This is a genomic window from Planosporangium spinosum, assembly GCF_049999945.1.
Taxonomy (GTDB): Bacteria; Actinomycetota; Actinomycetes; order Mycobacteriales; family Micromonosporaceae; genus Planosporangium; species Planosporangium spinosum.
Genome location: NZ_JBLYUB010000032.1, coordinates 1 through 55,805 on the forward strand (window position 1 = coordinate 1; position 55,805 = coordinate 55,805).

The 55,805-nt window shown below is 71.1% G+C and carries 56 protein-coding genes; 36 read left to right on the forward strand and 20 right to left on the reverse strand.

Translation table 11 applies throughout. The features are described 5' to 3' along the window. Positions 1-225: 225 nt before the first annotated feature. Positions 226-495: a hypothetical protein gene (locus ACNTMW_RS29550; RefSeq protein WP_426637206.1), complete on the forward strand. Its 270-nt coding sequence runs from the start codon at positions 226-228 to the stop codon at positions 493-495. Between the two features lie 109 nt (positions 496-604). Here the strand turns inward: ACNTMW_RS29550 and ACNTMW_RS29555 are convergent, their stop codons facing one another. The 3 genes from ACNTMW_RS29555 to ACNTMW_RS29565 all read right to left on the reverse strand — a co-directional run bounded on the left by ACNTMW_RS29555 (position 605) and on the right by ACNTMW_RS29565 (position 2,930). Continuing rightward, positions 605-940, reverse strand: a complete 336-nt coding sequence (locus ACNTMW_RS29555; protein WP_426637207.1) for a winged helix-turn-helix domain-containing protein — start codon at positions 938-940, stop codon at positions 605-607. Beyond that, positions 937-1,704 carry a hypothetical protein gene (locus ACNTMW_RS29560; RefSeq protein WP_426637208.1) on the reverse strand — a complete coding sequence of 256 codons (768 nt, stop codon included), beginning with the start codon at positions 1,702-1,704 and terminating at the stop codon, positions 937-939. The genes ACNTMW_RS29555 and ACNTMW_RS29560 overlap by 4 nt, the downstream gene beginning before the upstream one ends. A 257-nt stretch (positions 1,705-1,961) precedes the next feature. After that, the gene (locus ACNTMW_RS29565; protein ID WP_426637209.1) at positions 1,962-2,930 is read right to left on the reverse strand and encodes a ParB N-terminal domain-containing protein; all 969 of its coding nucleotides are present in this window, start codon (positions 2,928-2,930) and stop codon (positions 1,962-1,964) included. A 727-nt stretch (positions 2,931-3,657) separates the two neighbouring features. Here ACNTMW_RS29565 and ACNTMW_RS29570 point away from each other — a divergent pair. The 6 genes from ACNTMW_RS29570 (at position 3,658) to ACNTMW_RS29595 (ending at position 9,458) form a co-directional block, all read left to right on the forward strand. Further along, complete coding sequence (locus ACNTMW_RS29570) at positions 3,658-4,227, forward strand: dihydrofolate reductase family protein (protein WP_426637210.1); 570 nt, start codon at positions 3,658-3,660, stop codon at positions 4,225-4,227. A 231-nt stretch (positions 4,228-4,458) separates the two neighbouring features. Beyond that, a complete protein-coding gene (locus tag ACNTMW_RS29575; protein WP_426637211.1) occupies positions 4,459-5,244 on the forward strand; it encodes a TOPRIM nucleotidyl transferase/hydrolase domain-containing protein in 786 nt (261 codons plus the stop codon). Positions 5,245-5,338: 94 nt separating this feature from the next. Then, on the forward strand, positions 5,339-5,731 hold the full coding sequence (locus tag ACNTMW_RS29580; protein ID WP_426637212.1) for a MerR family transcriptional regulator: 393 nt from the start codon (positions 5,339-5,341) through the stop codon (positions 5,729-5,731). A 762-nt stretch (positions 5,732-6,493) separates the two neighbouring features. Further along, complete coding sequence (locus tag ACNTMW_RS29585) at positions 6,494-7,303, forward strand: peptidoglycan-binding domain-containing protein (protein ID WP_426637213.1); 810 nt, start codon at positions 6,494-6,496, stop codon at positions 7,301-7,303. A gap of 157 nt (positions 7,304-7,460) precedes the next feature. Further along, positions 7,461-8,249: a peptidase inhibitor family I36 protein gene (locus tag ACNTMW_RS29590; RefSeq protein ID WP_426637214.1), complete on the forward strand. Its 789-nt coding sequence runs from the start codon at positions 7,461-7,463 to the stop codon at positions 8,247-8,249. 441 nt (positions 8,250-8,690) lie between these two features. After that, on the forward strand, positions 8,691-9,458 hold the full coding sequence (locus ACNTMW_RS29595; protein ID WP_426637215.1) for a hypothetical protein: 768 nt from the start codon (positions 8,691-8,693) through the stop codon (positions 9,456-9,458). Here the strand turns inward: ACNTMW_RS29595 and ACNTMW_RS29600 are convergent. The 6 genes from ACNTMW_RS29600 to ACNTMW_RS29625 form a co-directional block, all read right to left on the reverse strand. Next, positions 9,398-10,153: a hypothetical protein gene (locus ACNTMW_RS29600; RefSeq protein WP_426637216.1), complete on the reverse strand. Its 756-nt coding sequence runs from the start codon at positions 10,151-10,153 to the stop codon at positions 9,398-9,400. The two genes, ACNTMW_RS29595 and ACNTMW_RS29600, sit on opposite strands and share 61 nt — an antisense overlap. Positions 10,154-10,371: 218 nt before the next feature. Then, positions 10,372-11,256 (reverse strand): polysaccharide deacetylase family protein, encoded by an 885-nt coding sequence (locus ACNTMW_RS29605; protein WP_426637218.1) that lies wholly within the window; start codon positions 11,254-11,256, stop codon positions 10,372-10,374. Between the two features lie 75 nt (positions 11,257-11,331). Continuing rightward, positions 11,332-12,303 (reverse strand): asparaginase, encoded by a 972-nt coding sequence (locus ACNTMW_RS29610; RefSeq protein WP_426637220.1) that lies wholly within the window; start codon positions 12,301-12,303, stop codon positions 11,332-11,334. Positions 12,304-12,516: 213 nt separating this feature from the next. Beyond that, positions 12,517-13,371 carry a class II fructose-bisphosphate aldolase gene (locus ACNTMW_RS29615; RefSeq protein ID WP_426637221.1) on the reverse strand — a complete coding sequence of 285 codons (855 nt, stop codon included), beginning with the start codon at positions 13,369-13,371 and terminating at the stop codon, positions 12,517-12,519. Beyond that, entirely contained in the window at positions 13,368-14,324 is a 957-nt protein-coding gene (locus ACNTMW_RS29620) for a 1-phosphofructokinase family hexose kinase (protein WP_426637222.1), read from the reverse strand. The genes ACNTMW_RS29615 and ACNTMW_RS29620 overlap by 4 nt, the downstream gene beginning before the upstream one ends. Positions 14,325-14,336: 12 nt before the next feature. Beyond that, complete coding sequence (locus ACNTMW_RS29625; protein WP_426637223.1) at positions 14,337-15,227, reverse strand: SIS domain-containing protein; 891 nt, start codon at positions 15,225-15,227, stop codon at positions 14,337-14,339. Positions 15,228-15,457: 230 nt separating this feature from the next. On the opposite strand from ACNTMW_RS29625, the gene ACNTMW_RS29630 reads away from it, so the two are divergent. The 8 genes from ACNTMW_RS29630 to ACNTMW_RS29665 all read left to right on the forward strand — a co-directional run bounded on the left by ACNTMW_RS29630 (position 15,458) and on the right by ACNTMW_RS29665 (position 23,427). Next, positions 15,458-16,777, forward strand: a complete 1,320-nt coding sequence (locus ACNTMW_RS29630) for an ABC transporter substrate-binding protein (RefSeq protein WP_426637224.1) — start codon at positions 15,458-15,460, stop codon at positions 16,775-16,777. After that, on the forward strand, positions 16,774-17,697 hold the full coding sequence (locus tag ACNTMW_RS29635) for a carbohydrate ABC transporter permease (RefSeq protein ID WP_426637226.1): 924 nt from the start codon (positions 16,774-16,776) through the stop codon (positions 17,695-17,697). The genes ACNTMW_RS29630 and ACNTMW_RS29635 overlap by 4 nt, the downstream gene beginning before the upstream one ends. Then, positions 17,694-18,515, forward strand: a complete 822-nt coding sequence (locus ACNTMW_RS29640; protein WP_426637228.1) for a carbohydrate ABC transporter permease — start codon at positions 17,694-17,696, stop codon at positions 18,513-18,515. The genes ACNTMW_RS29635 and ACNTMW_RS29640 overlap by 4 nt, the downstream gene beginning before the upstream one ends. 50 nt (positions 18,516-18,565) lie before the next feature. Continuing rightward, positions 18,566-19,528 carry a hypothetical protein gene (locus tag ACNTMW_RS29645; RefSeq protein WP_426637229.1) on the forward strand — a complete coding sequence of 321 codons (963 nt, stop codon included), beginning with the start codon at positions 18,566-18,568 and terminating at the stop codon, positions 19,526-19,528. Further along, positions 19,510-20,469: a carbohydrate kinase family protein gene (locus ACNTMW_RS29650; RefSeq protein WP_426637230.1), complete on the forward strand. Its 960-nt coding sequence runs from the start codon at positions 19,510-19,512 to the stop codon at positions 20,467-20,469. Before ACNTMW_RS29645 ends, ACNTMW_RS29650 begins: the two co-directional genes overlap by 19 nt. 85 nt (positions 20,470-20,554) lie before the next feature. Then, positions 20,555-21,379 (forward strand): DeoR/GlpR family DNA-binding transcription regulator, encoded by an 825-nt coding sequence (locus ACNTMW_RS29655; RefSeq protein ID WP_426637285.1) that lies wholly within the window; start codon positions 20,555-20,557, stop codon positions 21,377-21,379. Between the two features lie 186 nt (positions 21,380-21,565). Next, the gene (locus tag ACNTMW_RS29660; protein ID WP_426637231.1) at positions 21,566-22,423 is read left to right on the forward strand and encodes an HpcH/HpaI aldolase/citrate lyase family protein; all 858 of its coding nucleotides are present in this window, start codon (positions 21,566-21,568) and stop codon (positions 22,421-22,423) included. Beyond that, a complete protein-coding gene (locus tag ACNTMW_RS29665) occupies positions 22,420-23,427 on the forward strand; it encodes a MaoC family dehydratase (protein WP_426637233.1) in 1,008 nt (335 codons plus the stop codon). The genes ACNTMW_RS29660 and ACNTMW_RS29665 overlap by 4 nt, the downstream gene beginning before the upstream one ends. Positions 23,428-23,503: 76 nt before the next feature. Here the strand turns inward: ACNTMW_RS29665 and ACNTMW_RS29670 are convergent, their stop codons facing one another. The 3 genes from ACNTMW_RS29670 to ACNTMW_RS29680 all read right to left on the reverse strand — a co-directional run bounded on the left by ACNTMW_RS29670 (position 23,504) and on the right by ACNTMW_RS29680 (position 26,880). Then, positions 23,504-24,658: a CaiB/BaiF CoA transferase family protein gene (locus ACNTMW_RS29670; RefSeq protein WP_426637234.1), complete on the reverse strand. Its 1,155-nt coding sequence runs from the start codon at positions 24,656-24,658 to the stop codon at positions 23,504-23,506. Between the two features lie 231 nt (positions 24,659-24,889). Next, entirely contained in the window at positions 24,890-25,639 is a 750-nt protein-coding gene (locus ACNTMW_RS29675) for a TetR/AcrR family transcriptional regulator (RefSeq protein WP_426637235.1), read from the reverse strand. Positions 25,640-25,722: 83 nt separating this feature from the next. Then, on the reverse strand, positions 25,723-26,880 hold the full coding sequence (locus ACNTMW_RS29680) for an acyl-CoA dehydrogenase family protein (protein ID WP_426637236.1): 1,158 nt from the start codon (positions 26,878-26,880) through the stop codon (positions 25,723-25,725). Positions 26,881-27,132: 252 nt separating this feature from the next. Between ACNTMW_RS29680 and ACNTMW_RS29685 the strand changes: the two genes are divergently transcribed. Next, positions 27,133-28,734: a class I adenylate-forming enzyme family protein gene (locus ACNTMW_RS29685; RefSeq protein ID WP_426637286.1), complete on the forward strand. Its 1,602-nt coding sequence runs from the start codon at positions 27,133-27,135 to the stop codon at positions 28,732-28,734. Between the two features lie 88 nt (positions 28,735-28,822). On the opposite strand, the gene ACNTMW_RS29690 is transcribed toward ACNTMW_RS29685, so the two are convergent. Beyond that, positions 28,823-29,620, reverse strand: coding sequence for an SDR family NAD(P)-dependent oxidoreductase (locus tag ACNTMW_RS29690; RefSeq protein ID WP_426637237.1), 798 nt, complete (start codon positions 29,618-29,620; stop codon positions 28,823-28,825). A 152-nt stretch (positions 29,621-29,772) separates the two neighbouring features. Here ACNTMW_RS29690 and ACNTMW_RS29695 point away from each other — a divergent pair, with 152 nt between their 5' ends. The 4 genes from ACNTMW_RS29695 to ACNTMW_RS29710 are packed head-to-tail and all read left to right on the forward strand — an operon-like array spanning position 29,773 to position 32,534. Continuing rightward, positions 29,773-30,225: a MaoC family dehydratase gene (locus ACNTMW_RS29695; protein WP_426637238.1), complete on the forward strand. Its 453-nt coding sequence runs from the start codon at positions 29,773-29,775 to the stop codon at positions 30,223-30,225. Continuing rightward, positions 30,222-30,971: a 3-oxoacyl-ACP reductase FabG gene (gene fabG, locus ACNTMW_RS29700; protein WP_426637239.1), complete on the forward strand. Its 750-nt coding sequence runs from the start codon at positions 30,222-30,224 to the stop codon at positions 30,969-30,971. The genes ACNTMW_RS29695 and fabG overlap by 4 nt, the downstream gene beginning before the upstream one ends. After that, a complete protein-coding gene (locus ACNTMW_RS29705; protein WP_426637240.1) occupies positions 30,968-31,723 on the forward strand; it encodes an enoyl-CoA hydratase/isomerase family protein in 756 nt (251 codons plus the stop codon). Before fabG ends, ACNTMW_RS29705 begins: the two co-directional genes overlap by 4 nt. A 1-nt stretch (position 31,724) precedes the next feature. Continuing rightward, positions 31,725-32,534, forward strand: a complete 810-nt coding sequence (locus ACNTMW_RS29710; RefSeq protein ID WP_426637241.1) for an enoyl-CoA hydratase/isomerase family protein — start codon at positions 31,725-31,727, stop codon at positions 32,532-32,534. A 52-nt stretch (positions 32,535-32,586) separates the two neighbouring features. Here the strand turns inward: ACNTMW_RS29710 and ACNTMW_RS29715 are convergent, their stop codons facing one another. Beyond that, positions 32,587-33,618 carry an MBL fold metallo-hydrolase gene (locus ACNTMW_RS29715; RefSeq protein WP_426637242.1) on the reverse strand — a complete coding sequence of 344 codons (1,032 nt, stop codon included), beginning with the start codon at positions 33,616-33,618 and terminating at the stop codon, positions 32,587-32,589. Positions 33,619-33,710: 92 nt separating this feature from the next. Here ACNTMW_RS29715 and ACNTMW_RS29720 point away from each other — a divergent pair, with 92 nt between their 5' ends. The 15 genes from ACNTMW_RS29720 (at position 33,711) to ACNTMW_RS29790 (ending at position 49,600) form a co-directional block, all read left to right on the forward strand. Then, on the forward strand, positions 33,711-34,511 hold the full coding sequence (locus tag ACNTMW_RS29720; protein ID WP_426637243.1) for an enoyl-CoA hydratase/isomerase family protein: 801 nt from the start codon (positions 33,711-33,713) through the stop codon (positions 34,509-34,511). Positions 34,512-35,147: 636 nt separating this feature from the next. Next, positions 35,148-36,842 (forward strand): class I adenylate-forming enzyme family protein, encoded by a 1,695-nt coding sequence (locus tag ACNTMW_RS29725; protein WP_426637244.1) that lies wholly within the window; start codon positions 35,148-35,150, stop codon positions 36,840-36,842. Further along, positions 36,839-38,086 carry an aromatic ring-hydroxylating oxygenase subunit alpha gene (locus ACNTMW_RS29730; RefSeq protein ID WP_426637245.1) on the forward strand — a complete coding sequence of 416 codons (1,248 nt, stop codon included), beginning with the start codon at positions 36,839-36,841 and terminating at the stop codon, positions 38,084-38,086. The genes ACNTMW_RS29725 and ACNTMW_RS29730 overlap by 4 nt, the downstream gene beginning before the upstream one ends. Then, positions 38,083-38,577 (forward strand): aromatic-ring-hydroxylating dioxygenase subunit beta, encoded by a 495-nt coding sequence (locus ACNTMW_RS29735; RefSeq protein WP_426637246.1) that lies wholly within the window; start codon positions 38,083-38,085, stop codon positions 38,575-38,577. Before ACNTMW_RS29730 ends, ACNTMW_RS29735 begins: the two co-directional genes overlap by 4 nt. Positions 38,578-38,589: 12 nt before the next feature. Continuing rightward, a complete protein-coding gene (locus tag ACNTMW_RS29740) occupies positions 38,590-38,811 on the forward strand; it encodes a hypothetical protein (RefSeq protein ID WP_426637247.1) in 222 nt (73 codons plus the stop codon). Next, entirely contained in the window at positions 38,804-40,057 is a 1,254-nt protein-coding gene (locus ACNTMW_RS29745; RefSeq protein ID WP_426637248.1) for an acetyl-CoA hydrolase/transferase family protein, read from the forward strand. Before ACNTMW_RS29740 ends, ACNTMW_RS29745 begins: the two co-directional genes overlap by 8 nt. After that, entirely contained in the window at positions 40,054-41,265 is a 1,212-nt protein-coding gene (locus tag ACNTMW_RS29750; RefSeq protein WP_426637249.1) for an acetyl-CoA C-acetyltransferase, read from the forward strand. The genes ACNTMW_RS29745 and ACNTMW_RS29750 overlap by 4 nt, the downstream gene beginning before the upstream one ends. Continuing rightward, positions 41,262-42,647 carry an OB-fold domain-containing protein gene (locus ACNTMW_RS29755; protein WP_426637251.1) on the forward strand — a complete coding sequence of 462 codons (1,386 nt, stop codon included), beginning with the start codon at positions 41,262-41,264 and terminating at the stop codon, positions 42,645-42,647. Before ACNTMW_RS29750 ends, ACNTMW_RS29755 begins: the two co-directional genes overlap by 4 nt. Continuing rightward, positions 42,644-43,837 carry an acetyl-CoA acetyltransferase gene (locus ACNTMW_RS29760; RefSeq protein ID WP_426637252.1) on the forward strand — a complete coding sequence of 398 codons (1,194 nt, stop codon included), beginning with the start codon at positions 42,644-42,646 and terminating at the stop codon, positions 43,835-43,837. The genes ACNTMW_RS29755 and ACNTMW_RS29760 overlap by 4 nt, the downstream gene beginning before the upstream one ends. Positions 43,838-43,943: 106 nt before the next feature. Continuing rightward, positions 43,944-44,828 carry an enoyl-CoA hydratase/isomerase family protein gene (locus ACNTMW_RS29765; RefSeq protein WP_426637253.1) on the forward strand — a complete coding sequence of 295 codons (885 nt, stop codon included), beginning with the start codon at positions 43,944-43,946 and terminating at the stop codon, positions 44,826-44,828. Positions 44,829-44,830: 2 nt separating this feature from the next. After that, the gene (locus ACNTMW_RS29770) at positions 44,831-45,991 is read left to right on the forward strand and encodes an acyl-CoA dehydrogenase family protein (RefSeq protein WP_426637255.1); all 1,161 of its coding nucleotides are present in this window, start codon (positions 44,831-44,833) and stop codon (positions 45,989-45,991) included. Between the two features lie 74 nt (positions 45,992-46,065). Then, on the forward strand, positions 46,066-47,385 hold the full coding sequence (locus ACNTMW_RS29775; protein ID WP_426637256.1) for a phytoene desaturase family protein: 1,320 nt from the start codon (positions 46,066-46,068) through the stop codon (positions 47,383-47,385). A gap of 36 nt (positions 47,386-47,421) precedes the next feature. Beyond that, positions 47,422-47,613 carry a ferredoxin gene (locus tag ACNTMW_RS29780; protein ID WP_426637257.1) on the forward strand — a complete coding sequence of 64 codons (192 nt, stop codon included), beginning with the start codon at positions 47,422-47,424 and terminating at the stop codon, positions 47,611-47,613. Further along, complete coding sequence (locus ACNTMW_RS29785) at positions 47,610-48,827, forward strand: NAD(P)/FAD-dependent oxidoreductase (protein WP_426637258.1); 1,218 nt, start codon at positions 47,610-47,612, stop codon at positions 48,825-48,827. The genes ACNTMW_RS29780 and ACNTMW_RS29785 overlap by 4 nt, the downstream gene beginning before the upstream one ends. Before the next feature lie 47 nt (positions 48,828-48,874). Next, positions 48,875-49,600, forward strand: a complete 726-nt coding sequence (locus ACNTMW_RS29790) for a nitroreductase (protein ID WP_426637259.1) — start codon at positions 48,875-48,877, stop codon at positions 49,598-49,600. A gap of 44 nt (positions 49,601-49,644) precedes the next feature. On the opposite strand, the gene ACNTMW_RS29795 is transcribed toward ACNTMW_RS29790, so the two are convergent. The 5 genes from ACNTMW_RS29795 to ACNTMW_RS29815 all read right to left on the reverse strand — a co-directional run bounded on the left by ACNTMW_RS29795 (position 49,645) and on the right by ACNTMW_RS29815 (position 54,301). Beyond that, positions 49,645-50,157, reverse strand: coding sequence for an FBP domain-containing protein (locus ACNTMW_RS29795; protein WP_426637260.1), 513 nt, complete (start codon positions 50,155-50,157; stop codon positions 49,645-49,647). A 161-nt stretch (positions 50,158-50,318) separates the two neighbouring features. Then, positions 50,319-51,602: an FAD-dependent oxidoreductase gene (locus ACNTMW_RS29800; protein ID WP_426637261.1), complete on the reverse strand. Its 1,284-nt coding sequence runs from the start codon at positions 51,600-51,602 to the stop codon at positions 50,319-50,321. An 11-nt stretch (positions 51,603-51,613) separates the two neighbouring features. Next, positions 51,614-52,318 (reverse strand): maleylpyruvate isomerase family mycothiol-dependent enzyme, encoded by a 705-nt coding sequence (locus tag ACNTMW_RS29805; protein WP_426637262.1) that lies wholly within the window; start codon positions 52,316-52,318, stop codon positions 51,614-51,616. Next, on the reverse strand, positions 52,318-53,163 hold the full coding sequence (locus ACNTMW_RS29810) for a fumarylacetoacetate hydrolase family protein (protein ID WP_426637263.1): 846 nt from the start codon (positions 53,161-53,163) through the stop codon (positions 52,318-52,320). The genes ACNTMW_RS29805 and ACNTMW_RS29810 overlap by 1 nt, the downstream gene beginning before the upstream one ends. Position 53,164: 1 nt before the next feature. Then, positions 53,165-54,301: a cupin domain-containing protein gene (locus tag ACNTMW_RS29815; protein WP_426637264.1), complete on the reverse strand. Its 1,137-nt coding sequence runs from the start codon at positions 54,299-54,301 to the stop codon at positions 53,165-53,167. A gap of 59 nt (positions 54,302-54,360) precedes the next feature. On the opposite strand from ACNTMW_RS29815, the gene ACNTMW_RS29820 reads away from it, so the two are divergent. Beyond that, positions 54,361-55,116: an IclR family transcriptional regulator gene (locus ACNTMW_RS29820; protein ID WP_426637265.1), complete on the forward strand. Its 756-nt coding sequence runs from the start codon at positions 54,361-54,363 to the stop codon at positions 55,114-55,116. A 21-nt stretch (positions 55,117-55,137) separates the two neighbouring features. On the opposite strand, the gene ACNTMW_RS29825 is transcribed toward ACNTMW_RS29820, so the two are convergent. Then, the gene (locus tag ACNTMW_RS29825) at positions 55,138-55,761 is read right to left on the reverse strand and encodes a TetR/AcrR family transcriptional regulator (RefSeq protein ID WP_426637267.1); all 624 of its coding nucleotides are present in this window, start codon (positions 55,759-55,761) and stop codon (positions 55,138-55,140) included. Positions 55,762-55,805 lie beyond the last annotated feature (44 nt).

Sequence of the window (55,805 nt, forward strand, 5' to 3'; positions counted from 1 at the left end):
GACCGCCGACGGGCAGAACAAAAGAGCGACCCGGAGATCCGCCGCTGTCTCAAGCGCTACACCGCGCGCCGACTGTTCCGGTTGATGGAAACCGCCGCAGCGCTTGACAGGCCATAGAAGCGTCAAGCGGAGTACGACACGGCCGATAGCTGATCTTGGTGAGGACTTTCTGTACGTCTTCAAGGCGGCCCGGCAACCGGGCCGCACGCGCCGCCGATCGGGCGCGTGCCCGCGCTGCCGCTGTCGCTCGGCGCGGGCACGCCGGACGCCCACCGGCTGGCGCGGATAGCGGGAAGCCCTCGGGCCGCTGAAGCACGACAGCGCCGAGGGCAGTTGATCGAGATGGGCCGGCATCCGGCCGGCGGCGAGCTGGGCGCGCAGCGTGGCAGCCACGCGCGCACCGTCGGCGTGTCACCGTCGGCGGGTGGTCGCGGTCAGAGCGCCTCCGGCGGGGGCCTCGGGCTCCGGGATGGCAAGAGCGCGAACTGCGCGTGAGTAGGCACCCCAAGATCGTTAGTGCAAAATCAGTACAAATGAGAACGGGAAGCCATGTGAAACCTTGAGAGACAACGACCACTCTCTCCGAACTTGGACGCCATGATCTTCAATCTTGGGCTGGGCTGCCTTGCTCGATCTGGTGGATGAGTCGCTTGAGTTGGGTGACTTCCTCGTTGAGGGCGCGGTCGCCGGCGGGGGTGAGGGAGAGCCAGGTGCGGGGGCGTTTGCCCTCGTAGCCCTTCTCGATATGGATCAGCCCGGCCTTCTCGAGGACTGTCAGGTGCTGGTTGAGGTTTCCGGGGGTGAGGTCGAGGGCCGTACGCAGGAAGCCGAAGTCGACCCGGCGTGCCTGGTGGGCGACGGTGAGGATACCTAGGCGTATGCGCTGGTGGACGATGTCATCTAGGCCGTTGACGGGGTGCTGCTCAGGCTGGGCGTTCATGAGGCGTTGCGCTGACGGGACTGCTGGGCAAGGGCGAAGCCGAGGGCGCCGAGCAGGAGGAACATGCCGGGCACGGCCAGTCGGGGCAGCGACATCCACGGTGAGTCGACCGGGATTCCCATCGAGCCGGTTCTGAACGGTCCTAGCTCGATTGCCAGCTCGATGGCCAGGTAGGCCAGGGTGAAGAGCAGCAGGGCGCGGTTGCGCTCCACCCAGGACAGCACCAGTAGCGACAGCGGGATGGCTGCGTCCGGTGCGTCGAGCCATTGGAGGAACTGCGCCGACCCCGAGGTGGGGTCGAGGTGCATGCCCAAGAAGTCGAGCTTTTCGCCGGGCAACGGTATGCCGTGGCGGGTGTTCCAGTAGAAGGTGGCGGTGTTCAGGGCGATCAGACCGATTCCGGTGAGAACGTAGGGGCGAACCGGTGTGCCGACGCCGCGGTTGCGGGAGCGGCGGATGTAGAAGATCGCTGTCGCGATGTAGGCCAGGGCGGGACCGAGTATCCCGTAAGGCGGCCAGCCTTGCCTGAATGCGAGACAGGTCTCGCGGGCGTTATCGACCGAGCCAGGCGGGGCTGGGCAGGTGATCGTGTGGGTGCTGAAGGTGAAGCGGTTGACGAGAATCCCGCCGAGGGTGATGACGCCGAACAGTAGGAGGGGGAACCAGGTGCCGCGCTGGGCGGCGCGGACCTTGCGGGTCAAGTCGTCGAGGCCGGCGAGGACGTCGTGGGGGGTGCTCGGTGACGGTTCCGATGCGTCTGCCATACAGTAAGGTTTGCATCACAGACTAAACTTGGCAAGAGACTTAACGCTGGCCTGCGGGAGCCCGAGGGGAACGTGTTGACCTCGCATTCGTCTGCTGCCGACCTCATTGCCTGTACTCGGAAGGATGGGTCGAGTGTCTAGTGGCGAGCTGGCGCAAGATCCGGAACATTCGCGGAACGATCAAGAACGGCATCAACGTCCGCTGAGCTGTTGATGCAAGTGAGATCCGTTGCGTGGTCGCAATAGCTACCCCGTTCCTAAACCGTGTGTCGCTCCGCTTCGACCGAGGAGAGCCACCTGGGCGCGTGGAGTTGTGCGAGTGAACGCCACGCCTCGGTGCCACCCAATAGAGGCCAGGCGGGGGTGGGTGCGTATGCGATCCCTGCTGCGTGCAGTCGTTCCGCCAGCCCGCTGTGTGCGGCGGCGAGTGCATCTGCCGCACCTGGAGTGCCGGCCTGACCCTGTTCTTGGATGTGAGGCAGGATCGCGGCGTAGCGGGTGGTCACTGCATCCAGGTCTCGGTTGGCCCGCTCGATCGAGAGGCTGCTCAGCGTCAGACGGGGCGGTTCCTCGTTCTCGGCAATGGCAGCGAGCACGCGATCGTGACCGTCGAGGATGGCGTAGGCGTCGAGACCGCTGATCCACCACAGCAGAATCGGGGGAAGGCTGCCGTCGCGTACCTGCTTGCGGTACGCCTTGACCCGGCCGTTTTCGAGACTCGACAGCCGCCGTAACGGTAAGACCTGGCCGCCGCCGTTGTGGGCGATCCAATCGATGGAGCCATCGGGATCTCCCGACAGCAGGAGAGTTGTCCAGCGCTCCGCCACGCTGCGCGCCTGGTGAACCGATCGCAGGTGGTCGTCCCGGCTGATTACCCACTGGCCGCGCTGCAAAGGGCCGGTGGTAGCGGTGGCCAGTGCAGTCGCGAAGTAGTGCGCCCACCGTGACCGGCCGGCGTCGGGGTCGCCGGCGACTGTCTGGCGGGCCTGCGCAGCGCGAAGCGGCTTGATGGGCGAGCGGAACTTGTCAGTGCGTAGGTACTCGACGCCGCTGCGGTAGCGGTCAACCACGGCCAGCAGTACAGGCTGCCCGTTCTGGGTGAGCAGCAAGCGGCCCTGGCCGGCGACCTGCACCTGGAGGTTGGCGCGTTGAGGCTGCGTGACGTCGAGGGTGAGCGCGTGCCAGTATCCGCTTCCGTCAGCGGCCACGACGTTGGATCTACGCACAGAGTGATCGTAAGGCGGTGCTGCACTTGAAGCTGTAGCCGCGCCAGTGCTCGATGGGTGACCAACTGAGTGACAACGGGGACGAACATCGCCGGACGCCTACGGACGTTGACGGACTGTTCTCGAAGCTCAAGAGGCACAGAACCGCAGGACAAGCGACCGTGATCGTTGCCCGGTGGTCAAGGAATCAGAGCTGTTGCTTGCCGAATTGGGCTCTGTCTGTATCAAGGCGCCGCGCAAGCGCGGCGCGACCGTGCGTGCGCGTCGCGCTCTGGACCTCCGGCCCGCCGCGCACGCGCCGGCCGGCCGCTCCACGAGGCCGTCACGCCCTGATCTCAGCCACCATCGTGTCCGAGTCCTCGAACGACTCGACCGTGCGGAACCCCTCAGCGGCGTACAGCCTCGCGGCGAAGTGAGCCCGCTCGACGCTCAGCGACACCGCCCGCACGCCACGGTCACGCGCGGCATGGCCTCCGGGACATGGCCGGCCGCTCGCGGATTTGCCGAGACGCGGATGTTGCAGCTGTCGCTACTGCTCGGTCGGGTTGGCACGCGTGGACGTGCTGGAGCGGCACCTGTCAGGGGCCCGATGCCGAGCGACGGCACTTCCCGACTGCCCCGATCGGTGGAACGATCTGAACCGTGACAGCGCGCGTTGAGGTCTCGCAGGTGTCCGCTCGGGGAAAGGTCAGAGGTGCGGTGATGACCCAGGGAAGGCGGTCGTGAAATGAGCGGCAAGGTTGTCGTGAACCGGTGTATGTCGCTTGACGGCTTCATCGCCGGTCCCGGCCATTCGATGGACTGGGGGGATGGTCGCGCTCTCGCCGACTTCATGGCACCGGACGATTTCGCGGAGATCGCAGCGGCCACCGGCGCCATGCTCGTCGGCCGGCGGACGTGGGAGGTAGGCGACCGGATGGAGGCCGAGGAGCCGGACAGCGCCGACTACCCCTTCTCCGGACCCATGTTCCTCCTCACCCATAGGCCGCTGGAGCCGCCGAACCCGAACGTCACGATCCTCACCGGCGACATCGGCGAAGCGGTCGCCACGGCACTGGACGCTGCCGGCGGCAAGAACCTCGAAATCCTCGGCGCCGACGTGGCCGGCCAGTGCCTTCGCCGGGGGCTCGTCGACGAGATCCTGGTGTATGTACTGCCGGTTCTGCTCGGCGACGGCATCCGCTTCTCGTCCCCGGGCCTTGCGAGGACAGGCCTGGAACCAATCAGCAGCACGCGGTCGGGTGACGCCACCATCCTCCGCTTCCGCGTCCGCAAGCAATCCGACCAGACTGTCTGATAGCGCCGGATCTCGCGCGCCGGGGTCACCCCGGCCGACGCGCTGTAGAGATCACTACACGATGCGCGGGGCCCGCACAGGTGCCGCGATCCGGGCGCACCTGTCGTCACGTGGGGCTGTCCGGCCGGCTCTGGGTTTCATGCGGACGAGTGTGCAACGCCGCGGCGGCGATGAGCGTGGGTGTGGTAAATCGCTTGTGGGCTGCCTCGCGCTTCGCCGATGATGGCGGCCGTGGCCACGACCCGACGGGCCGGTATGTTTCTCGATCTCACGGACGACCCGCGTGAGGTCGGGCCAACGTTGGGTGACGTCCCCGAACAGCCGCTGGACCGGGAGACGACCATGGATGGCGCCCGTCGCCGTGAGCTTGCCCGCAGGACGCTCGACGGCTACGTGAGTGGCCCTACCGCTCCGATCCGGGCAACGGCCCGTGCCCTGGCGAAGGTCGATGGTGCCCTGGCTGTGGTGCTCGTCGAGGGCATCAGCGACCAGATCGCGTTGGAAACGGCTGCGGTGTGCCGTGGCCGGGATCTCGAGGCGGATCGGGTGGTGATCGTGCCGATCGGCGGTGCGCACGCGATTGGCCGTTTCCTGACCGGGTTCGGCCCGCTGCGTACCCGGGCGCGACTTGCCGGTCTGTGCGACCTGAATGAGGCAGAGATATTCCGGCGGGGACTGATCTTCGCCGATGTCGGCTCACCCCGTACGCAGGCCGACCTCGAGGACCTCGGGTTCTACGTCTGCATTGACGATCTGGAGGACGAGCTGATCCGCGCCGTGGGCGCCGAAGGGGTCGAAGCACTCCTCGACGCACAGGGCGACCTAGGGTCGTTCCGCTCGTTGCAGAGCCAGCCTGCCTGGCGAGGCCGGCAGCCCGAAGTGCAGATGCGGCGGTTCTTGGGCAGCGGTTCGCGCCGCAAGTTGCGCTACGCCCGGTTGCTCGTCGAGGCGGCAGTTGGCCGGGGCGCCTTGCCGCGGCCGCTCGACGCGCTGCTCACCGCCGTTTGCGCGCACTGATCTGCCGCTGACAACGCGCGCCCGGCCTCCGTGGCCCGTCACCCGGTGTGGCCGGACGGCTGGTCCGGCTGGGAGACGACGTTAGCGCCCTGGAATGGCGCCGAAACTCGTCGAATACTGCCGACGCTCGAACGAGCTGGCCGCGCAGGCCGGCATCACCAAGGACACCATCCGTTTCTACGAGAAGATCGGCCTGGTGACGGCGCGGCGGCTCCCGAACGGCTACCGCGACTATCCGGCTGAGACGGTTCCCTGGCTGCGGCATATCCGCACCGCGCGGATGCTCGGATTCTCCCTGGCGGAGATCGCGCGGCACGGTGAGCGGCTGCGTGATGCACCGGAGGACGGACCCGCGGTGTCCGCGCTGCTGGGGGAGAAGGTTCGCCTCATCGACATGCGTATCGCTGAACTCGTGGCCCTGCGAGCCGATCTGCTTGCCCGCATCGGCACTGCATGCCCGCTACACGCGGCCGATCCCACCGCCTGAGGGACCGTCGGCGACAAGCGACGGATCACGTCCGTCCGGGCGGGTTCGCCTCATACCGTCGATTCCCGGAACAGAGACCCGAGACACCTCCTGAAGCTCACGCGGGGCAACCCACGCGAGTGGCTCTTCCCCCGGACCTGCCGCGCAGCGCGCGCTAGCCGGCGGCCAGGCCGGCACCTTTCCGGTACTGCCCATCAACGGCACCGTTGCGGGGATCTGGCACTACCGCCGCTTCGGACACAACCTGGACATCGCGGCCGAACCGTTGACCGCGCTCACCCGCGCCCAGCGCCGAGACCTTGACGATCAGGTGGAACGTGCCGGGAGATCCTGGCGGGCAACCCACGGTTGAGCATTGGCAGGGTCGCCATAGGTAGCCACGCATAGGCCAGGATCGTTCGTCGAATTGATCGGCAGGCGGCTGTGGTCGTCTCCGGTCACCTGGTCAACCGGTACTCCCCGGCCGTCGCGATCGCCTGGGTTCATGCCGTCAACGGCGCCCCGGACCGGCGCGGATGCCGCGCGCCCGCGTCGATCGCGGACCCGCTCGGGCGTCACGTGTGTGCGGCGTTGATTGATCCGCCGTCGTAGAGGTGTCGGTTAATCAATGCGGCCCGTAGCAATAGGAGCGACATACAGCACGCACAGCGGGTGGGTCGGGTGCACGGGCGTCGTCAATCGCAACGACAGCCGGTGCTGGCCCCCGACCGCGGCCGGGGTGCGGCAGACCGTCAACCCAACGACGTTCGAAGGAAGCAAGGCATGACGATGACAAGAATCCGGGCCGCCGTCACGGGGCTGCTCGCGACCGCCGCGGTGGTGGGTGGCGTGGCGTCGAGCGTGGCGTCGGCGTCCGCCGCAACGGTGTCGTCCACCGCCGCGGCACTACCGGCCACGGCCGCCGCTGCGCTGCCGACCGTCGACATGGAGGCGACCGTGCTGGCCGCCCAGATCGACCCCCGGCGCGCCGACCACACGCTGACCCCGGGCGCGAAGGCCTCCGTCCTGGCCGTGGAGCAGGCGCTCCAGGCCCGGAACCTCCTGGACGCCCGCTGGGTAGACGGCTACTTCGGCACCGAGAGCATCTCGGCGTACGCGGCCTACCAACGCTCGCTCGGGTACACCGGGCTGGCCGCCAACGGACTGCCCGGCGCGACGTCGTTGACCAAGCTCGGGCAGGACCGGTTCACGGTAACCCACACGATCGGCCCGGGCGCGCGGGTCCAGCGCGACGGGTACGTCGTCGACGCCCGTACCCAGGCGATGCTCACCGAGGCCGAGCGTCTGCTCGGCTTCCGCCTCGTACTCGAGCAGGGCTCGTACAACCCTGGCGGCGACCCGACCTCGGCCGGCACCCACGACGGCGGCGGCGTCGTCGACGTCGCCGTCACCGGAATGTCCGCCGCCACCCGCACCGCTGTCGCCCGCGCGCTGCGCCAGGTCGGCTTCGCCCCTGGGTCCGTGACCCGAGCCAGGGCGACTGGCCGTGGCACATCCACGCCGCGGCGATCAGCGACACCGACCTGTCCAGCCAGGCCCAGCACCAGACCGGTGACTACTACCTCGGCCTGAACGGCCTGGCGAACCGGGGCCCGGACGACGGACCCCGGATCCCGATCCACACCTGGGAGGAGTACCAGCGCACGCACTGACCCCGGCGCCCGCGGAACACCGACAGGCGCACCCAGCCACCGATCACCGATCACCGCTCACTATCCGAAGAGGACACATGCTGAACCTACGCAAGGCTCTCACCGTCGCCGGCGTCGCGCTGGCCATCACCACCTCGTCCTTCCTGACCACCGGTTCGCCCGCGCTCGCGGCGTCCCGGGACGGCGTCTGCGACAGCGGCGAGTTCTGCTACTACTACAACAGCGACGAGGCCGGTTCGGTCTCGGACTTCACCGACTCCCTGGGCGACTACGGCACGACCCAGCCGTCCTGCTACGAGTTCAAGGGCGCCGGCAACGGCCAGGGCGTGTGCGTGAAGAACAACGCGGCGTCGGTGTGGAACCGCACCAGCAAGACGGTGACGGTCTACTACAACAGCAACTTCGCCGGAGCGAGCCAGTCCTTCGCGGCCGGCGCGAAGGGCAACCTCAACGCCACGCTGAAGAACAACAACGCCTCGCACCAGATCGGCGCCTCCGGCGGTGAGACCTACCCGGCCGACCCGCGCGCGTCCGAGGCCGTCGCGTTCGCGAAGGCGCGGCTCGGGCACACCGACTGGAACAACGAGTGCGAGCTGTTCGTCGAGCGGGCGTTCGGCACCAGCGGCCGGTTCGCCACGGCACGCGCGCACTACGACTGGCAGAAGGCCAACGGGCGCATCCACACCGGCTCGGTGCCGCCCGCCGGAACGGCGGTGTTCTTCACGTCCACCACGTCGGCCGGGCACGTCATGCTCTCCATCGGCGGCAACAGCGCCATCAGCACCGGACCGACCGTCTACCAGACCAACACCTTCCGGGACCGGTCCGACTACCTGGGCTGGGCGTACGTCCCGAGCAGCTGGTGACCTGACGCGTCGCTCGCACGTGCAGGTAAGCACGCCCAGGCCGACTTCCAGTGGATGCCCCACTTCTCGACAGCCCGTCTGATAACTGGTGAGCATCACCTGCCACAGATGCCTGAGCGGGTGGGCACGGCGTGTCGTGATGACAGCGGGGCGGGCTCTTCGGTAGGCGCACTGGCCACGAAACCAGTTGTGTCACCACCGAAGAGCCCGCCTCGTGGGCGTGACATCGGCGGTGGCGTACGTAAGCTGTGGGACAACATCGACGGCCGTCGTCACGCCGAATATCGGGGTGGGCGTACGTCGCACACGGGGGAATGGATCAGGTGCCGTACGGACGGGTGACGGCGTCCCGGACAACCGATACCGGGGCGCTGCATAAGCAGCATACGGAGCGGTCGTTCGGGCAAGCGGCCGCGAACGCGTTCCTGCACGACGGCGGCTATGCTGCGCGTCGAGGACGGTCGGCTGGTCGGATCGGGGGCCGGCCGCGGTGTGCCGCTTGGGACGCTGTTGACCTATGGGGCGATCGAGACCGCGCTGGTACGGCTGGGGCGCACCCGCCGCACGTACGACCCGCGGTGGCTCGCTGAGATGGAGCGGCGGCTGGCCGGTGGCGACGGACCGCACACGCTCGCGCCGGGCGCCGACGACGGGGCGGACTGGCTGAGAGCCCTGATCTGCACGGATCCGCTGCTGCGGATGTACTGTGCCGTGCCGGGCGGACGGTCGCCGATCGCGCCGTGGCCAGCGCACCCCGCGTACCCGGGCGGCACCGTGGCGGTGACGGTGGCCGACCTGACCGTACCCGCACGCATCGACGTGGTCCGCGTAGCGGCACGGCATCTGGCTCGTCGTGCGGTGGACCCGGCGGGGCAGCTGCTGGAGGACCTGGTTCGGCCGTTGGCCGCGGTGTTCCGGGTCGTGCTGGACCGGTACGGCATCGTGTTGGACCTGGATCCCGCCCGGGTGGCGGTGGAGCTGTCCCCGGAACGGCAGGCCACCGGGAGAATCGTGGTCGGCGGGGCGGTCGGGACGTGGCAGGTGGGTGGGTCCGGGTCCTCTGTGGAGCAACTGCTGCGGTGCCTGGACCTGCTCGCGGCTGCCCTCGCCCGTGTGCTTCCGGCCGGATCACCGCCGGTCGCTGGGTTTCAGCGTATGGCCCCGGTCACCTGGGAGTGGCGGGCGAGGCTGTCGAGGAATGCCTCGTAGCTCGTGTGGCCTTGGCCGACAATCCATCTCGGTGTCGTCGCCGACGGCTGTCCGGCCAGCCCCGCCAGCAACTCGCGGTACGCCTCGTCCTTGGGGGCGCCCCTGTCCCAGAGCAGGCACGGCCCCGGGACCTGGGTGGAGATCTGCCGATCCTGTGCCGTCACCACGATGTGGAACTGTTCCTCGACGTCCAGCAGACACAGCGGCCCCGCAACGTCCAGGGTGAGCGTCGCGAAGGTCTGCCTGACCGATGGCGACGACAGGAACAGCCGGCTCTGGACGCTGGCGGCCGGCGTGAATTCGAAGATCCAGTGCTCGGGAAACAGCGACGAGCCGTCGAACACCATGAGGTAGACGTAGCCGACCATGACCCGGGTCGTACCGTCCGGCCACGCACGCGCGACGTTGGCATTGTCACCCTTGTCGTCGTGGTATTCGCGCAGCGGACCGTCCGGCGGAAAGACTAGCGACAGGTCGAAGCTTGGGGTGCCACGGCCCGCGACCACGTCGGCCAACTCCACCGTCCGGCCGGCCTCGTAGTCGTAGGTGCAGGGCAACACCACCGACGTACCGTCGGGCAGGGCCACAGTGGTTCGCCGGTCCTCATGGTGGTCGCACAACGCCGCGACCGCCGTGAGCAGGCGCCCGGCGTCACGCCGGTGCACGTACACCTGGTAGCTGTAGTCGATACCCATGCCGTCGCCTTCGGGTTGCCAGCAGACGCCGAGCGTAGCGGAGGGTCCTTCGCGCCGACAGCGCTTACGGCTGCTGTGTGGGACGGAGCTGCCCATCGACACCGCGGATGCCGAGCTCATGCGCCTGGCCGACATCCCCGAGAGCGCCCGGGTCCGGCGGGCCCGAACCGGGCGTGGCGAATTCCCCGCCCGCCGGGCGGCAAACGTGGTCGGGTGGGTCAGCGCGCGATGCGCGGACGGCGGCGGGCGAAGTCGTCGGCGATCTGGTCGAACGTCACCCAGCGGACCCCGTCGTGGGCGCTGATGTACTCGATCAGGCGCTCGTGCATGAGCAGGACCTGCGGGCGTCCCGACACGTCCGGGTGGATCGTCATCGTGAAGACCCCGTACTCGCACTCGCGGTGCACCCAGTCGAACTGGTCCCGCCACATCTGCTCGATGTCGTGCGGGTTGACAAAGCCGTGGCTGTTCGGGCTGGCCTTGATGAACATCATCGGCGGAAGGTCGTCGAGGTACCAGTTAGCGGGGATCTCGATCAGGTCGGTCTCCTCACCGCGGACCAGGGGCTTCATCCACTCGTCGGCGCTCCTGGCGTAGTCGATCTTCGTCCAGCTGTCACCGACCCGGACGTAGTACGGCTCGAAGTCACGGTGCATCAGCGAGTGGTCGTACCTGATCCCCCGATCGAGCAGCAGCTCGTTGGTGATCGGGCTGAACTCCCACCAGGGTGCGACGTACCCGGTCGGCGCCTTCCCGGCCCGGTCGGTGATCAGCTCGACGCAGCGGTCGAGAACGGCGATCTCCTGCTCACGGCTCATGGCGATCGGGTTCTCGTGGCTGTACCCGTGCACCCCGATCTCGTGACCGGCGGCGACGCAGGCGTCGAACTGTTCTCCGAACGTCTCGATCGAGTGCCCGGGCCAGAAGAAGCTCTGGGTGAGCTGGTAGCGGCGGAACAGGTCGAGCAGCCGCGGTACCCCCACCTCCCCGGCGAACATGCCGCGCGAGATGTCGTCCGGGGAGTTCTCTCCCCCGTAGGAGCCGAGCCAGCCCCCGACCGCGTCGACGTCGACGCCGTAGGACACCAGGATCTCTTTGGCCATCCGGTCAGCCTCCTTCGTCCGCCGGGCGCCACCGGCGGGTTGCCCCCGCCGGTGGCGACGGGTCCCGGGTGGTTCTCAGCTACCCAGGTACGCGCGCACGATCCGCAGCGGGTCGTGCGGGTCGACCGCCAGCGCGGTCGCCAGCAGCAGCCGGGCCTGCCACGGGGTCAGGTCGGCGGCGAACAGCGCGCCGGCGCGGACCAGGTCGGCGCCGCCGCCACCGGTGTACAGCGGCACGACCGGGCCGCTGTACACGCGCGAGCACACCAGTACCGGTGTCCCGGCCCGGCCGAGCTCGGCGACGGCCTCGACGACGGCGGGGTTGGCGTTGCCGGCCCCGAAGGCGGCCAGGACGACGCCCGCCGCGCCCGCCGACACAGCCGCGCGGAGCAGGACGTCGTCGGTACCGACGTAGAGGCTGATCACGTCGACCCGGGGCAGCGTGAGCCCGTCCCGTACGCGCGCCGGTGGCCCGACCCGGCGCGGCGCGGCCAGCGGCAGCACGGTACCGGCGGCGACCCGCAGCACCGGTCCGCGGCCCGGTGCGTCGAAGGCGTGCGCGCCGAGCGTCTCGACCTTGCGTACGCCGCGGGCCGCGAACGCGTACCCGTCGAAGCACAGCAACGGCCCGTACCCGCGCGCCAGCGGGCTGGCGGCCACGGCGATCGCGTCGCGCAGATTGGCCGGGCCATCCGGGGCGGGGTCGTCGAACGGGCGCTGGGCGCCGGTGAAGACCACCGGCTTGTCCCGGTCGAGCAGCAGCGAGGCGAGGAAGACCGACTCCTCCATGGTGTCCGTACCGTGCGTGACCACCGCGCCGTCGGCATCGGCCAGCGCTTTGTCGATCACGGCGATGACACCGACCGCGTCGTCCAGGGACCAGGCGAAGCTGCCGCGGGTGGCGACGTCCGTGGGGGTGACCGTCACACCGTCCGGTACCGGGACCCGGGCGAGCAGGTCGCGCGCGGGCGCTGCGGCCGTCAGCCCGGCGGGAGTCGAACGGCTGGCGATGGTACCGCCGGTCGCGATCAGGTGGAGGGTGACCACCGGGGCATGTCCTCTCGCAGTGATACGACCGACCGTAGGTAACCACTCAACCGAGAGTCAAACAACCGAAAGGTGATGTACGGGCCACCGATTGGTGTGGTGATGCGGTGGTGCATGAATACCGTGGCCAACGCATCCCAGGCGCAGCGCTGGAGTTCCGACACCGGCCGCCGGTGGATCGCCGAGCACGCCCGGGACCCGTTGGTGGGGCGGTCAGGACGGCTGCCGGCGCGCGCCGGCGCCCAGTACCCGCAGCAGGCGCGCGACCTCGGCGGCGACGGCGTCCCGGCCGGGGCCGAGGTACTTGCGCGGGTCGACCAGTCGGGGATCGGCGTCGAGGGTCCGGCGGACCTCGGCGGTCATGACCTTGTTGAGCTGGGTGGCGATGTTGACCTTCACCATGCCGGCCGCGACGGCCCGGGCGAGCCCGTCGTCGGGTACGCCGGACGAGCCGTGCAGGACCAGGGGGACGTCGACGGTCGCCGCGAGCCGGGCGATCAGCTCGTCGTCGAGTACGGCGTCCCGGGAGAGCATCGCGTGCGACGAACCGACCGCCACCGCGAGGGCGTCCACCCCGGTCGCCGCGACGAACGCCTTCGCCGTCGCCGGGTCGGTGCGCGCGCCCGGCGCGTGCACGCCGTCCTTGCCGCCCACCTCGCCGAGTTCCGCCTCGACCCAGACGTCGCGCTCGTGGCAGTACGCGGCGACGGCGGCGGTCTCGGCCCGGTTGGCGTCGTCGTCGAGCGCCGAGGCGTCGAACATGACCGACGGTACGCCCAGCGAAACCGCCTCCTCCACCAGGTCGCGCCGGGTGGCGTGGTCGAGGTGCACGACCACCGGTACCGTCGCGGCCCGCGCGATGTGCAGGCAGCCGGCGGTCAGCGGCGCCAGCCCGCCGTGGTAGGCGGCGGTGTTCTCGGACAACTGCAGCACGACGGCCGCGCCGGCGTCCTGTGCCCCGCGCACGATGGCCTCGGCGTGCTCGAGTGTGACGACGTTGAACGCGCCGATGCCGTGCCTGCCGGCGCGCGCGTCCGCCACGAGCCGGGACATGGGTGCCAGTGTCATGCGATCTCCTCGACGTGGATCTGTCCGACCCAGCGCCGGTAGGCGTCCAGGTCGACCTCTCCGGCGACCGGCCGCAGGACGGCGGCGGCCGAGAGTGCGGTGGCCTCCGCGAGCGCGCGCGGCCAGTCGACCCGCGCCGGCGAGCCGGACCCGGCCAGCCGGATGGCGAGGGCGGCGGCGCAGGCGTCGCCGGCGCCGGTGGGGTTGCCCCGGACGACCTCGCTCGGCCGTGCCTGCCAGGCCCCCGTACCGGTGACCGCGACCAGGCCGTCCGGGCCCGCGGTCACCACCACCGCGGCCGCCCCCTGGTCGACCAGTTCCCTGGCGGCGTGGACGGTGTCGGCCACGTCGCTCAGCCGGCGCCCCAGCGCCTCGGCCAGCTCGGACCGGTTGGGTTTGAGTACCGCGCCGCTGCGGGCGGCGGCGACGAGTCCCGGCCCGCTGGTGTCGACGAGGGCGGGCACGCCTCGGGCGGTGGCCCGGGAGGCGAGCCGGGCGGCGGTGCCCGGCGGGAGCCCTCGGGGCAGGCTGCCGGAGACGGTCAGCGCGCTGGTGCGGCTCAGCTGCTCGTCGACGTGCCCGATCAGCCGGTCGAGGTCGTCCGCGTCCGCCTGCGGTCCCGGCTCCCAGAACGACGTCGCCGCCCGGGAGTCGTCGACGACGACCACGGTGCGCCGGGACCGGCGGGCGGCGCCGCCGTCATCGAGGTGGACGAACGTCTCCTCGATGCCGAGGGCGCGCAGCGCCGCCTTGATCGCCTGGCCGGTGCCGCCCATCGTCAGTCCGGTGGCCCGGACCGGCACACCGAGAGCGTGCACGACCCGGGCGAGGTTGACCCCCTTGCCACCCGGAAGCTCGCGGACCTCCCGGACGCGGTGTTCTCCACCCGGCCGTACCTCGTCGACCAGGTACGTGGCGTCGAGGGCCGGGTTCGGCGTGACGGTGAGTATCACGGCAGGAGACCGCTAGACGTTGGTGACGGACCGGGTGAGGTTGGTCGGCCGGTCGGCGTCGCGTCCCCGCTCGGTCGCCCACTGGACGGCGAACCGGTGCAGCCGGACGAGCTCGGCCATCGGGTCGCGGGTGGACTCCTCGAGCCGGGCGCCGGTGTCGAGCACGGCCTGCCGCTGCACGTCGGTCAGCGGGGTGAGCGACCACACGAGGGTCGTGGCGTCGGCGACGGCGATCGGCCCGTGCCGGTACTCGCCGCGCGGGTAGGTCTCGGCCCAGACCGCCGCCGCCTCGCGGCACTTGAGCGCGGCCTCCTGGCCGATGGCGGTGGACCAGTCGTGTCCGAGGACGACCAGCTGGCGCTGCGGCGTGGCGGGCAGGTCGCTCACGAGCGCCGACTCGGCCTCGGCGATGACGGTCGTGAGGTCCTCGCCGATCGAGGCCCGGAACGTGGCGAGGGCGGTGGTGGCGAACCGGGTCTGCACCACGGACTGCTCGTCGGCGAACTCCAGGGGCACGACGTGGGTGGCGGCGGCCGCGACGGGCGTGTCGACCACGCCGACCACCGCGGTGACCGGTACGCCGGCGGGCAGCTGGGCCATCGCGTCGACCACCTCGACCGAGGTGCCCGACCGGCTGAGCGCCACGATCCGGTCGTACGACCGCAGTCGGGTGGGCAGCTCGCTGGCCACGGCCGCGTCGGTCTCGCCGTGGCCGGCCTGCTCACGTAGCCAGGCGTACGCCTGCGCGATGTAGTACGAGGTCCCGCAGCCGATCACGAGGACACGTTCGCCGGGCCGGGGCAGCGCGGCGCTGTGCGTGCCCGCCACCTCGGCCGCTCTCCTCCAACACTGCGGCTGTGTCTTGATCTCGGCGGTGGTCAGGGAGCCCGGCGACGGCGTCACGGCTGGTCCTCTCGTGTCAGTCGGTGGTTACAGAGAGGACCACATCTTGGCCAATGTAAGCAAGTTATTGCGCGCTTTAGTTGTGACTGGCATCCTAACGTGCACTAACCGATCGTTCTGATCGCGCGAAATATCCATCACGGCTTCGGAGGCACCGCGACATGATTGGGCAACCGCTCCCCACAGACCGCGTCTTCGGACGCCGCCAGTTCCTCCGAACGAGCGCGGCGGTGCTCGGCCTCGCGGCCGCGCCGGGCCTGCTGGCCGCCTGCGGTGGTGACGACAAGGACGGCGGGTCGGCGGCCACCGGCGAGCTGCTCATCTGGTACTGGGGCGAGCAGGAAGCCGCCGGTATGAAGGGCTTCTTCGAGGGCGCCGTCGACGACTACAACAAGGCAGGCACGGACACCGCCGGCAAGGCCCGGGCCGTCCTGCAGGAGAGCGACTCGCTCTACACCGCGTTCCGGACCGCGGCCAAGGCCAAGAAGGGCCCCGACGTGCAGTTCTTCTGGGGCGGCACGCAGGCGCTCGAGGACGTCTGGGCCGGGCGCGTGGCCCCGCTCGACGACTACCTGAGCAGGGGCGCGCTGGACAACGCCAACAAGGACGTCCGCCGCGAGACCAACTGGGACGGCAAGCAGTGGGGCCTGCCGTTCTACGAGATCAACACGGCCTGGGCCTACAACAAGAAGATGTTCGCCAAGGCCGGCCTCGACCCGGAGAACCCGCCGACGACCTGGGACGAATTCATCGCCGCGCTCACCGCGCTGAAGAGGAGCGGGGTCACGCCGCTCGGCGCCGGTTTCAAGGACGCCTACCTCGGCGGCTGGCTGGTCAGCTACTTCGGCGCCCAGAACTTCGACAGCATCGACGAGGCGGTCGCGCCCTTCCGTGGCGACGCCGCCTACGACGGCGACAAGTACCTCGGCTGGCTCGACCGGATCAAGGAGCTCATCGACCGGGGCTTCTTCAACGACGACGTGCTCTCCCTCGACCTGTACCAGGGCCAGCAACTGTTCGAGAGCCAGAAGGTCGCGATCACCAACTCGGTGCAGCCACAGATCGTCGGTTGGGAGCGCAAGCTCGGCACCGACACCGTCGGCGTCATGCTCAGCCCGGCGTGGGGCTCCGGCAAGCTGGCCCGCTTCTTCCCGGGCGCGAGCCAGGTCCTCACCATCACCTCGTTCTCCCCGCGCAAGGAGCGGGCCGCGAAGTTCCTCGAGCACCTGCACGACCCGGCCGTCATGAAGGCCATGTACGACGCGTGCGGCGCGGTCTCGCCGGACGCGAAGTTCGACCCGGCCTGGCTCACCAGCGACATCGACAAGCAGATGGCCAAGCTCAAGGGCTCGCTGCCGACGATCTGGTACCAGTACTACTACCCGTTCCCGTTCGAGCGCGACGGCGTGACGCCCGGTGTGCAGCAGCTGTTCCAGCCCGGCGGCTCGGTCAAGACCGCGGCGAAGATGATGCAGGACGCCATCGAGAAGTGGAAGCGGGAGCAGCCGGCCCAGGTCAAGGCGTACAAGCAGTGGAAGCTGCTGGCGTGAGCACCGTCGTGTCGTCGCAACGTCCCGGGCGTGCCGTGCGCGCCCGGGGCACCGGCCGCCAGCGGCTGACGCCGTACCTGTTCGTGGCGCCGGCCGTGGTCGTGCTCGCGGTCGTGTTCGCCTACCCGGTCGTCAGCCTGGTCGTCGACAGCTTCAGCGCCCCCGGGCTGCTCGGGGAGACCGACCACGGCCTGCAGAACTACCAGGCGGTGCTGGCCGACCCGATGTTCCGCCGCGCGGTGCTGAACAACCTGCGGCTGTTCCTCGCGGTACCGGTCATGACCGTGATCGCGGTGCTGCTGGCGGCGCTGCTGTTCGAGCGGGTACGCGGCTGGCGGTTCTACCGCTCGATCGTCTTCCTGCCGTACGTGCTCGCGATCCCCGTCGTCGGCATCGTCTTCTCCTACATGCTTCAGCGCAACGGCCTGCTCAACCAGGTGCTGCGCGAGGTCGGCCTGGGCGCGCTCGCGCAGGACTGGCTGGGCGACAGCGGCCTGGCGATCTGGTCGGTGTGGTCGGTCATCGTGTGGCAGCAGCTCGGCTTCGGCGTGGTGCTGTTCCTGGCCCGGCTCGGCAGCGTCGACACCAGCCTGTACGAGGCGGCCATGGTCGACCGGGCCGGGTGGTGGGCGAGGTTCCGCCACATCACCCTGCCCCACCTCGCACCGGTCATCGAGTTCTTCGTGACGCTGAGCCTGATCAACATGCTCAGCTGGGTGTTCAACTACGTCTACGTCATGACCAACGGCGGGCCGGTCAACAGCACGTACGTCCTCGAACTGGTCATCTACCAGTCGGCGTTCCGGGACGACCAGCCGAACATCGCCGCGGCCCTGTCGGTGATCGTCCTGGCGTCCGCCGCGGTGCTGCTCAGCGTGCAGGCGTACGTCCGCCGACGGATCGAGAGGATGGAAGGGTGAAGGCGCGCGCCGCCGGAATCCTGCGGCAGGTGCCGCTCGCCGTCGTGGCGGTCGCCGTGCTGGTTCCGCTGTACTTCCTGGTCGTCAACTCGTTGAAGACCAGCACCGACTTCGCCGCCTCGCCGCTGGGGCTGCCGCGCCACCCGACCTTCGGCGCCTACCGCGACGCACTGGCCGGCCGCAACGTCGGGCTGCTGTTCTTCAACAGCCTGGTCATCACGGTCTCCTCGGTCGTCGTCGCGACGGCGTTCGGCGCGCTGGCGGCGTTCGCGCTCGCCAAGATGAGCTTCCGCGGCCGGCAGTTGCTGTTCCGCCTCATGCTGCCGCTCATGGTGGTGCCGCCGATCGCGCTGCTGGTGCCGCAGTTCAAGTTGATGAGCACGCTGGGGCTGGTGGACAACCGCCTCTCGGTGATCCTGCTCTACGTCGGGCTCATGCTGCCGTTCACCGTCTACCTGCTGCGCAACTTCTTCGCCGCGGTACCCGAGGAGCTGTTGGAGGCGGCGCGGCTCGACGGCTGCGGCACGCTCGGGACGCTGTGGCGGGTCGTCCTGCCGCTGTCCGGGCCGGCGTTGATGACCGCGGCGGTGGTGAACTTCGTGTTCGCCTGGAACGAGCTGCTGATCTCGCTGGTCTTCCTGCAGAGCGAGAGCCAGCGCACGCTGGTGGTCGGCCTGACCGTCTTCCGCAGCCGGTTCTCCCTCGACGTGCCGGTACTCATGGCGGGGCTGACCATCGCCACCATCCCGGTCTTCCTGGTCTACCTCTTCGGCCAGCGTTTCCTCGTGCGCGGCCTGCTCAGCGGCTCGGGCAAGTGAGCCGACACCCCGGCTCAGACACGTGAGCCGACACTTTCCGAAGGGACACCATGCTCAGCGATGCTCTCGACGACCGGGCGGCGGCCGGGTGGACCCGCTCGCCGGCCAACCCGGTGGTCTCCACGGCCGGCGGTGACTGGTGCCGCGACTTCATCGCGCCATGCTCGCTGGTCGAGCGCGACGGCCGGCTGTGGCTGTACACCGAGGGGTCCGCCGGCGGCCACGAACAGATCGGCCTGTTCACCGCGCCGGTCGACGACCCGACCACCTGGACGCCGAGCGAGCACAACCCCGTGCTCCGGGTCGGCGACGGGTTCGACCGGGGCGGCGTGTTCGACCCGGCGGTCGTGGAGTTCCGCGGCCGGTGGCTGATGTACTTCAGCGCCACCGAAGGCGACGCGCACGAGTACGCCGAGCAACTGGCCCACGGCCAGGCCGGCGACGGGCCGGTGGGGGAGTGGATCGGGCTGGCCACCAGCGACGACGGCGTGCACTTCGACAAGCACCCGGGCGGGCCGGTGCTGTCCGCCCGGTGCCCGTTCGCGCTGGTCCACGACGACCGCGTGTACCTGTTCTTCGTGCAGGTGGTCGACGGCGGCTACCGCATCCACCTGTCGGTCTCCGCCGACGGCGTGACGTTCGAACCGGTCCAGGACGCCCCGGTGCTCGACGTTGGCGGGCCGGGGTCGTGGGACGGGTTCTCGGTCACCACGCCGAAGGTCTTCCGCGACGGCGACCGCTTCTGCATGTCCTTCGCGGGCGACGACGCGAGCCTGGACGACCCGAAGGGGATCGGGTTGGCGTACTCCGACGACCTTGTCCACTGGGAGAAGGTGCCGGGCAACCCGGTCTTCACGGCCGGGCCGGACGGCGAGTTCGACAGCGTCTCGCTGCAGTCCCCGCTCATCCGCCGGATGGGCGACCGCTACGTCATGCTCTACGCCGGCAGCGACCACACCATCTTCGACGGTCTGCACTCGCAGGTGGGCCTGGCGTGGGCGGCGCTGCGATGACGGTACCGCGCGACCTCGACGTCGTCGTCCTCGGTGAGATCAACCCGGACCTCATCCTCACCGGACCCGACGTCGAGCCGGTCTTCGGCCAGGTCGAGCGGCTCGTCGACGACGCGAACCTGACGGTCGGCAGCTCGGGGGCGATCTTCGCCTGCGGCGCGGCCCGGCTGGGCCTGCGCACCGCCATGGTCGGGCTGGTCGGTGACGACCCGTTCGGCGCGTTCATGGTCGACCAGTTGCGGCGGCGTGACGTCCGTACCGAGGGGATCGTAGTGTCGGAGACGGTCTCGACCGGGTTGACGGTGATCCTCAACCGTGGCGCGGACCGCGCGATCCTGACGCACCTGGGAGCAATGGGAGCGATGAGCGCGGACATGGTGGATCGGGCGCTGCTGGCGCGGGCCCGCCACGTGCACGTCACGTCGTACTTCATGCAGCGGGCCCTGCAACCCGGACTGCCCGGGCTGCTCGCCGAGTTCCGGGCCGCCGGCGGAACGGTGTCGGTCGACACCAACTACGACCCGGACGAGCGCTGGGGCGACGGCATCGAGGACGTGCTGCGCTGTGCCGACGTGCTGCTGCCCAACGAGGCGGAGGCGCTGGCGCTCAGCGGCAGCCCGGACGTGCCCGCCGCGGCGGCCGCGCTGTCCCGGCTCGTCCCGACGGTGGTGGTCAAGCGGGGCGAGCACGGAGCGTACGCGTACGCCGACGGGGAGACGGTGGCGGTGCCGAGCCCGCCGACCGTACCGGTGGACACCACCGGTGCGGGCGATTCGTTCGACGCGGGCTACCTGTTCGGGTGGCTGACCGGGCGGCCGCTGCGTCGGCGGCTCGAACTGGCCGTGGCCTGCGGTTCGTTGTCGACCCGGCAGGTCGGTGGCACCGCGGGACAGCCCACCGCCGACCAGGCGCTGGGCCTCGCCGTCGAGTCGGCGAGGTAGGGACTGACATCGGCCACAGGGTATCTTGCCGAGTGCGTCGACCGGAGGAGCGAGCATGACCAGTGGTGTCGGGTCTGGGGTCGGTATGTCGACCGGTACCGACGCTGGCTCCGAGGCGGCCACGCCCGAGCGGCGCAGGCGGCGGGGGCGGTTCGACGCGATCCTCGCCCGGCTGAGCACCGAGGGCGCCGTCGGGGTCGCCGAGATCGCCGAAGAGCTCAACGTGTCTCCCGCGTCGATCCGGCGCGACCTGGAGGTCCTCGAGCAGCGCAAGCTGCTGGTGCGTACGCACGGCGGTGCCATCGCGACCGGGGTCACCTACGAGTTGCCGCTGCGCTACCGTGCCGGCCACCAGGAGCAGCAGAAACACGCGATCGCGCAGGTGGCCGCGGAGCGGGTCCCGGCGGATCGCGCCACGGTCGGCCTGACGGGGGGTACCACCACGACCGAGGTGGCCCGGCGGTTGGTCGAGCACCCGGATCTGACCGTGGTCACCAACGCGTTGAACATCGCGTCGGAACTGGTGGTGCGGCCCAACGTCAAGCTCCTGGTCACCGGTGGCGTGGCCCGTACCCAGTCCTACGAGCTGTGCGGGCCGTTCGCGGAGGCCACGCTCGCCGGGGTCAACATCGACATGGCGTTCATCGGGGTGGACGGCATCTCCGTCCGGGGTGGACTCACCACCTACCAGGAGGTCGAGGCGCACACCAACGCCGTGATGCTGCGCCGGGCCGGGCGGGTCGTCGTCACCGCGGACGGGAGCAAGATCGGTCGATCGACGTTCGCCCGCATCTGCGGGGTCGACGAGGTCGACGAGCTGATCACGGACAGCAGTGCCGACCCGGCCGCCGTCGAGGCGCTGGTGCAGGCCGGCCTGCGGGTGACCATCGCCGACCGGAAGCCGCAGTAGCCGGGTCGGACCCCGTACCTGCCGGAGATCAGGTGCCAGGGCGACCTGCTCCTGCCACTGCTGCGCGAAGGACGGGGTCACGCGCCGTTGCCGCGGCGCCCCGGAGAGGTCCGCCGTATCCCTCGCCGGCGTGCGGCGTTACGATTGAATCTAATCTAGATTAAACGTGCCATGGGGAGGGACCGTATGACGCTTTCCGTCGCGCCCCGGTCGTGCCTGTCGGTTCCGGGAACGGACGACAGGAAGATCCGTAAAGGGTGGGACTGCGAGGCCGACGAGATCGTGCTCGATCTCGAGGATGCCGTGCGCGCGTCCCGCAAGGCCGAGGCGCGCGAGATGGTCGCCGCGCTGCCCGGCCGCCGGGAGGCGGGGGCGCGGGTCGCGGTCCGGGTGAACGCCGCCCGCACCGGGTGGTGCCACCTCGACGTCGCCGCCGTCGCCGGCCCGGACACGCCGTTCGACTCCATCGTGCTGCCCAAGGTGGAGAGTGCCGGGGACCTGGAGTTCGCCGACCGGCTGCTGGACGGCGTCGAGGCGGCGTCGGGGCGGCGCCGACCGCTCGGCGTACAGGCGCTCATCGAGACCGCGAAGGGCCTGGCCAACCTGCGGGAGATCGTGGCGGCCTCGCCCCGGCTGCGCACGCTCATCATCGGGTACGCAGACCTCGGGGCGTCGCTCGGGCGGGCCGCCGACAGCTGGTCGTACGCGCGGGACGCGGTGCTGGTCGCCGCGCGCAGCGCCGGCCTGGCGGCCATCGACGGACCGTACCTCGGGGTCGCCGACGACGAGGAGTTCCGCCGCAGTGTGGTACACGCCAGGGAGCTCGGCTTCGACGGGAAGTGGGTGATCCATCCGCGCCAGCTCGGCACCGTCAACGCCGTGTTCACCCCGGGCGCGGACGAGGTCGCCCAGGCCCATGCGGTGCTCGACGCGTTGCGGGGTACCGAGGTGGGCGCGGTGGAACTGGAGGGGCGCATGATCGACGAGGCGGTCGCGGTGGCGGCCCGACGGGTCCTGGCGCGAGCGGAGGCGGCGAACCGATGACAGCGATCGCGGAAGGACCGTACTTCGAGGAACTCGCGGTCGGCCAGGTCTTCGACGGTGCGCCCGGCGTCACCCTCACCGCCGGGCACGCCGCGACGCACCAGGCGATCGTCGGCGACCGGCTCCGGCTGCCACTGGACGCGGACCTGTGCCGGGACGTCACGGGCGGCGGGCCGCTGGCCCACCCGGCGCTGGTGTGGGACGTGGCGATCGGTCAGTCCACCCTCGTCACCCACCACGTCAAGGCGAACCTGTTCTACCGTGGCCTCGCCTTCCGCCGGATGCCGTTGATCGGCGACACGCTGCGTACCACCACGGAGGTGGTGGCGCTGCGCCAGAACCGCGCGAAGCCGGGCCGCCGGCCGACCGGGCTGGCGGCGCTGCGGATCATCACGGTGGACCAGGACGGACTGCCGGTACTGGACTTCTGGCGCTGCGCGATGCTGCCGCTGCGCGACCCCGAGGCGCAGACCGGGCACGACGCCGATCTGGACGCGGTGGGCGCGGCCGCCACCGACGCGGAGCTCATCGAGGGGGCCGCCGGGTTGCTGGCGGGCTGGCGGCTCGATCGGTTCCGGGACCGGGTCGCGGGCCGGCACTTCGCCGATCTCGCCGAGGGCGAGCGGCTGCGGGTGGGCGGGGGAGACGTGGTGTCCAGCGCCCCCGAACTGGCCCGGCTCACCCTCAACGTGGCACAGGTACATCACGACGTGCGCGCTGCGGGCGGAGCCCGGCTGGTGTACGGCGGGCACACCATCGGTCTCGCGCTGGCCCAGGTCGCCCGCGCGCTGCCGAACCTGCTCACGATCGTGGCCTGGCACGGCTGCGACCATGTCGGCCCGGTCCACGAGGGGGACACACTGTCCAGCGAGGTCGCTGTCGAGCGCTGCCAGGCGCTGCCCGGCGGGGGCGGGCTGGTCCATCTCCGGTCGCTGGTCAGGGCGGTGGGCGACGGTGCGCCGCGCGACGTCCTGGACTGGCGGTTCGTCGCGGCCTTCGCGTAGCCGCGCCGCGGTACGAACGCCGGCCGGCGGGCCGCCTCGGGTGTCGGCGGAGGCGGCCCGCCGGCCGGCGCCGGTTTCACTCGTCGACGGGAGCCTGTACCGCCGCCCCGGATTCGAGCAGCGCAGCGGCGTTCTCAACCCCCCAGTCGCGCAGGATCTCGCGGGTGTGCCGGCCCGGCGCCGGAGGGGGAGTGCCGAGCGCGGTGGGGGTCGCGGAGAACCGGGGTGCTGGCGCGGGCTGCAGCATCCCGTCGTACTCCACAATGGAGCCGCGGGCCTTGATGTGCGGGTGGTGCGCGGCTTCGCGGAGGCTCACCACCGGGGCCACGCAGGCGTCGGAGTCGGCGAAGACCGCCGACCACTCCGCCTGGCTCCGGCCGCCGAAGGCGGCCGCGATCCGCTCGCGCAGCGCGGGCCAGAGCGCCCGGTCGTGCTGCCGGTGCGGGTCCTCGTCGAGTCCGAGCTTCGCGAGCAGTTCGGCGTAGAACTTGGGCTCGAGCGCGCCGACGGCCATGTGTCGGCCGTCGGCGGTTTCGTACACGGCGTAGAACGGCGCCCCGCCGTCGAGCAGGTTGACACCCCGCTCGTCGGTCCAGGCGCCGGTGGCGAGCATCATGTGCGTCCCGGCCAGCAGGTGCGCGGTACCGTCGACGATCGCGGCGTCGACGACCTGGCCGCGCCCGGAGCGCTCGGCTTCGCGCAGCGCGGCGAGCACCCCGATCACCAGGTAGTTTCCGCCCCCGCCGAAGTCGCCGACCAGGTTGAGCGGGATCTGCGGCGGCCCGCCCGCGGCGCCGATCGCGTGCAGCGCGCCGGTCAGCGCGATGTAGCCGATGTCATGACCGGCGAGCTGGGCCATCGGCCCGTCCTGCCCCCATCCGGTCATCCGGCCGTACACCAGCCGGGGGTTACGGGCGTGGCACGCCTCGGGGCCCAGCCCCAGCCGCTCGGCGACGCCCGGACGGTACCCCTCGATCAGTACGTCGGCCTGCGTGACCATGGCCAGGACGGTCTCCACCGCCGCCGGCTGCTTGAGGTCGACGAGGATGGACTTCTTGCCCCGGTTCAGCACGTCGAGGTGTTCGGCTCCGGGGAAGAACCCGCTGCCGCCCGGCCGGTCGACGCGCACGACCTCGGCGCCCAGGTCGGCCAGCATCATCCCGGCGAACGGGCCCGGCCCGATCCCGGCGAGTTCGAGCACCTTGACTCCGGACAGTGGCCCGCTGCTCATCGTGACTCCATCAGGTAGCGTTGCGCTGGCAATTTAATCGCTATTAGGTAATCAGCCGGCGCCATGGCCGCGTTCGACCCCACCGGCTTCGGCGGGGCGGCCGGACGTCGGTGTGCGAAACGATCGCCGATGCGTTGGTACGCCGGCCCGGACCGGTGGCCGGGACACCCGGGCAACGCCGGTCGCGGCTGCCCGTACGGCGCGACCGCGGCCCCGCGCCCCTCGTAGCCGCTAAGCGTGACCTGCCGGGGCGTGGGCGCCGCTACCGCGGTCGGTGACCGCGGTACCGGGATGGGCGGCGGCCCGGCCCCTGCGGGTGACGGTCTCCTCGGCCGACGCCACCAGCTGCGACCTGCTGCTGAGGCCGTGCCGGACCAACGACTGGGTGGTACGCACGACGGTTTCGTAGCTGTCGCGCTTGGGGTTCCACCACTCCGCGGTCCAGTTCAGCGCGCCGAGCACCATCAGGTGGGCGGTGCGCAGGTCGAGATCCGAGCGCAGCTCACCGGCGTCGGCGAGATCGCGGAAGAGCTCCCGCCACAGCTTGCTGTACTCGGCCTCCTCCGCGAGCTGGCGGGTGCGCAGGTCCTCCGGGACCTGCCCGGAGTTGCGGATCATCGCGGTGGCGAAGTCGGACAGCTCCAGTTCGAGGTGGAGGTGAGCCTCGACCGCCGCGCAGATCCGGGCCATCGGGTCGGTCTCCGGAGGTAGCTCGGCGAGAACCTGGCTGACGTGCTCGCGTACCCGCCGCGCGCCGGTCCACATCACCTCTTCGATCAGCTCTTCGCGGGATCCGAAGTAGTAGTAAATCGCGGGTGCCTGAAGTTGTGCCTGGTCGGCGATGTCTCCCAGGCGCGTTCCGGCGTAGCCCTTGCGGCTGAGGACGTGGGCCGCGGCGTCGAGAATGCGCTCCCGGGTACGGCTGGACTTCGACCCGGCGTTGTCTTTCGGGGTCGATTTCGTCCTGGCTCTCCTGGGCACCGAGAGATCATACGCCGTGGCGGTACCTCGACCCGGAATCAGCCGTTGGTGGCCCCGCCGTGGCGCGGAGGGCTTGGCCCTGGTCACAGGTCGATGCCTCCCCGATGGACGAGCTGGGATGCGATGACGTTGCGCTGGATCTCGTTGGTGCCCTCACCGACGATCATGAGCGGGGCGTCGCGGAAGTACCGTTCCACGTCGAACTCGGTGGAGTAGCCGTAGCCGCCGTGGATGCGTACGGCGTTGAGCGCGATCTCCATCGCGGTCTCGGAGGCGAACAGCTTGGCCATGCCGGCCTCCATGTCGCAGCGCTGTCCGGTGTCGAGGCGCTCGGCGGCGTGCAGGACGAGCTGGCGCGCGGCGGTGAGCTTGGTGGCCATGTCGGCCAGGTAGTTGCCGATCGACTGGTGCTTCCAGATCGGCTTGCCGAAGCTCTCGCGCTCCTGCGAGTAGCGCAGGGCGTCCTCGAACGCGGCCCGGCCGACGCCGAGGGCGCGGGAGGCGACCTGGATGCGGCCGGTCTCCAGCCCCTTCATCATCTGGGCGAACCCGCGGCCTTCGACCCCGCCCAGGACCGCCGTGGCGGGAGCGTGGTAGTCGGCGAAGGACAGCTCGCAGCTCTCCACGCCCTTGTAGCCGAGCTTCGGCAGATCCCGGGAGACGGTCAGGCCGGGCCCGTGCTCGACGAGCAGGATGCTCATGCCGGTGTGCGCCGGCTTCGCGGCCGGGTCGGTCTTGCAGAGCAGGGCGATGAGCTGGGAGCGGCGGGAGTTGGTGATCCAGGTCTTGGCGCCGTTGATGACGTAGCCGTCGCCGGTACGCCGGGCGACGGTCTTCATGGCCTGCAGGTCGGAGCCGCCGCCGGGCTCGGTGAGCGCCATCGTGGCACGGACCTCGCCGGTGGCCATCCGCGGCAGGTACTGCTGCTTCTGCTCCTCGGTGCCGAAGGCCGAGAGGAGCTTCGCGACCACGGTGTGTCCACCCATGGCGCCGGCCAGGCTCATCCAGCCGCGGGCGAGTTCCTCGGTGACCATCACGTAACAGGAGGTGGAGACGAGGACGTCGCCGTAGGGCTCGGGAACGGCGAGGCCGAAGATCCCGAGCTGCTTCATCTGCTCGATCAGCTTCTCCGGGTACTCGTTGGCGTGTTCCAGCTCGCGGGCGATCGGCCGGACCTCACGGTCGACGAAATCCCGCACGGTCTCCACGACCGCCCTCTCCTCCTCGGACAGTGTTGCCACGGCGCTCTCCATCCACCTCTGCGAGGTCCGCCTGCTGCGGCCCCTTGGATTCATTTTAAAATAGATTAGAATACGGCCCAGTCACAGTGTGACGCGAGGCTCGCCAACAGAGGTCGGGCGGTCCGGCCCGACGAACGGCGGCGGCCGGCGGGGCGGCCGTGCCGGGTACCGGCGGTCGGCGGAGCCGCCGGGTCGCGGTCCGCGGCGGTGACGGGGGCTCTCCCCACCACGGCAAGCAAGGAGGAAAGCGTGATGAACGTCCAGGCCGCGTCCGAGGTCGTGCCGATCGGCCAGGTGCTGAGGGACAGTTATGTGCGGTTCGCCGATCGCGTCGCCATCACCGACGACGCGCGTTCCCTGACGTACGCCGAACTTCACGACCGAGCCCGGGGAATCGCGGCCGGACTGCGGCGGCTCGGGTGCGCCCCCGGTGACCGGGTCGTGCTGTTGTCACCGAACCGCTGTGAATGGGTCGAGGTCGATCACGCGTGCTACCTCGGGGGCTTCGTCCGCGTCGCCCCGCTGACCCGCCTGCACCCCAGGGAGCTGAACCGGATCGTGGCCGACGCGGACCCCACGGTCATCGTCGCCGAGGGGGAGTGGCTGGACGGTGCCGGCCGGGACTGGATCCCGGCGGGCGTCAGGCACCTCATCACCATCGGGGAGCGCCCGGGCACCAGCGGTTCGCTGGAGGACCTGTACGAACCCGGTACCGACGACGAGTTCCCGCCCGCGGACCTGGACACGCCGTGCTGGATCATGTACACCTCCGGGTCGACCGGGGCGCCCAAGGGCGTCGTGTGCAACCACCGGTCGGTCGGTGCGATGACCCGCGGCACGCTGGCGGAGATGACCGCGCGGGCCGATCTCGGTACCGACGACGTGGCCGTGCACACCGCTCCGCTCGGTCACTGGGGCGGCTCCATCGCGCTGGCCCTGTACGCCGTGGGCGGTACCAACATCCTGGAGAAGTCGTTCGACGCCGAACGGCTGGCCGCGATGCTGGACTCGGGCCGGATCACCGTGCTGCCGCTGGTGCCCACCCAGATCAACATGCTGGTCGAGGTCCTCGCCGGCAAGGCGGCAGCCGGCGCACCGGTGGACGTGTCGAGGGTGAAGCTGCTGCCCTACGCGGGGTCGGCGATCGCGCCCGACCGGCTGGCGAAGGCCCAGGAGGTCTTCGGCCAGATCATGTTGCAGTTCTACGGTTCCAGCGAGGCGCTGACACCGGTGACCACGCTCCGGCCGGAGGACCATGTCACCACGGTATCGAGCGGAGGGCTGCCCCGGCTGGCGTCGGCCGGCAAGCAGGCTCCGTTCTCCGAGGTGGCGGTGGTCGGTCCGGACGGGGCGCCGCTGCCGCCCGGCGAGACCGGTGAGATCACCACCCGGGGGGCGCACGTGATGCCGGGCTACTGGCGCCTGCCCGACGCCACCGCCGAGGTCCTCAACGCCGACGGCTGGGTGCGTACCGGGGACATGGGCTACCTCGACGACCACGGCTTCCTGTTCATTGTGGACCGGAAGAAGGACATGATCGTCACCGGCGGGTTCAACGTGTACCCGCGAGAGGTGGAGAACGCGATCTCGACGCTGGCGGGCGTGCGGGAGGTCACCGTGGTGGGCGCGCCGAGCGAACGCTGGGGCGAGGCGATCACCGCGATCGTGGTCCCGGTGCCCGGCGTCACGCTGACCAAGGAGAGCGTGGTGGACCACTGCCGCCAGCAGATCGCCGGGTACAAGGTGCCCAAGGAGGTCCTGTTCCGCGACGAGCTACCCAAGAGCGGCACCGGCAAGATCTTGAAGCACGACATCCGTGACGCGCTGTGGCAGGGGCGCACCCGGAAGGTCTGAGCGCGCCGCCGGTACGGCGTGCGCCGGCAGGCCCACCCGGGCCCACCGGTGCACGCCGTACGCGTACGGGGCGCCGTGCCGGTACGGCTCAGGGCATCGCGTAGCCGCCGCTGACCGAGATGACCTGCCCGGTGACCTGGCGGGCCGCGGTGGGGGAGGCGAGCCAGAGCACGGACCCGGCGACGTCCTCGGCCGTGGTCAGCCGGCGTAGCGGGGTCGCTTTCAGCATGTACTCGACCTGCCGGTCGTTGAAGATCGCGTCCTGGCCGCCGGCCCACAGGCTGGCGGCGCCGACGGCCTCCGGGCCGGCGGGGATGACGAGGCCGGGGCAGACGACGTTGGCGCGGATGCCGTGCCGGCCGTGCTCCTTGGCGGTGGTGCGGGCCAGGGCGACGACCGCCGCTTTGGAGGACCCGTAGACCGCCTGCCGGATCTCGCCGAACGCGGCGTCGCTGGCGATGTAGACCAGCGATCCGGTGCCGGCCTCGCGCATCGGCGCGAGCGCGGCCTGGGTGCACTCGATCGCCGCGAACAGGTTGACCTCGAAGGTGCGCTGCCACTGCGCCCGGTCGGTGTGCTCGGCGATGAACCCGGGGATGCTGATGCCCGCGTTGTTGACCAGCACGTCGATGCCGCCCCAGGCGTCCAGTACCCGGTCGACGGCGCGGGTGGCCGCTCCCGCCGTGGCCAGGTCGGCCGGTACGACCTCGGCGGCGGTGGCGCCGCGCTCGAGGGCCTCGCCGCGGACCCGCTCGGCCTGGTCGCCGTCGAGGTCGCAGATGACGATCCGGGCACCCTCGGCCGCGAACCCGTGCACGATGCCCCGGCCGATGTTGGAGGCGCCGCCGGTCACCAGGACCCGAGCACCGGTGAGACCTAGATCCATATCGCTGCGTTCCTTCGCGCTGTGGCCGGATGCTTCCCGGCCGGACGGGGCCACCACGGGGCGTGGGGCGCCCGACGTTGTAGCCGAATTCTTATCTAATCTAGATTAGAACAAGCGGGCCGGTCCGGCGGCACCACATCCGAGGAGGGAACATGAGGGTCTTCAGCGGCCTTGACGAGGTCGTCAGGGCGCGCGGCGAGGCGCTGGGTACCAGCGACTGGCTCGCCATCGAACAGGAGCGCGTCGACACGTTCGCCGACGCCACCGGCGACCACCAGTGGATCCACGTCGACACCGACCGGGCCAAGGACGGGCCCTTCGGGACGACGATCGCGCACGGCTACCTCACGCTGTCCCTGCTGCCGGTGTTCATCCAGCAGATCTACCGGGTCGACGGGGTCCGGATGGCGGTCAACTACGGGCTGAACAAGGTGCGCTTCCCCGCACCGGTCCCGGTGGGCGCGAAGCTGCGGGCGACCGTGCGGCTGGTGGAGGTCACCCAGCTGGACGGCGCGGTCCAGGCGGTGCTGTCCACCACCGTCGAGACCGACGGCGGCGACAAGCCGGTGTGCGTGGCCGAGTCGGTCGTGAGGTACTACGCATGACCGGGACAGGACTGGTGGCAGGCCGCACCGCGATCGTGACGGGCGCGGCGCGGGGCATCGGGCTGGAGATCGCCCGCCTGCTGACCGAACACGGCGCCCGGGTCGTCCTCGCCGACCGCGACGCCGAGGAAGCGGCCGCAGCGGCCGCCGGGCTCGGCGACGAGCGGACCGTCTGGTCGCGCGGCTGCGACGTCACCGACGAGGCGCAGGTCGACGCGCTGGTGGCCGGCACGGTGGAGCGGTTCGGCTCGCTGGACATCTTCGTCAACAACGCCGGCATCACCCGGGACGCCTCGCTGAAGAAGATGACCGTGCAGGACTTCGACGCGGTGATCACCGTTCACCTGCGCGGCACCTGGCTGGGCGTACGGGCCGCCGCGGCGGTGATGCGCGAGGCCGGCTCCGGCTCGATCATCAACATCTCCTCCCTGTCGGGCAAGTCCGGCAACCCCGGCCAGACCAACTACAGCGCCGCCAAGGCCGGCATCGTCGGCCTCACCAAGTCCGCCGCCAAGGAGTTGGCGCACCGCGGCGTCCGGGTCAACGCCGTCCAGCCGGGCCTCATCCGGACCGCGATGACCGAGGCCATGCCGCCCGACGTCTTCGCCGCCCGGGAGGCCGACATCCCGATGAAGCGGGCCGGCGAGCCGCGCGAGGTCGCGGGGGCGGTCCTGTTCCTCGCCTCGGACCTGGCCGGCTACATGACCGGCACGGTGCTCGAGGTCGGCGGCGGGAGGCTGATGTGAGCGACGTACTGCTGAGCCGGACGGACGGCGCGGTGGGGCACATCGTCCTCAACCGGCCGGAGGCGATGAACGCGATCACCGTCGAGCTCGGCGAAGCGCTGGAGCGGGCGCTGGTCCGGCTCGCCGACCAGGTCAACGTCATCCTGGTACGGGGGTCCGGCGGAAACTTCTCGGTCGGCGGCGACTTCCACGAGCTCGAACGGCTACGTGCCGGCGGGCGCGAGGCGATGCGCCCGCTGTTCGAGAACTTCGCCCGGGCCTGCGCGGCCATCCCGCGGCTTCCGGTGCCGGTGGTGGCCGCCGTCGAGGGGTACGCGATGGCGGGTGGGTTCGAGCTGATGCAGTCCTGCGACATCGTGCTGGTACACGAGAACGTCAAGATCGCCGACAACCACGCCCGGTTCGGGCTGGTACCCGGCGGGGGCAGCACCCAGCGGTTGCCCCGGCTGGCCGGCCGCCAGCGCGCGCTCGCCCACATCCTCACCGGCGACCGGCTGACCGCCGACGAGGCCGTCGCCTGGGGACTGGCGTACCGGTCGCTGCCCGCCGACGGCTTCGACGAGGCGGTGAATGCGTTCGTCACCCGGCTGGCCGGGCGCAACCCCGACGCCCTGCGGCGGATAAAGCATCTGGTGCACACCGGACTGGACCTGCCGCTGGCCGATGGCATCGCGCTGGAAATTGAGACCGTTCTCGACCACCTCAGCGAGGAAGCCGCCGATGCGAGCTTCGCCGCCTTCAAGGGAGCCTGACATGACGCGCACACTGATCGATTCCGGCCCGGTGCTGCTGGACCTCGACGCCGACGGGGTGGCCCGCCTGCGGCTCAACCGGCCGGAGGCGTCCAACGGGATGGACGTGCCGTTCCTGCAGGCGCTGTACACGGCGGTCATGCGCTGCCACGGCGAGCCGGACGTGCGCGCCGTGCTGCTCACCGGCGAGGGCCGCAACTTCTGCGCCGGCGGAGACGTCAAGACCTTCGCGACCAAGGGGGAGGGGCTGCCCGACTACCTGCGGGAGGCCACCTCCTGGCTGCAGATCTCGACCTCGGCGCTGATGCGGCTGCAGGCGCCGGTGATCGCCGCCGTGCACGGCTTCGCCGCCGGTGGCGGCGGGTTCGGCCTGGTGTGCGCGGCCGACCTGGTGGTCGCCGCCGAGTCCGCGAAGTTCATGGCCGGGGCCACCCGGGTGGGCATGGCGCCCGACGCGGGCGTCTCGGTCACCCTGACCCGGCTGGTCGGGCTGCGCAAGGCGATGGAGATCGTGCTGACCAACCCGGTCCTCACCGCCGCCGAGGCGCGCGAGATCGGCCTGATCACCCGGGTGGTCGCCGACGACACGCTGCTCGACGAGGGCCTGGCGCTGGCCCGTACGCTCGCCGCCGGCGCACCCCGGGCACTTGCCGCCACCAAGCGACTGCTCTGGGACGGCCTCGGCGCCAACGTGGAGGCCAGGCTGCCCGAGGAGGCCCGTACGGTCGCCGAGCTGTCCGGTACGGCCGACGCGCGGGAGGGCCTCGCCGCCGTCATCGAGCGCCGCGACCCGGTCTTCACCGGCCGGTAACCGCTGCCGTCCCCGGTCCGCGGCCTGCGCGGGCCGGGGACGGCACTGCCGCTCAGGCCGGCGCGTAGGCGCGCACGCCGCCGTCCAGGTCGGCCGCGACGAGCACGCCCTGGTCGGCCAGTACGTCCAGGTGGGCGTCGGTCTCCAGGACGGCAAGCATCTGGCTGACCAGGTCGAGGTCGGCCAGCCGGCGCTCGCGGCGGGTCCACGGCAGCGCCAGGGCCGCCTCGTACGCGGTCCGCGCCCCGGCCCGGACGGCCCGCGCGGTGGCGTCCAGCCGCTGCTCGTGATGGGCGATCAGCTCCTCGACGCGGGTGTGGACGCTCGCGGTGACCGGTCCGTGGGCGGGCAGCAGCAGGGTGTCGGGGATCCCCTGCATCAGTCGCAGCGAGTCGAGGTAGCTGCGCAGCGGCTTCGGCTCGGGGACGACCTCCAGCCCGATGGAGGGGGTGATGTGCGGGAGTACGTGGTCACCGGCGAACAGCAGGCCGGCGGCGGCGTCGCGCAGCACCACGTGCCCCCGGGTGTGTCCCGGCGTGGCGAACACGTCGAGCGCGACCGGCCCGAGGGACACCCGCTCGCCGTCGTCCAGCCAGCCGTCGGGCAGGCTCCACGGTACGGGGATCTCCTCCTCGGTTGGCTCCAGGGCGGCGACCCGGTCGGCGATCTCGGCCGCCCCGCAGCGGCGCAGCAGGCCGACCTGGCGGGGGTAGATGCCCTGGGCGTAGTCGAACGCCTCGATCGAGGTTCGTTCCCCGCGGCCGACCAGCACCCGCGAGCCCAACGTCCCCTGCAGCGCCAGGGCCTGGGAGTAGTGGTCCACGTGGGCGTGGGTCACCAGGACGCAGGCGAGGTCCGCGAGCTGATGCCCGAGCGTTCCCAACGCCTCGGCCAGTGCCTTCTCGGTGTCCGGCATGGCCCAGCCCGGATCGACGACCACCGGCCCCTCCGGAGTCTCGATCACGTACGCGTTCACCGCCCGCAGGCCGGTGGAGGGCAGCGGCAGCGGTACCCGGTAGACCCCCGGCCGCACCGGATGGGCGCCCGGCTCGGTCCAGTCCTCGGGTTGCTCTCCGATCGTCATGCGTCGTCTCCTCGCCGGTAGGGGCTTGTATCGCCGTGCTGGCGCCACCTACTCTATGTATTCGAAAATAGATTCAAAATGAGGTGGGTAACGTGTCACAGCACGCCGACGGAACCGCCGAGGGTGACTGCGTCCAGGTAGCCGACCGCGGAGCCGTACGGGTGCTGACCCTGAACCGGCCGCACCGGCGCAACGCCATCGACCTCGAACTTCGGGTCGTGCTCGCCGAGCGGATCGAGGAGGCGATGGCCGACGACGCGGTGCGGGCGATAGTACTGACCGGGGCGGGCGGCACGTTCTGCTCGGGCGGTGACATCTCGACGATGCGCCGGCAGTCCCCGGAGCAGACCCGGCCCCGGGCCGAGGCGGCACAGCGCATCGTGCGCGCGATCTGGACCGGCCCCAAGCCCGTGCTCGCGGCGGTCGAGGGGTTCGCCTTCGGGGCGGGGGCGGCGCTGGCGCTGGCCTGCGACCAGGTGATCGCGGCTTCCGACGCCACCTTCAACCCGACGTTCAACCGCGTCGGTCTCGCCGGTGACCTCGGCATCTTCTGGTCGCTCCGGCAGCGCGCCGGGCTCGCCGCGGCCCGCCGCCTGCTCCTGCTGCCCCGGGCGGTCCGCGGCGCCGAGGCGCTGGACCTGGGGCTGGCCGACGCCCTGGTCGAGCCCGGTACCGCGCTCGAGGCCGCCCTCGCCGACGCCGAGAAGCTCGCCGCAGGCCCGCCGCTGGCGCTCGCCGCCATCAAGGCGATGCTCGTCGAGGGGCCGTCCGACCCCTACGAGGTACTGGCCCGCGAGGTCGACAACCAGGTCCGCCTGTTCGACACCGACGATTTCGCCGAGGGCGTGGCGGCATTCCACGAGCGCCGCGCCCCGGTCTTCCGCGGCCGGTAGCTGATTTCTCCACGACGGTCCGGCGGTCCCCGCGTACCGGCCGGGCGATTGCTTCGCGGCCGGTTGCGGGTTTCTGCGCGGTCGGCCCCGGTTCTTCCGCGGTCGGCCCCGGTTCTTCCGCGGTCGGCTGCCGTTCTCGCGCGCCAGGCGGCCGGCCTCTCGCCGCCGGTGCCGGTTCTGCCGCGCTGTTCTCCCGCACCGGACAGCTGATTCCGCAGTGTCGGGTCGGCGGCTCTCGCGCGCCGTTCCGTGGATCTTCCGGAAGGTTCTTACTTTTCTAATTTAGATTACGTAGGCTGTCGCGATGTCGCCGCCCGTCGGCGACCGCCCTGTTTCCGCGAGCGTGGCTCGCGCAAGGAGGTTGTGCCCGTGGCGCTGGCGGTACGTGCCAACCTCGCAGCGTGCCGCCGGTACGGCCGAGCCCGGCGGGGCCAGAACCCATGGTGCCGGAACCCGCTACCCCCGGAACCCGCAAGCACCCGAACGTGCAACCGCCCGAACCCGCAAGCACCCGAACCGCAACCGAGTTGCCCGTCGCCGACGGCGAGCTGAGCCGCTGGTCCGGCGGCCGCAATGGGTTGCACGCGTTTGACAACTTAATCTAATCCAGATTAAATAAGTGCCAGGAGGTTCCGCATGATCCCGAGTGTCGACGAGCGCCGAGCGCGCCTCATCGAGCGCTTCCGCGAGTGGACGCCGCTTACCCTCGATGCCCGGCTCGACCAGTGCGCGGCGGAGTTCGGCGAGCGCCCGTTCGTCCTCACCGACGAGCGGACCCTGACGTATGCCGAAGCCGCCGCCTGGTCCGCCCGGCTGGGTGACGGGCTGGCGGCGCTCGGGGTCCGGCCGGGCGACCGGGTCGGCCTGCTGATGGCCAACTACCTGGAGTTCGTCCCGCTGAAGTTCGCGATCGCGCGGGCCGGCGCCGTGGCGATCCCGTTCAACTACCTGTACCGGCAGGAGGAGCTGGCCTACGTCCTGGCCCAGTCCGGGTGCAACGTGCTGATCACCATGACCGGCTTCGCCGGCCTGGACTACCTGGGCATGCTCGACGCCATCACCCCCGGCTGGGAGAGCGGCGGCGGCGAGGCGCTGCCGGACCTGCGGCACGTGGTGCTGCTGTCCACGGACGGGCGCAGCCGCGACGGGGCCCTCACCGTCGACGGCCTCGACGACCTTGGCACGCGCAATCCCGGCGCCACGGCGGGCACGCACAAGCCCGACGACCTCGGCGACATCCTCTACACGTCGGGCACCACCGGTTCCCCCAAGGGCGTGATGGTCACCCACGACGCGGTGCAGCGTACGGGTTACGCGTCCGCGTTGACGCGGGCGTTCGAGGACGGCCGTCGCATCCTGTTCTCGCTGCCCTGTTACCACATGTTCGGCTACGTGGAGGGCCTGCTCGCGGCCATGATGGTGGGCGGGGCGATCATCCCGCAGACCTCGTTCAGCCCGGCCAGCTACTTCGAGGGCATCGAGCGCCACCGGGCCACCGAGATCCTGTGCGTGCCGACCATGACGGTCGCGCTGCTGGAGCACCCGGACCGGACCAAGCGGGACCTGTCCTCGCTGTTCGCCATGCTGTCCGGCGCCGCGCCCTCCCCGGTGTGGCTGTGGGAGCAGGTCCGTGCCGAGCTCGGGGTGACCGAGCTGGTCACCGGGTACGGCATGACCGAGTGCGGCGGGGCGATGACGATGTCGTTGCCCGAGGACCCGCTGGAGCGGCACTCCGCCACCGTCGGGCGGCCCAAGCTCGCCGGCGCTGCCGGCGTGCCGGGCGACATCTGCGTCTACAAGACCGTCGACCCGCTGACCGGGGAGGACCTGCCGCCGGGCACCGAGGGCGAGCTGGTCTCCAGCGGACCGACGCACATGTTGGGCTTCTGGAACAAGCCGGCGGAGACCGCCCTCGCCCTGCGCGACGGCTGGGTGTTCTCCGGCGACCTCGGCCGCATCCGCGAGGACGGCTACATCCAGGTCACCGGCCGCAGCAAGGAGCTGTACAAGAGCGGCGGCGAGCTGGTCATGCCCAAGGAGGTCGAGGACCTGCTCACCGCGCTCCCGGGCGTCAGCCAGGCCTTCGCGATCGGGGTGCCCGACGACCGGTGGGGCGAGGCGGGCTGCGTCTGGATCGTTCCCGAACCCGACGCGAAGCTCACCGCCGACGACATCATCGCGGTCTGCAAGGAGAATCTGGCCCGGTTCAAGGTGCCCAAGCACGTGCTGTTCGCCGAGCCGTCGGAGCTGCCGACGACGCCGACCGGAAAGATCCAGAAGTTCAAGCTGGTCCAGCAGGCCAGGGCACGAATTGAAGGAGAGAAGTCGTGAGCACCCGCTACGCGGAGCTGATCCAGCCCGAAAGAGTGCACGGCTCGCTGTACACCGATCCGGCCATCTTCGCCGAGGAGCTTCAGCGGATCTGGTACCGGACCTGGGTGTGTGTCGGGCACGTGAGCGAGGTGGCCCAGCCCGGCGACTACGTCCGCAAGCGGATCGCCGCCCAGGACGTCATCATGACCCGGAGCGCGGACGGCGAGGTCAACCTGCTGCTCAACCGGTGCGCGCACCGCGGCAACCTGGTCTGCGAGGACCAGCAGGGCAACTCCAGCTCCTTCCGCTGCCCCTACCACGGCTGGACGTACCGCAACACCGGGGAGATGCTCGGGTACCCGTACAACCAGGGGTACGGCGGCAAGGGCAAGCTGTCGCTGGGTCTCGGCCGGGTGCCGCGGGTCGACACCTACCAGGGCTTCGTGTTCGGCAGCTTCGCCGCCGACGGCCCGAGCCTGAAGGAGCACCTCGGCGCGGCGGCGGGCGAGCTGGACCGGCTGGCCCGGCTCTCCCCGGAGGGCGAGATCGAGCTGACCGCCGGCTGGCTCAAGCACCGCGCCAAGGCGAACTGGAAGCTGCTGGTCGAGAACGAGACCGACGGCTACCATCCGCAGTTCGTGCACGGCTCCGTCTTCAGCGTCACCGGCAGCCACATCGGCTCCCTGTACAGCGACAAGTCGGATGCCGTCACCCGCGACCTCGGCGGTGGCCACAGCGAAAACGACCTGCGCCCGGAGTTCCGCAAGATGGCGCCGATGAACTGGTTCGGCACCACCGAGGCCAAGGTGCCCGACTACGTGGCGAAGATGCGCGCGCTCCACGGCGAGCAGGCCGAGGAGATCCTCATCGAGGGCGCGCCGCACGTCATGGTCTTCCCCAACCTGTTCGTCGCCGAGATCAGCGTCTTCATGATCAATCCGGTGGCGGTCGACGAGACGGTGCAGAACGTCACCGCGGTGCAGCTCAAGGGCGCGCCGGAGATGAACCGCCGCCTGCTGTCGCAGTGCATCGGCTCGGTCGGACCGGCGGGCATGCTGCTCGCCGACGACTCGGAGATGTACGAGCGCAACCAGCGTGGGCTCACCGCCCGGGTGCCGGAGTGGCTCGACATCCGGCGGGGCGTGCAGCGGGAGCGGGTCGACGAGAACGGCTTCCGGGTCGGTGCGGCCAACGACGAGACCGGCATGCGTGGCTTCTGGTCCCACTACCGCGGCCTGATGGAAGAGGAGAACGCACAGTGAGCAGCCTGGCCGAGGGCACTGGCCTGGACCTCCGGGAGATCGAGCAGTTCCTCTACCGCGAGGCGCGGCTCGCCGACGAGCACGACTACGACGGCTGGGAAGCACTGTGGACCGACGACGCGCTCTACTGGGTGCCCGCCGGAGGTGCCGACATCGACCCGCAGCAGAAGATGTCGGTGATCTACGACAACCGCAGCCGCATCGCCACCCGGCTCAAGCAGCTGAAGACGGGCAAGCGGTACTCGCAGTCGCCGCCGTCCAACATGCGCCGGATCGTGTCCAACGTCGAGGTACTCGGGGTCGAGGGCACGGACACCGTCGTCGGGGCGAACTTCATCCTGGTCGAGTCCCGGGATCGGGGGACCACCCTGTGGGCCGGCCGTACCACGTACCGGGTGCGTCGTACGGACGACGGCATCCGGCTGGCCTACAAGAAGGTCGTCCTGATCGACAACGAGCAGGCCCTGTCCACCCTGTCGTTCCTCATCTGAAAGGCGCCCACGGTGGATCAGTGGATCATCACGAGCGAGTTCGCGGAGGTGGCGGTCAGTCTCGACACGACCGCCAACGGGCCGCGCCTGCGGCTGGAGGATCTGCGCGGCGACCGGGTCCGCTACCTGGACGCGCTGGAACTGGAGACCATCGCCTGGCTGCCCGCGAGCCGGCTGCAGGAGCTGCTGGACCCGTCGGTCGGTCGATGGAGTGACAGAGCCGGCGATGACTGAGGTCCTGGACGGGATCGGGCGGCTGGACCTCACGTCCTATGTACGGCCGGGTGACGCGGTCATGTGGGGGCAGGCCTGTGCCGAGCCGCTCACCCTCACCGAACGGCTCATCGCGCAGCGCGCCGCGATCGGCGGGTTCCGGTGCTTCCTCGGCGTGCCCGCGTCGGACACGATCCGGCCGGAGCACGCCGACCACGCGTCGTTCCTGTCCTACTGTGGCAGCGGCGGCAACCGGGCGCTGTACCGGGCCGGTCTCCTGGACATCCTGCCGTGCCACTACTCGGTGCTGCCGGACCTCATCGCCAGCGGGGCGCTCCGCGTCGACGTCGCCCTGGTCCAGTTGCCGCCCGCGGACGCGGCCGGCCGCTACAGCCTCGGCCTGGCCGACGAGTACCTGTCGGCGGCGATCGACGCCGCGCGCGTCGTCATCGCCGAGGTGAACGACCAGGTGCCCGCCACGCACGGCACCCGGACGCTCACCGACGCCGACCTGGACGTGGTCGTGCACACCTCCCGGCCGCCGGCGGCGCTCACCCACAAGGAGCCGGGCGCCGCCGAGCAGCGGGTGGCCGACCACGTCGCGGCGCTGATCGAGGACGGGTCGACCCTGCAGTTCGGGCTCGGCGCGCTGCCCGAGGCGATCGTCGCCCGGCTCGCCGACCGCCGTGACCTCGGCATCCACTCAGGACAGATCGGTGACGGCGTCGCCGACCTGATGGAGGCCGGGGTGATCACCAACGCCCGCAAGACGGTCGACCGGGGCCGTACCGTCACCGGCGCGCTCATGGGCACCGCTCGGCTGTTCCGGTACGCCGACCGCAACCCGGCGATCGAGCTACGCGACACCCGCTACACCCACGACCCCGCGGTGCTGGCGGCACAGGAACGCTTCGTCGCGATCAACTCGGCGATCGAGGTCGACCTCACCGGACAGGTCAACGCCGAACTGGCGCGCGGCACGTACGTCGGCGCCGTCGGCGGCGCGATCGATTTCCTGCGCGGGGCCGCCCGCTCCCGCGGCGGCCTGCCCATCGTGGCGCTGCCCGCCACCGCGGGGCCGGCGAGCCGGATCGTGGCGACGCTGAGCGGGCCGGTCAGCACGCCCCGCGCCGACGCCGGGATCATCGTCACCGAGTACGGCGTCGCGGATCTGCGTGGGCTGTCCCTCGACGAACGCCGGGCCCGGATGCTCGCCATCGCCCACCCCGACCATCGTCCCGCGCTCGAGAAGGAGTGTTCCCCATGAGAAGAGCCGCGATCGTCGCCCCGGCCCGTACCCCGGTCGGGACATTCGGTGGCACCCTGCGCCCGGTGCCGGTGGAGGACCTTGCGGCCACCGTCATCAAGGCGGTGGTCGAGCGGTCGGGCATCGATCCCGCGCGGATCGAGGACGTCGTGCTGGCTCAGTCGTACGCCAACTCCGAGACGCCCGCCGTGGGTCGATGGGCCGCCCTGCACGCCGGCCTGCCGGTCGCCGTCCCCGGCTTCCAGCTCGACCGGCGCTGCGGCGGCGGCCTGCAGGCCGTGGTGACCGCCGCGATGATGGTGCAGACCGGCGCCGCCGACGCCGTGCTGGCCGGTGGCGTGGAGAGCATGAGCAACGTCGAGCACTATTCCACGCAGGTCCGCTGGGGTAGCCGGTCCGGTGGCGCGCAGCTGTACGACCGGCTGGACCGGGGCCGCGAGCGCTCCCAGCCGGAGTGGCGGTTCGGCCACATCTCCGGGATGATCGAGACGGCCGAGAACCTGGCCCGCGAGTACGGGATCAGCCGCGAGCAGGCCGACGAGTACGCCGCCGGCAGCCACCGCCGGGCCGCCGCCGCGTGGGAGTCGGGCGCCTTCGACGACGAGGTCGTCCCGGTGACCGTGCCGGTACGGCGCGGCGACCCGCTGACGTTCTCCCGGGACGAGGGCATCCGGCCGGACAGTACGGTCGAGACGCTGGCGAAGCTGCGCACGATCATGCCGGGCGGCATCGTGACCGCCGGGAACTCCAGCCAGCAGAACGACGCCGCCGCGGCCTGCCTGGTGGTCGCCGAGGACAAGCTCGACGAGCTGGGCCTCACCCCGATGGGGTTCCTGGTCGGCTGGGCGGCCGCCGGCTGCGAGCCCGCCACCATGGGCATCGGGCCGGTGCCCGCGGTGGCCAGACTGTTCGCGAAGACCGGCGTCACCTTCGACGACATCGACCTGATCGAGCTGAACGAGGCGTTCGCCTGCCAGGTGCTCGCTGTGCTCAAGGGCTGGGGCTTCGACGGCCCGGCCGACGTGAGCGACCGGCTCAACGTCAACGGGTCGGCCATCTCGCTCGGGCACCCGATCGGCGCGACCGGGGCGCGCATGCTCACCACGATGCTGCACGAGCTGCGCCGCAGTGGCGGCCGGTACGGGCTGGAGACCATGTGCGTCGGCGGCGGCCAGGGGATGGCGGCGCTGTTCGAGGCGGCGTCATGAGCGCGCCGGTCGTACCGACCGGGATCGTCGCGTACGCCAGCTACCTTCCGCGGCACCGGCTGCGGCACGCGGACCTGGGTGCCGTGCTCGGTACCAAGGCCGGTCCCGGGTCGCGGGTGGCCGCCTCGTTCGACGAGGACAGCACCACGCTCGGAGTCGAAGCCGCCCGGCGGGTGGCCGGGGAACGGCCCGAGATGATCTTCTTCGCCACCACCTCGCCGGCGTACCTGGACAAGACCAACGCCGCGACCGTGCACGCGGCCCTCGGCGCGGGCCACGACGGCCTCGCCGTCGACCTGGCCGGCTCGGCGCGCTCCGGTACGGGCGCGCTGCTCGCCGCCGCCGCGACGGGCGGTCTCGCCGTCCTCGCCGATGTGCGGACCGGCCTGCCGGGCTCGGTCGACGAGCGCGACGGCGCGGACGGCGCGGTGGCGTTCCGGTTCGGTGCGCCCGAGGAGGCGATCGCCGCGGTCGTCGCCCGCGCGTCGGTGACGGCCGAGTTCCTCGACCGCTGGCGCCTGCCCGGTGAGCCGGCCGCCCGGCGGTGGGAGGACCGGTTCGGGCTGGAGAGCTACCTGCCGCTGGTGAGACAGGCGGGGCAGCGGGCGCTCCAGGAGGCCGGTGTCGCCGACCCCGACCACGTCGTGGTCTCCTCGCCGAACCCGCAGGTGGTCAAGCGGGCGGCCGGCATCTTCCCGGCGCGGGTACCGGCCGGCACGGTGCCGGGCCACGCGGGCGCGGCCGACGTCGGCCTGGGCCTGGCGGGCGTCCTGGACCGGGCGGCGCCGGGCGAGCACGTCCTCGTCCTGTCTGCTGTGGACGGGTGTGACGCGCTGGTGCTGCGGGTCACCGACCGCATCGCGCGCGGACGCCAGGCCCGCCCGCTGTCGGCGCAACTCGCCGCCGGGCGCGACGTCCCGTACGCCACCTACCTGACCTGGCGTGGCCTGCTCGACCGCGAGCCGCCGCGGCGGCCCGAGCCGGACCTGCCGGCCGCGCCGCCCTCGGCCCGGTCGCAGGCGTGGAAGTTCGCGTTCACCGGGTCTCGGTGCCGCCGCTGCGACTTCGTGCACCTGCCGCCGGCGCGCGTGTGCAAGAAATGTTCCACTGTGGACGACATGGAGCCGCTCCCGCTGGCCGGGCGGCGGGGGACGGTGGCCACCTTCACCGCCGACCGGCTGGCGTACTCGCCGTCGCCGCCGCTGATCGACGTGGTGGTCGACTTCGACGGCGGCGGGCGGTACACGATGGAGCTGGCGGACGCCGCGCCGGACGAGGTGGCCATCGGGATGCGGGTCGAGCCGACGTTCCGCAGGCTCTACACGGCCGATGGGATGCACAACTACTTCTGGAAGGTGCGGCCCGTGGAGGACGAGAAATGAGCGCCCGGGGGATCTCAGACCAGGTCGCGATCGTCGCGATGGGCTGCACCCGGTTCGGCGAGCGCTGGGCGGCCTCCGCCGACGACCTGCTGATCGAGGCGGTGCAGGAGTGCCTCGCCGCCGTGCCGGGCACGGATCTCGCGGACGTGGAGGCGTTCTGGCTCGGCACGCTCGGCACGGGCCAGTCCGGTCTCACCCTCAGCCGGGCGCTCGGCCTGGACTACCGCCCGGTCACCCGGGTGGAGAACTACTGCGCGACCGGTTCGGAGGCGTTCCGCAACGCCTGCTACGCGGTGGCGTCCGGGGCGTATGACCGGGTCATGGCGGTCGGGGTGGAGAAGCTCAAGGACTCCGGCTACTCCGGGCTGACCCGTTCGGACCCGCCCGGGGACGGCACCGCCCCGGAGAACTCGCTCACCGCGCCGGCCGCGTTCTCGCTGCTGGACCCGGCCTACTGCGCGAGGTACGGCGTCGACCCCGCCGACATGCGGGCCGCCATGACCCACGTGGCCTGGAAGAACCACGCCAACGGGGCGCTCAACCCGAAGGCGCAGTTCCGGTCGGTGGTGTCCAAGGAGAAGATCGCCGCGGCGCCGCTGGTGGCCGGGCGGCTCGGGGTGTTCGACTGCTCCGGGGTCTCCGACGGCGCGGCCTGCGCGCTGATCGTGCGCGCCGAGGACGCCCACCGGTACACCGACCGCCCGATCCTGGTGAAGGCGCTGTCGCTGACGGCCGGGCCGGGTCGCGCGGCGATGGACGCGGACTACGACTACACCACCTTCCCGGAGGTCGTGCGCAGCGCCGAGGACGCGTACCGGCAGGCCGGGATCACCGATCCGCGCAACCAGATCTCGTTGGCGGAGGTCCACGACTGCTTCACGCCCACCGAGGTGGTGCTGATGGAGGACCTGGGCTTCGCCGAGCGGGGCAGGGCCTGGCGGGACATCCTCGACGGCGCCTTCGAGCGCGGCGGGCGGCTGCCGGTCAACCCGGACGGCGGCCTGAAGTCCTTCGGCCACCCGGTCGGTGCCAGCGGGCTGCGCATGCTGTACGAGTGCTGGCTGCAGTTCCGGGGCGAGGCGGGGGAGCGGCAGCTGGCCGATCCGACGCTCGCGCTGACCCACAACCTCGGTGGCCGTCCGGGCGCGTGCGTGTCGTTCGTGTCGGTGGTCGGTACCGAGCCGGGCTGACCGGTCACCGGCCCTGGTTGCCGGTGACCTGACGCCCGTGTCTGGTGTCGTCGCGGCCGGGGAGTGGTACATTTTCTATTATATTTTAGATTAACTTGGAGGTCGCATGGCGCCGAACACCGTGCCGCCGGACGCGACGCCGCCCGCCGCCGGGCGTCCGGGTGCCGCACCGGGACCGCGGGACGCGGCCGCAGCCGGGCCGCGGGGCCCGGTGGTCGAGGTGGACCTCACCGACGGCGTGGCCCACGTCCGGCTCAACCGGCCGGACGCCCGCAACGCCCTCGACGCCGCCATGGCCGCCGGCCTGCGCGACGCCGCGAGGCGCTGCGCCGAGGCGGACGGGCTGCGGGCGGTCCTGATCAGCGGCGCCGGTCCGGTCCTCACGGTCGGCGGGGACATCGCGGTGTTCGCCTCGGCGACCGACCGCCGCCGGCCGGGCCTCATGCGCGACATGGCGGCCCTCTACCACGAGGCCCTGCAAGGGTTCCTGCGCCTGGACGCCCCGATCGTCTGCGCCGCGCACGGCGCGGTGGCCGGTGGCGGGCTCGGCCTGCTCTACGTCGCCGACCTGGTGCTTGCCGCCGAGGGCACCCGGTTCGCGCTCGGCTACGCGGCACTCGGGCTGTCCAGCGACGCCGGCAGCTCCTGGTTCCTGCCCCGGCTGGTCGGGCCGAAGCGGGCCGCCGAACTGTACTTCGAGCAGCGCGTGCTCAACGCCCACGAGGCCACGGAGTGGGGGCTGGTCTCGCGCGTCGTTCCGGCCGACGCGCTCCCGGAGGAGGCGCTGGCGGTCGCCCGGCGCCTGGCCGCGGGCCCGACCCGGGCCTACGCCGAGATGCGCCACCTGCTCAACGACTCCGGCAACCAGAGCCTGAGCGACCACCTCGCCGCAGAGGAGCGGGCCATGTACCGCACCGCGGCCACCGTCGACGCGGCCGAGGGCATCGCCGCGTTCGCCGGCAAGCGTGAACCCCACTACCAGGGATGGTGACAATGACCGGATTCATCGTCGACAGCGAGGAGCACGCGCTGCTCCGCGAGAGCGTTGGCAAGATCGCGAAGCGGTACGGCCACGCGTACTACGCCGACCGGGCGCGCGCCGGCGACCGGGTCGACGAACTGTGGGCCGAGCTGGGGGAGGGCGGCTTCCTCGGCGTGCACCTGCCGGAGGAGTACGGCGGCGGCGGAGGCGGCCTGCGCGAGTACGGGGTGGTGCTGGAGGAGCTGGCGGCGCACGGCATGCCGCTGCTGATGGGCGTCATCTCGCCGGCCATCACCGGTTCGATCGTGTGGCGGCACGGCTCCGAGGAGATGAAGCGCGAGTGGCTGCCCGGCATGGCCGCCGGCACCCGGAAGATGGCGTTCGCGCTGACCGAGCCCGACGCCGGGTCCAACAGCCACCAGGTCAGCACCACCGCGCGCGCCGACGGCGACGGCTGGCGGCTGAACGGCGCCAAGTACTACATCTCCGGGGTCGACGAGTCCGAGGCGCTGCTGGTGGTGGCGCGCGACGGCGAACCGGGTGCGTCCGGCCGCAGCCCGCTGTCGCTGTTCGTGGTGCCCACCGACGCTCCCGGCCTGCGGTACCAGCACATCCCGACCGAGCTGGTCGTTCCGGAGAAGCAGTTCATGGTCTTCTTCGACGACGTGCGGATCGGGCCGGAGGCGCTGATCGGCGAGGCCGGGCGGGGGCTGCGGCAGGTGTTCGCCGGCCTCAACCCCGAGCGCATCCTGGCCGCCTCGCTGAGCAACGGCATCGGCCGGTACGCGCTGGACAAGGCCGTCGGCTACGCCCGGGAACGGCAGGTGTGGTCGGTCCCGATCGGCGCACACCAGGGCGTGTCGCACCCGCTCGCGGAGGCGTACATCGCGGTGGAGCTGGCGCGGCTGGCCACCGCCCGCGCGGCGGAGCTGTACGACACCGGCCAGGACGCCGCCGAGGCGGCCAACATCGCCAAGTTCGCCGCCGCCGACGCCTCGCTGAAGGCGCTCGACCAGTCCATCCAGACGCACGGCGGCAACGGGCTGTCCCGCGAGTACGGCCTGGCCGACCTGTGGTTCGCGGCCCGGTTGCTGCGCACCGCGCCGGTCAGCCGGGAGATGGTGCTCAACTACGTCGCCCAGCACAGCCTGCGGCTGCCCGCCTCCTACTAGCCCCCGCACCGGCCCCTCGGCCGGCGCCGCCGGGCGCCGACCGGGGCCGGACCGACAACGAAAGAGACTCATCGATGGCAGGGGTAACTGTGCAGAACTTCGACGCCGTGGTGATCGGGGCGGGGGCGGGCGGCCTGTGTGCCGCGGCGCGCCTGTCGCACCTCGGCTACCGCACCCTGGTGGTCGAGCGGCTGGACCGGGTCGGCGGGCGCGCGTCCACGTACGACATCGACGGCTTCAAGGTCAACAACGGCGCCATCGTACTGGAGCTCGGGGGCGTCACCGAGGAGACCTTCGCGGAGGTCGGCGCGCCGTACGACGTCCGCATGCCCAAGCCCCCGATCCTCTACCGGATCGGCGGCAAGGACATCGACGTGACCGGCGGCGGCTGGGGCTTCCTGCTGGGCAAGCTGACCCGGCAGGGCGCCAAGCTCGTCAAGGGGCTGGGCGCGGCCCGCGAGGACAGCGGGCTGCCGGAGGCCGAGCTGACCACGGCCGAGTGGGTGTCGAAGTACACCAAGAACGAGAACGTCCACGGGATGTTCCGCAACATGTGCGGCTCCATCTTCGCGGTGGGCTCCGAGGAGCTGCCCGCCCGGGTCTTCCTCACGTACTTCACCCGCAAGAGCGCCTTCAAGAAGTTCGGCTACCACCCGGAGGGCACCATCGGCGTGTGGCGGGCCCTGGCCGATGTGGTGACCCGCAACGGCGGCGAGGTCTGGCTGAACAGCGAGGCGCGCGGGCTGACCGTCACCGACGGCCTGGTCACCGCGGTCACGGTCGACCGCGGCGGCGAGACCGTCGAGGTCGGCTGCCGGGTCGCGCTCAGCGACGCCGGGCCGGTGGCCACCGTCGACCTGGTCGGCGCGGACAACCTGCCCGCCGACTACCGCGAGGAGGTACAGCGGCGCGACCGGCCGTCGGCGATGATCACGGTGAACATCGCCAGCCAGGAACGGCTGATCGAGGCCCCGGGCATGCTGAGCTTCGGCAAGACCCGGCGGCTGTGCTACGTCGCCAACTTCACCGACCTGTGCCCGGAGATGGCCCCGGCGGGCTGGCACCTGTACGCCGCCGCCGGGGTGCCCAAGCCCGCGGTCGGTGACTTCGACGAGCAGGCCGAGACCGAACTGGTCATGCAGGACCTGCGCGAGCAGGTACCCGGCTTCGACCGCGCGCGTGTGCTGTCGGTCGCGGTGACGCGCGACAGTTGGCCGCCGCAGCGTGCCGTCGCCGGCTACGACCTCGCCCCCGCCACCCCGATCCCGAACCTGTGGAACCTCGGGGACGGGGTCAAGGAGTACGCCAACGGCGGCACCACCGCGTGCGCCGAGACCGCCAAGCTCGTCGTCGAGCGGATCACCGAGCGTTACCCCGTCGCGGCCGGCCGCTGAGCCGCGCCACGGGAAAGATTCACCGAAGGAGAACCAATGAAGATCATCGTGGACCGGAGCAAGTGCACCGGCCTCGGCATCTGCGAGTCGCTGGCCCCCAACTGCTTCGAGATCGACGACGCCGGTGACCTGGTGCTGCTCACCGAGACGGTGTCCGACGACGACCTCGACGGGGTCCGGCAGGCGGTCGAGGGCTGCCCTACCGAGGCACTGCGGCTGGAGCCATGAGCGACCGGTCCCTCGTCGTCGTCGGCGCCTCCCTCGCCGGCCTGCGGGCCGTCGAGGCGGCCCGCAAGAGCGGCTTCGACGGTGCGATCACCCTCATCGGCGCCGAGCCCCACCTGCCGTACGACCGGCCGCCACTGTCCAAGACGTTCCTCGACGGAACGGACCTGCCCGCGTTCCGCAGCGAGGAGACGCTCCGCGACGAACTCGGCACCCGGCTCGTCCTCGGTGCGGCGGCGACCGCGGTGGACACCACGGCCCGGACGGTGCGGGCCGGCGGCCAGGAGTTCGGCTACGACGGCCTGGTGATCGCCACCGGAGCCGCCGCCCGTACCCTCCCGGGCACGGAGGGGCTGGCCGGCGTCCACGCCCTGCGTACCCGCGACGACGCGCTGGCCGTACGGTCCGCGCTCGACGCCGGTGCCCGTACGGTCGTGGTCGGAGCCGGGTTCATCGGCTCCGAGGTCGCTTCGGCCGCCCACAAGCGGGGCCTGGCCGTGACGATCGTCGAGGCGCTGCCGACCCCGCTGGTACGCGCCGTCGGCGACGTCATGGGCCGGGCATGCGCCGCCCTGCACACGCGCCGCGGCACCGAGCTGAGGTGCGGCGTCGGCGTGGCGGCGGTGGAGGGCGACGGACGGGTCGAACGGGTCCGGCTCACCGACGGCACGGTGCTCCCGGCGGACCTCGTGGTGGTCGGCATCGGCGCGGCGCCCGCCACCGGCTGGCTCGACGGGTCCGGGCTGACCCTCGACAACGGCATCGTCTGCGACGAGACCCTGTTCACCGGAGTGCCCGGGGTGTACGCCGCCGGTGACGTGGCCCGCTGGTACAACCCGCTGTTCGGCCGGCACATGCGGCTGGAGCACTGGACCAGCGCCGCCGAGCAGGGTGCGGTGGCGGCGCGCAACGCGCTCGACCCGGCGAACGCCGGACCGTACGCGACCGTCCCGTACTTCTGGTCGGACTGGTACGACTCCCGCATCCAGTTCGTCGGGGTTCCGGCGACCGACGAGGTGCGCGTGGTCGACGGCGACGTCGACGGGGACCGCTTCGTCGCCCTCTACCGGGAGGGCGACCGCCTGGCCGGGGTGCTCACCATGAACGGCCAGGCCCAGATCATGAAATACCGTGGGCTGATCATGCGAGGCGCGTCCTGGGAGGACGGCCTGGAATTCGCCGAGCGCCGCCGGACCGCGGCCCTGGGTGCGGCGTGAGCCCCGCGGCCGGCCCGGCCCTGACGCGACAGGAAGGATGGTCAACCGTGACCGTCAACGAGATCGACCGGGACGGGTCGGCCGCCGCCGAACGGCCCGCCGGGCTCGACGACGCGCTGGAGCGGATCCTGGCCGGGCGGTACAGCTGCCGGGCGTTCCGCCCCGAGCCGGTGCCGCGGCAGCGGATCGAGCGGATGTTCACGCTCGCCCAGCGGACCGCGTCCTGGTGCAACTCCCAGGCCTGGCAGGTGATCCTGACCAGTGGCGAGGCGACCGAGCGGTTTCGCGCCGCGCTGTACGCCGCGGCCTCGGCCGGGCCGGGGCGTTCGGACGTCCCCGAGCCGGCCGAGTACCGCGGCGTGTACCAGACAAGGCGGCGGGAGGCGGGCTACGGCCTGTACCACAGCCTGGGCATCGACCGGGCCGACTACGCGGCGCGCGGCCGCCAGATGCTGGAGAACTTCCGCTTCTTCGGCGCCCCGCACGTCGCGGTGATCACGTCGGACCGGTCCCTCGGCCCCTACGGCTACGTCGACTGCGGCGGGTACGTGTCCACCCTGCTGCTGGCCGCGGAGAGCCTGGGCGTCGCTGCGGTACCGCAGGCCGCCATCGCCATGCAGTCCGACGCCGTGCGGGCGCACTTCGGGATCCCGGCCGACCGGGTGATCGTCTGCGGGGTCTCGTTCGGCTACGCCGACGCCGACCACCCGGCGAACTCGTTCCGTACCGGTCGGGAGGAGCTGGCGAACGTCGTCACCTGGCACGACCGGTGACCGCCGGCAATGACGCCAGTCCCTTCGTGGCCGCGTCGCCCCGGTTATCGGCCGGCGGTGATCCGGCTGGTGAAGGCGGTCAGGTTGATCATCGCCCGGTTGATCCGCTCGTCCAGGGTGAGCGTCTCCTCTCGGCGGGCCAGGCGCATCCTCGGCTGGCGCTTGCCGCGTAGGTACAGCGAGCAAGCCAGGTCGGTGCAGAGGTACTCGCCGACGCTGTTGCCCTGCCGCCCGGCGGCCCCGGCCAGCGGCGCGACGAAGAGTGCCACTCCCGACGCCGCATGTTCGGTCAGGCAGACCCGGCACAGGCTCGACCGCGTCACACTGATCTTGCCCGCCTCGGGCCGGCGCAGCACCACACCGGTCGGGCCGTCCACGCCGGGCACGACCAGCAGCGCCCGCAGCGGGGCGCCCGGGTCGGTCCAGCCGAGGAAGTCCAGGTCGGCCCACGGGACGCCGCCGTCGGCAAAGCCCGCGGGCATCCGGATCCGACTCGCCTCGCCTTTGCTGCAGTTGACGAAGGAGGCCCGGATTTCCTTCTCACCAAGTGGTTCCATGGCCGCCAAGCTAAGCGAACCGTCGCGTACGGTCACCCGCATTTCGGCCTGCCCCGCCGCCCCCGCCCCCGCCGCCCCGGCCAGGTGGACGCCGCGCGATTCTGATTGGCGGCAGGCCCTCCATGTCGAGCACGACCCGGGACGACGGGGACTCGCTCCACTCAGACAGGCGTCTGCACGCGGTCGGCCGCACCCGTCACCGCGGCTGACGCGAGCGGTACGGGCCGAAACATCTCCGGCTCGTCCTCCGGGACGAGGGCGGTCGGGCCGTAGATCCAGTCGATGAAGGAGTAATCGTCGATTGCGCGGTCACGCAGCAGCGTGTTGCGCTGGAGCCGGGCGAGGCCGTCGAGGTGCCACAGGTCACCCCACGCGCGAGCTGTTTCCACCACGCGGCGGCAGTGCTCCGGGCGGACCGCCTGGTACGCCGCCAGGACGCCCGCCCAGTCGACCGTGCCGTACTGGTCCCGGCTCCGCCGAACGTGCTCGCCCAGCACCCAGCCATCCTCGATGGCCATGATCGCCCCCTGAGCCATGTACTGCAGCGGGGGATGCGCGGCATCGCCGAGGAGGGCGATGTTGCCGTGGATCCAGGTCATGATCGGGTCGCGGTCGTACATCCGCCACCACTTGTCGCGCCACATGTGTGGGATCCCCCGCTGGACGAGATCGCAGGTCTTGGCGAACGCGGCGTCGAGCTCGTCCGGAGTACCCCAATCCTGGTCGCCGGCGAGTGCCTTCGGCGACTCGAACACCGCCACCTGGTTGAGGAGCTCACCTCCCCGCAGCCCGTAGTGGACGAAGTGGCAGCGCGGCCCGACGTACACCACGACCTCCGCGAGGTCGACGTACCGGTCGGTGATCTCGGCGACGGGCACCGTGCCCCGGTAGGCGACGTACGCCGAGTTGACCGGCTCGTCGTCGACCAGCAGCTTCCGGGCGACCGAGTGGAGGCCGTCGGCAGCGATCACTACGCCGGCCTCGTGGACGGTGCCATCCGTGAGCGTGACCCTGGCGCCGCTGTCGGTGTTCTCGTACGACGCCGCGTGGGCGTCGGTGACCAGCTCGACCCCGCTGCTCCCGCACGCCCGTAGGAACAGGCCGTGCAGATCGCTGCGGTGGATCACCAGATACGGGGAACCGTAGCGTCGCTCGAGGTCGCGCAGGTCGAGGCGGGTGAGCTCGCTCCCGTCGACGGCGTCCCGCATGACCATCGCAGCGGGTACGACGCCGAGTGACCGTGCCTTGTCGAGGAGGCCGTAGTCGTCGAGGATCCGGGTGCAGTTCGGGGCGAGCTGGATGCCTGCGCCGACCTCACCGAACGAGGCCGCCTGCTCCAGGACGCGAACCCGCAGACCCTGCCGGGTGAGCGAGTACGCGGTGCTGAGGCCACCGATGCCGCCGCCGACGATGAGCACGTCCGGGGCGGTCGCAGGGTTGGTCATGGTGTCCTTCCTCAGAGCCAGGCCGGCAGGTCGGGGGCCGCGGCGTTGTCCGTCGTGGTCAGCCGGTGCGGGCGTCCGGTGAGGTAAGCGGTGATCTCGGGCAGCGGGCCGCACACCGTGACCGGGGTGCCCTCTCCGGGCAGCTCCCACCGCAGACCGTCCGCCTCGAGCACGACCGCCACCGCAGGCGAGGCGCTCCGCTTGGCGACGACCTCGCCGCAGAGGGAGCGCAGGAACGCATCGGGCAGATCCGCGAACGTGAGCCCGGTGCCGAGGTCGATCGCGTGTACGCACACCTCGCGCGCACGCAGCCAAGGGATCTCGGTCGCGGGTACGGTGCGGCCCTGGGCCGTCACCACCGGGTACCGCCACTGCTCGGCGGTGAGCGTGTCCATAGCCGTGCCGAGATCCCGAGCGGAGCCCGACAGCCAGGCGCTGAGCTTGGCGCCAGGGAGCGTCGATCCAGTCTCGATGTCGGCGTTTCGCTGGTCCATCGAGGAGTACATCGGGGTGCGCTCACCGGTGCGCGCCCAATGCACGAGGTTGCCGAGCGCGTCGGCGTTGGCGGCGACGTGCGCCACGAGGTGCTTGCGGGTCCAGCCGGGCAGAGCGCTGGGCTCGGTCATCGCCGGCTCGTCCAGCGCGGCGACCTGCGTGGCGAGCAGCTGGGTTCCGTGCTCGACCCAGTTCAGCGAGTCGGCGTGCGTGCGCGGCATCAGGACTCCTTGACGACCTGGTTGGTGCAGGCGCCGATACCGGCAATCTCGGTCACGACGGTCTCGCCACCCATGAGGTAGACCTTGGGATCGCGGGCGTGGCCGACGCCGGCGGGCGTGCCGGTCGCGATCAGGTCGCCCGGGTTGAGCCGGATGATCGTGGAGATGTACCGCACGAGGTGTACCGGGTCGAACAGCAGCGTGCCGGTGTTGTCCTGCTGCATGACCTGGCCGTCGACGACCGTCTTCACCTCCAGCGCGGGGCGGACGCCGCCGACCTCGTCGGGAGTGACCAGGTAGGGCCCGACCGGGGTCGAGGAGTCCCAGATCTTCCCCTGGGTCCACTCGATGGTGCGGAACTGCCAGTCGCGCACCGACACGTCGTTCATCACGGTGAAGCCGGCGATGGCGTCGGCGGCTTCGTCCTCGGTCGCCCGGCGCACGGGCTTGCCGACGACGACCACGAGCTCGACCTCCCAGTCGAGGGCGTCGGTCTCGGCGGGCTTGGTGATCGGGTCGTTCGCGCCGGTCAGGGTGTCGGCGAACTTCGGAAAGAGCGTCGGGTGGCTGGGAAGCTCCCGCCCCATCTCCTTGATGTGGTTGGTGTAGTTGTGGCCGACGCACACGACCTTCGAGGGGGCCGGCACGACCGGGGCGAAGTCGGCGGTCGCCGCCTCGTACGTCGGGCCGTCCGCGGCCGCTGCCGTTGCCTGCCAGTCGGGCGCGGCGAGGAGCGCACCAAGGTCCGCCACGCCCAGGTCGACGAGGACATCGCCGTCGAGCCGGACAGCGCGGGTGTATTTCCCGCCGTCGTGGTCGGTGAGTCGGATGGTGGCCAGCTTCATGTCAGGCGTCCTTCTGGGTGCGGTTGAGCTGCAGCGCCTCGAAGACGGGCGCGTCGCTGAATCGGAACAGGTCGAGGGCTCCGGAGTCGGAGTCGGAGGAGCCGGCTTCGGAGCGGGCCGAGAACGGCTGCCACGAGGGGACGACGAACAGATCGCCCCGGGCCACCGACCAGGTCTTGTCGCCGACGGTGACCGTGCCCGCGCCGTCGAAGACCTGGAAGACAGAAGAGCCGGTCTCGCGGATCGGGGCGGTCTCGGTGCCGCGGACGATCCGGTGGAACTCCGCCCGGATCGTCGGCAGCACGTCGGCACCGTTGTGAGGATTGCTGTACCGGACCGCCGCGTGGCCGGGCTCGACGGTGCCGCCGTACCCCTCCTTCTCCATCGCCAGCTGGTCGGCGAGGGCGCGGTCGGTGAACTCCCACTTGTAGGCCAGCAGCGGAGAGCCGGGCGTGGGGGCCGGTGCGCCGAGCGGCCGCAGCCCGGGGTGGCCCCAGAGGCGCTCGGCGCGGGACCGGTCGGGTGTGATCCGCTCCTCGTCGCTGATCTCCTCACGGCCGAACTCGAAGAACTGCGCCTCGGTGACGTACTGGAACGGGATGTCGAGGCCGTCGATCCACGCCATCGGCTCGGCGGTCGCGTTGTGGTGCGCGTGCCAGTTCCAGCCGGCCTGCGGTAGGAAGTCGCCGCGCCGCATGGGGACGGCGTCACCACCGACGACCGTCCACACGCCCTCGCCCTCCACGACGAAGCGGAAGGCGTGTTGGGTGTGCCGGTGCTCGGGTGCGTCCTCACCGGGCATCAGGTACTGGATCGCGGCCCAGAGCGTCGGAGTGGCGAACGGGCGCCCACCCAGGGCCGGGTTCGCCAGCGCGATTGCCCGGCGCTCCCCGCCGCGGCCGACCGGCACCAGGTCGCCCGCCTGTGCGGCCAGGCGGCGGAGGTTCTCCCACCGCCACAGGTGCCCAACCGCGCGGGAGCGCGGGTGGGCAGGCATCAGGTCGCCGATCTCGGTCCACAGGGGCACCAGCAGCTCGGACTCGAAGCCGCGGTAGAGCTCCTCGAGGGCGGGCGTGGGCTCAGGCTGGTCAGGTGCCGCCTCGACGGACAGCCGGACGGGAGACGGAGAGGTGGTCATGGGAGAACTGTGCGGGTACCTTCTCTGCAGAACGCGCAATTTCTGGAGACCAGAACGCCATGCCCATTCCCGGCATCAAGAAGCCGCCTCCGTACGCCGTCACCAGCGTCGACCACGCCCTGCGGCTCGCCACGATGCTCCAGCTCGAGGGTGCGCTGACCGTGACCCGGGCGGCCGAGCGGCTGGGTGTCGCGCGGTCGACGGCCCATCGCCTGCTCGCGATGCTGGTCTACCGTGACTTCGCGGTCCAGGGTGAGGACCGCATCTATCGCGCCGGGCCCGTGCTCGAACTCGCGGCGCACTCGCGCTCTGCTACCTCCCGCTTGCGCGAGGTAGCGCTGCCGCATCTTGCCCGGCTGGCCCGTGCGGTCGAGGAGTCGGTCAACCTTGCCGTCCGCACCGGCAGTACGACGCGCTTCGTCGCATCCGTCGAAAGTAGCCAGGCCCTGCGCGTGGGCAGCCGCGAGGGCATGGTCTTTTCCGCGCAGCAGACCACCGCGGGCATGCTGCTCCTGGCCGAGCTGCCGTACGACGACGTCGTGGCACTGCTGGGGGACGAGGCGCCGTCCCGCGGTGAGCTCGGCAAGATCCGGCGCCAGGGATTTGCGGTCAACCAGGGGCGATCCGAGCGCGGGGTCGTGGCGGTCGGTGTGCCGGTGCGCGATCCCGACGGTACGGCACTCGCGGGAGTCTCGGTCTCGCTGCCCTCGGGCCGCTACGAGCGTGAGCGACTGCCGTGGCTGGTCGGGCTGATCAACCGGGCGGCCGGCGGGATCGAAGCTGATCTCGAGGCGCTGTATGCGGGTCGTGAATGAATGAGGCGGCGGTCGCGGCGGTCAGTCCCGCTCCGGCGCCCCGACGATGCCCATCCAGCTCTCAGTGAGCACGTCCAGCATCTCGTCGTGCTCGACGCCCCACTGTCCGGGGGTCCAGCGCCGAGCGACGTAGTCGAGTTCGGTGATCGCAATGACGCTGCGGAAGTGCCGGGTACCCGGGTCGAACCGGTTGGCCCGCTGCAGCCCGTCCTCGATGTCACCAGTGGCCTCTTCCATCCACTCGTCCACCAGTGCCCGGATCTCGGGATCGACGGCTGCCGCCTCGAACGCCGCCGTCGTGTAGGGCCGGATGTCGTCCCAGCGCTGGGACGTGGCGCCCAGCCAGGCGCGGATCCGGGCGCGTGATCCGTCCTGGACCACCGCGACCAGGTCGCGCTCGGTGGTTCCGTGCTCCGGCGAGGGGACCCGGCCGAGCGCCGCGTTGAGCCGCTCGGAGACGAGCGCCTTCATCAGCTCGACCTTGGACGGGAAGTAGGCGTAGAAGGTCACTCGAGTGGTCCCCGCTGCCGAGGCGATGTCGTCGACCGTCGTCGCGGAGTAGCCCTTCGACACGAACAACTCGAGCCCGTGGTCGAGGAGCAGCCGCCGGGTCATTTCCTTCTGCGCCTCACGCAGGCTCGCCATGACCCAAGCCTACGAGACGGCGTCCAAGGTACGTGCGCCGCGAC

Coding starts and splice junctions, on each gene's coding strand:
- ACNTMW_RS29555 (WP_426637207.1), bottom strand. CDS start 940: ATGAACGCCCAGCCTGAGCAGCACCCCGTCAACGGCCTAGATGACATC.
- ACNTMW_RS29560 (WP_426637208.1), bottom strand. CDS start 1,704: ATGGCAGACGCATCGGAACCGTCACCGAGCACCCCCCACGACGTCCTC.
- ACNTMW_RS29570 (WP_426637210.1), top strand. CDS start 3,658: ATGAGCGGCAAGGTTGTCGTGAACCGGTGTATGTCGCTTGACGGCTTC.
- ACNTMW_RS29580 (WP_426637212.1), top strand. CDS start 5,339: ATGGCGCCGAAACTCGTCGAATACTGCCGACGCTCGAACGAGCTGGCC.
- ACNTMW_RS29585 (WP_426637213.1), top strand. CDS start 6,494: ATGACGATGACAAGAATCCGGGCCGCCGTCACGGGGCTGCTCGCGACC.
- ACNTMW_RS29590 (WP_426637214.1), top strand. CDS start 7,461: ATGCTGAACCTACGCAAGGCTCTCACCGTCGCCGGCGTCGCGCTGGCC.
- ACNTMW_RS29595 (WP_426637215.1), top strand. CDS start 8,691: ATGCTGCGCGTCGAGGACGGTCGGCTGGTCGGATCGGGGGCCGGCCGC.
- ACNTMW_RS29600 (WP_426637216.1), bottom strand. CDS start 10,153: ATGGGTATCGACTACAGCTACCAGGTGTACGTGCACCGGCGTGACGCC.
- ACNTMW_RS29605 (WP_426637218.1), bottom strand. CDS start 11,256: ATGGCCAAAGAGATCCTGGTGTCCTACGGCGTCGACGTCGACGCGGTC.
- ACNTMW_RS29615 (WP_426637221.1), bottom strand. CDS start 13,371: ATGACACTGGCACCCATGTCCCGGCTCGTGGCGGACGCGCGCGCCGGC.
- ACNTMW_RS29645 (WP_426637229.1), top strand. CDS start 18,566: ATGCTCAGCGATGCTCTCGACGACCGGGCGGCGGCCGGGTGGACCCGC.
- ACNTMW_RS29655 (WP_426637285.1), top strand. CDS start 20,555: ATGTCGACCGGTACCGACGCTGGCTCCGAGGCGGCCACGCCCGAGCGG.
- ACNTMW_RS29660 (WP_426637231.1), top strand. CDS start 21,566: ATGACGCTTTCCGTCGCGCCCCGGTCGTGCCTGTCGGTTCCGGGAACG.
- ACNTMW_RS29665 (WP_426637233.1), top strand. CDS start 22,420: ATGACAGCGATCGCGGAAGGACCGTACTTCGAGGAACTCGCGGTCGGC.
- ACNTMW_RS29670 (WP_426637234.1), bottom strand. CDS start 24,658: ATGAGCAGCGGGCCACTGTCCGGAGTCAAGGTGCTCGAACTCGCCGGG.
- ACNTMW_RS29685 (WP_426637286.1), top strand. CDS start 27,133: ATGAACGTCCAGGCCGCGTCCGAGGTCGTGCCGATCGGCCAGGTGCTG.
- ACNTMW_RS29690 (WP_426637237.1), bottom strand. CDS start 29,620: ATGGATCTAGGTCTCACCGGTGCTCGGGTCCTGGTGACCGGCGGCGCC.
- ACNTMW_RS29695 (WP_426637238.1), top strand. CDS start 29,773: ATGAGGGTCTTCAGCGGCCTTGACGAGGTCGTCAGGGCGCGCGGCGAG.
- fabG (WP_426637239.1), top strand. CDS start 30,222: ATGACCGGGACAGGACTGGTGGCAGGCCGCACCGCGATCGTGACGGGC.
- ACNTMW_RS29710 (WP_426637241.1), top strand. CDS start 31,725: ATGACGCGCACACTGATCGATTCCGGCCCGGTGCTGCTGGACCTCGAC.
- ACNTMW_RS29715 (WP_426637242.1), bottom strand. CDS start 33,618: ATGACGATCGGAGAGCAACCCGAGGACTGGACCGAGCCGGGCGCCCAT.
- ACNTMW_RS29725 (WP_426637244.1), top strand. CDS start 35,148: ATGATCCCGAGTGTCGACGAGCGCCGAGCGCGCCTCATCGAGCGCTTC.
- ACNTMW_RS29745 (WP_426637248.1), top strand. CDS start 38,804: ATGACTGAGGTCCTGGACGGGATCGGGCGGCTGGACCTCACGTCCTAT.
- ACNTMW_RS29750 (WP_426637249.1), top strand. CDS start 40,054: ATGAGAAGAGCCGCGATCGTCGCCCCGGCCCGTACCCCGGTCGGGACA.
- ACNTMW_RS29755 (WP_426637251.1), top strand. CDS start 41,262: ATGAGCGCGCCGGTCGTACCGACCGGGATCGTCGCGTACGCCAGCTAC.
- ACNTMW_RS29760 (WP_426637252.1), top strand. CDS start 42,644: ATGAGCGCCCGGGGGATCTCAGACCAGGTCGCGATCGTCGCGATGGGC.
- ACNTMW_RS29765 (WP_426637253.1), top strand. CDS start 43,944: ATGGCGCCGAACACCGTGCCGCCGGACGCGACGCCGCCCGCCGCCGGG.
- ACNTMW_RS29770 (WP_426637255.1), top strand. CDS start 44,831: ATGACCGGATTCATCGTCGACAGCGAGGAGCACGCGCTGCTCCGCGAG.
- ACNTMW_RS29775 (WP_426637256.1), top strand. CDS start 46,066: ATGGCAGGGGTAACTGTGCAGAACTTCGACGCCGTGGTGATCGGGGCG.
- ACNTMW_RS29780 (WP_426637257.1), top strand. CDS start 47,422: ATGAAGATCATCGTGGACCGGAGCAAGTGCACCGGCCTCGGCATCTGC.
- ACNTMW_RS29785 (WP_426637258.1), top strand. CDS start 47,610: ATGAGCGACCGGTCCCTCGTCGTCGTCGGCGCCTCCCTCGCCGGCCTG.
- ACNTMW_RS29795 (WP_426637260.1), bottom strand. CDS start 50,157: ATGGAACCACTTGGTGAGAAGGAAATCCGGGCCTCCTTCGTCAACTGC.
- ACNTMW_RS29800 (WP_426637261.1), bottom strand. CDS start 51,602: ATGACCAACCCTGCGACCGCCCCGGACGTGCTCATCGTCGGCGGCGGC.
- ACNTMW_RS29805 (WP_426637262.1), bottom strand. CDS start 52,318: ATGCCGCGCACGCACGCCGACTCGCTGAACTGGGTCGAGCACGGAACC.
- ACNTMW_RS29810 (WP_426637263.1), bottom strand. CDS start 53,163: ATGAAGCTGGCCACCATCCGACTCACCGACCACGACGGCGGGAAATAC.
- ACNTMW_RS29815 (WP_426637264.1), bottom strand. CDS start 54,301: ATGACCACCTCTCCGTCTCCCGTCCGGCTGTCCGTCGAGGCGGCACCT.
- ACNTMW_RS29820 (WP_426637265.1), top strand. CDS start 54,361: ATGCCCATTCCCGGCATCAAGAAGCCGCCTCCGTACGCCGTCACCAGC.
- ACNTMW_RS29825 (WP_426637267.1), bottom strand. CDS start 55,761: ATGGCGAGCCTGCGTGAGGCGCAGAAGGAAATGACCCGGCGGCTGCTC.